This is a genomic window from Pseudomonas khorasanensis (assembly GCF_014268505.2).
GTDB classification, from domain to species: Bacteria; Pseudomonadota; Gammaproteobacteria; order Pseudomonadales; family Pseudomonadaceae; genus Aquipseudomonas; species Aquipseudomonas khorasanensis.
Genome location: NZ_JABWQP020000020.1, coordinates 1 through 57,534, shown reverse-complemented (window position 1 = coordinate 57,534; position 57,534 = coordinate 1). Strand labels below are relative to the sequence as shown.

At 59.5% G+C, this 57,534-nt stretch carries 51 protein-coding genes (1 of these 51 only partly in view); 20 read left to right on the top strand and 31 right to left on the bottom strand.

Going from position 1 to position 57,534, the window contains the following annotated elements:
• On the top strand, positions 1-834 hold the 3' portion of the coding sequence (gene clpA / locus HU727_RS25000; protein ID WP_186534138.1) for an ATP-dependent Clp protease ATP-binding subunit ClpA. 1,437 nt of this gene lie to the left of the window's left edge; only the last 834 of its 2,271 coding nucleotides appear in the window; its start codon lies off the left edge, out of view; it ends in the stop codon at positions 832-834.
• A 654-nt stretch (positions 835-1,488) separates the two neighbouring features.
• Here the strand turns inward: clpA and infA are convergent.
• From infA to aat, 3 genes are all read right to left on the bottom strand, one after another.
• Entirely contained in the window at positions 1,489-1,707 is a 219-nt protein-coding gene (gene infA / locus HU727_RS24995; protein ID WP_002553999.1) for a translation initiation factor IF-1, read from the bottom strand.
• A 112-nt stretch (positions 1,708-1,819) separates the two neighbouring features.
• A complete protein-coding gene (locus HU727_RS24990; protein ID WP_186534137.1) occupies positions 1,820-2,527 on the bottom strand; it encodes an arginyltransferase in 708 nt (235 codons plus the stop codon).
• 58 nt (positions 2,528-2,585) lie between these two features.
• Positions 2,586-3,266, bottom strand: coding sequence for a leucyl/phenylalanyl-tRNA--protein transferase (gene aat, locus HU727_RS24985; RefSeq protein ID WP_186534136.1), 681 nt, complete (start codon positions 3,264-3,266; stop codon positions 2,586-2,588).
• A 518-nt stretch (positions 3,267-3,784) separates the two neighbouring features.
• Between aat and HU727_RS24980 the strand changes: the two genes are divergently transcribed.
• The 6 genes from HU727_RS24980 (at position 3,785) to cysG (ending at position 11,367) form a co-directional block, all read left to right on the top strand.
• Positions 3,785-6,193 (top strand): DNA translocase FtsK, encoded by a 2,409-nt coding sequence (locus tag HU727_RS24980; RefSeq protein WP_186534135.1) that lies wholly within the window; start codon positions 3,785-3,787, stop codon positions 6,191-6,193.
• A 68-nt stretch (positions 6,194-6,261) separates the two neighbouring features.
• Positions 6,262-6,882, top strand: a complete 621-nt coding sequence (gene lolA, locus HU727_RS24975) for an outer membrane lipoprotein periplasmic chaperone LolA (RefSeq protein WP_186534134.1) — start codon at positions 6,262-6,264, stop codon at positions 6,880-6,882.
• A gap of 97 nt (positions 6,883-6,979) precedes the next feature.
• Positions 6,980-8,302, top strand: coding sequence for a replication-associated recombination protein A (locus HU727_RS24970; RefSeq protein WP_186534133.1), 1,323 nt, complete (start codon positions 6,980-6,982; stop codon positions 8,300-8,302).
• Positions 8,302-8,676: a fluoride efflux transporter CrcB gene (gene crcB, locus HU727_RS24965; RefSeq protein ID WP_016775261.1), complete on the top strand. Its 375-nt coding sequence runs from the start codon at positions 8,302-8,304 to the stop codon at positions 8,674-8,676. Before HU727_RS24970 ends, crcB begins: the two co-directional genes overlap by 1 nt.
• A 15-nt stretch (positions 8,677-8,691) precedes the next feature.
• The gene (gene serS, locus HU727_RS24960) at positions 8,692-9,972 is read left to right on the top strand and encodes a serine--tRNA ligase (RefSeq protein ID WP_186534132.1); all 1,281 of its coding nucleotides are present in this window, start codon (positions 8,692-8,694) and stop codon (positions 9,970-9,972) included.
• Positions 9,973-11,367 (top strand): siroheme synthase CysG, encoded by a 1,395-nt coding sequence (gene cysG, locus HU727_RS24955; protein WP_186534131.1) that lies wholly within the window; start codon positions 9,973-9,975, stop codon positions 11,365-11,367. It abuts the gene before it with no gap.
• 112 nt (positions 11,368-11,479) lie between these two features.
• Here the strand turns inward: cysG and HU727_RS24950 are convergent, their stop codons facing one another.
• The 6 genes from HU727_RS24950 to tusD all read right to left on the bottom strand — a co-directional run bounded on the left by HU727_RS24950 (position 11,480) and on the right by tusD (position 14,947).
• A complete protein-coding gene (locus HU727_RS24950) occupies positions 11,480-12,481 on the bottom strand; it encodes a glutathione S-transferase family protein (RefSeq protein ID WP_186534130.1) in 1,002 nt (333 codons plus the stop codon).
• A gap of 91 nt (positions 12,482-12,572) precedes the next feature.
• Positions 12,573-13,574: a glycosyl transferase family protein gene (locus tag HU727_RS24945; RefSeq protein WP_186534129.1), complete on the bottom strand. Its 1,002-nt coding sequence runs from the start codon at positions 13,572-13,574 to the stop codon at positions 12,573-12,575.
• Positions 13,571-13,906 carry a TusE/DsrC/DsvC family sulfur relay protein gene (locus tag HU727_RS24940; protein WP_186534128.1) on the bottom strand — a complete coding sequence of 112 codons (336 nt, stop codon included), beginning with the start codon at positions 13,904-13,906 and terminating at the stop codon, positions 13,571-13,573. Before HU727_RS24940 ends, HU727_RS24945 begins: the two co-directional genes overlap by 4 nt.
• Complete coding sequence (gene tusB / locus HU727_RS24935) at positions 13,903-14,196, bottom strand: sulfurtransferase complex subunit TusB (RefSeq protein ID WP_186534127.1); 294 nt, start codon at positions 14,194-14,196, stop codon at positions 13,903-13,905. Before tusB ends, HU727_RS24940 begins: the two co-directional genes overlap by 4 nt.
• Positions 14,196-14,552 (bottom strand): sulfurtransferase complex subunit TusC, encoded by a 357-nt coding sequence (gene tusC, locus HU727_RS24930; protein WP_186534126.1) that lies wholly within the window; start codon positions 14,550-14,552, stop codon positions 14,196-14,198. Before tusC ends, tusB begins: the two co-directional genes overlap by 1 nt.
• Positions 14,553-14,554: 2 nt before the next feature.
• Positions 14,555-14,947, bottom strand: a complete 393-nt coding sequence (gene tusD, locus HU727_RS24925; RefSeq protein WP_186534125.1) for a sulfurtransferase complex subunit TusD — start codon at positions 14,945-14,947, stop codon at positions 14,555-14,557.
• Between the two features lie 398 nt (positions 14,948-15,345).
• On the opposite strand from tusD, the gene HU727_RS24920 reads away from it, so the two are divergent.
• The 5 genes from HU727_RS24920 (at position 15,346) to HU727_RS24900 (ending at position 21,379) form a co-directional block, all read left to right on the top strand.
• Positions 15,346-16,317, top strand: coding sequence for an IS110 family RNA-guided transposase (locus tag HU727_RS24920; protein ID WP_217847147.1), 972 nt, complete (start codon positions 15,346-15,348; stop codon positions 16,315-16,317).
• Positions 16,318-16,516: 199 nt separating this feature from the next.
• A complete protein-coding gene (locus HU727_RS24915) occupies positions 16,517-16,999 on the top strand; it encodes a MarR family winged helix-turn-helix transcriptional regulator (RefSeq protein WP_186534168.1) in 483 nt (160 codons plus the stop codon).
• The gene (locus HU727_RS24910; protein ID WP_186534167.1) at positions 16,989-18,458 is read left to right on the top strand and encodes an efflux transporter outer membrane subunit; all 1,470 of its coding nucleotides are present in this window, start codon (positions 16,989-16,991) and stop codon (positions 18,456-18,458) included. Before HU727_RS24915 ends, HU727_RS24910 begins: the two co-directional genes overlap by 11 nt.
• Positions 18,459-18,473: 15 nt before the next feature.
• The gene (locus HU727_RS24905; protein ID WP_186534166.1) at positions 18,474-19,676 is read left to right on the top strand and encodes an HlyD family secretion protein; all 1,203 of its coding nucleotides are present in this window, start codon (positions 18,474-18,476) and stop codon (positions 19,674-19,676) included.
• Between the two features lie 173 nt (positions 19,677-19,849).
• Positions 19,850-21,379, top strand: a complete 1,530-nt coding sequence (locus tag HU727_RS24900) for a DHA2 family efflux MFS transporter permease subunit (protein WP_186534165.1) — start codon at positions 19,850-19,852, stop codon at positions 21,377-21,379.
• Positions 21,380-21,417: 38 nt separating this feature from the next.
• On the opposite strand, the gene lpxH is transcribed toward HU727_RS24900, so the two are convergent.
• Both lpxH and HU727_RS24890 read right to left on the bottom strand, forming a co-directional pair.
• On the bottom strand, positions 21,418-22,170 hold the full coding sequence (gene lpxH / locus HU727_RS24895; protein WP_186534164.1) for a UDP-2,3-diacylglucosamine diphosphatase: 753 nt from the start codon (positions 22,168-22,170) through the stop codon (positions 21,418-21,420).
• Entirely contained in the window at positions 22,167-22,673 is a 507-nt protein-coding gene (locus HU727_RS24890; RefSeq protein WP_186534163.1) for a peptidylprolyl isomerase, read from the bottom strand. Before HU727_RS24890 ends, lpxH begins: the two co-directional genes overlap by 4 nt.
• 251 nt (positions 22,674-22,924) lie before the next feature.
• On the opposite strand from HU727_RS24890, the gene HU727_RS24885 reads away from it, so the two are divergent.
• Positions 22,925-24,622 (top strand): glutamine--tRNA ligase/YqeY domain fusion protein, encoded by a 1,698-nt coding sequence (locus HU727_RS24885; protein WP_186534162.1) that lies wholly within the window; start codon positions 22,925-22,927, stop codon positions 24,620-24,622.
• 18 nt (positions 24,623-24,640) lie between these two features.
• Positions 24,641-26,023: a cysteine--tRNA ligase gene (gene cysS, locus HU727_RS24880; protein WP_186534161.1), complete on the top strand. Its 1,383-nt coding sequence runs from the start codon at positions 24,641-24,643 to the stop codon at positions 26,021-26,023.
• A gap of 196 nt (positions 26,024-26,219) precedes the next feature.
• On the opposite strand, the gene HU727_RS24875 is transcribed toward cysS, so the two are convergent.
• Complete coding sequence (locus HU727_RS24875; RefSeq protein WP_186534160.1) at positions 26,220-28,055, bottom strand: sigma-54-dependent Fis family transcriptional regulator; 1,836 nt, start codon at positions 28,053-28,055, stop codon at positions 26,220-26,222.
• A gap of 380 nt (positions 28,056-28,435) precedes the next feature.
• Here HU727_RS24875 and HU727_RS24870 point away from each other — a divergent pair, with 380 nt between their 5' ends.
• The 6 genes from HU727_RS24870 to HU727_RS24845 are packed head-to-tail and all read left to right on the top strand — an operon-like array spanning position 28,436 to position 34,389.
• Entirely contained in the window at positions 28,436-29,530 is a 1,095-nt protein-coding gene (locus HU727_RS24870; RefSeq protein WP_186534159.1) for an ABC transporter ATP-binding protein, read from the top strand.
• The gene (locus HU727_RS24865) at positions 29,530-30,642 is read left to right on the top strand and encodes an ABC transporter ATP-binding protein (RefSeq protein ID WP_186534158.1); all 1,113 of its coding nucleotides are present in this window, start codon (positions 29,530-29,532) and stop codon (positions 30,640-30,642) included. The genes HU727_RS24870 and HU727_RS24865 overlap by 1 nt, the downstream gene beginning before the upstream one ends.
• Positions 30,639-31,505: a carbohydrate ABC transporter permease gene (locus tag HU727_RS24860; RefSeq protein WP_101159118.1), complete on the top strand. Its 867-nt coding sequence runs from the start codon at positions 30,639-30,641 to the stop codon at positions 31,503-31,505. Before HU727_RS24865 ends, HU727_RS24860 begins: the two co-directional genes overlap by 4 nt.
• Positions 31,506-31,514: 9 nt before the next feature.
• Complete coding sequence (locus HU727_RS24855; protein ID WP_024013421.1) at positions 31,515-32,315, top strand: carbohydrate ABC transporter permease; 801 nt, start codon at positions 31,515-31,517, stop codon at positions 32,313-32,315.
• Positions 32,316-32,325: 10 nt separating this feature from the next.
• On the top strand, positions 32,326-32,598 hold the full coding sequence (locus tag HU727_RS24850) for a DUF2160 domain-containing protein (protein ID WP_038861868.1): 273 nt from the start codon (positions 32,326-32,328) through the stop codon (positions 32,596-32,598).
• A gap of 48 nt (positions 32,599-32,646) precedes the next feature.
• Positions 32,647-34,389, top strand: coding sequence for an ABC transporter substrate-binding protein (locus tag HU727_RS24845; RefSeq protein ID WP_186534157.1), 1,743 nt, complete (start codon positions 32,647-32,649; stop codon positions 34,387-34,389).
• An 850-nt stretch (positions 34,390-35,239) separates the two neighbouring features.
• On the opposite strand, the gene HU727_RS24840 is transcribed toward HU727_RS24845, so the two are convergent.
• The 19 genes from HU727_RS24840 to purB form a co-directional block, all read right to left on the bottom strand.
• Positions 35,240-36,097 (bottom strand): hypothetical protein, encoded by an 858-nt coding sequence (locus HU727_RS24840; protein ID WP_186534156.1) that lies wholly within the window; start codon positions 36,095-36,097, stop codon positions 35,240-35,242.
• 243 nt (positions 36,098-36,340) lie between these two features.
• Complete coding sequence (gene nuoN / locus HU727_RS24835; protein ID WP_186534155.1) at positions 36,341-37,804, bottom strand: NADH-quinone oxidoreductase subunit NuoN; 1,464 nt, start codon at positions 37,802-37,804, stop codon at positions 36,341-36,343.
• A 7-nt stretch (positions 37,805-37,811) separates the two neighbouring features.
• Entirely contained in the window at positions 37,812-39,344 is a 1,533-nt protein-coding gene (nuoM, locus tag HU727_RS24830; protein WP_186534154.1) for an NADH-quinone oxidoreductase subunit M, read from the bottom strand.
• A gap of 39 nt (positions 39,345-39,383) precedes the next feature.
• A complete protein-coding gene (nuoL, locus tag HU727_RS24825) occupies positions 39,384-41,237 on the bottom strand; it encodes an NADH-quinone oxidoreductase subunit L (protein WP_186534153.1) in 1,854 nt (617 codons plus the stop codon).
• Positions 41,234-41,542, bottom strand: a complete 309-nt coding sequence (gene nuoK / locus HU727_RS24820) for an NADH-quinone oxidoreductase subunit NuoK (RefSeq protein ID WP_003180046.1) — start codon at positions 41,540-41,542, stop codon at positions 41,234-41,236. Before nuoK ends, nuoL begins: the two co-directional genes overlap by 4 nt.
• Before the next feature lie 3 nt (positions 41,543-41,545).
• Positions 41,546-42,046, bottom strand: a complete 501-nt coding sequence (gene nuoJ, locus HU727_RS24815; RefSeq protein WP_186534152.1) for an NADH-quinone oxidoreductase subunit J — start codon at positions 42,044-42,046, stop codon at positions 41,546-41,548.
• A gap of 9 nt (positions 42,047-42,055) precedes the next feature.
• Positions 42,056-42,604 carry an NADH-quinone oxidoreductase subunit NuoI gene (gene nuoI / locus HU727_RS24810; protein WP_186534151.1) on the bottom strand — a complete coding sequence of 183 codons (549 nt, stop codon included), beginning with the start codon at positions 42,602-42,604 and terminating at the stop codon, positions 42,056-42,058.
• 11 nt (positions 42,605-42,615) lie between these two features.
• Positions 42,616-43,623, bottom strand: a complete 1,008-nt coding sequence (nuoH, locus tag HU727_RS24805) for an NADH-quinone oxidoreductase subunit NuoH (RefSeq protein WP_126364501.1) — start codon at positions 43,621-43,623, stop codon at positions 42,616-42,618.
• A complete protein-coding gene (gene nuoG, locus HU727_RS24800; RefSeq protein ID WP_186534150.1) occupies positions 43,620-46,334 on the bottom strand; it encodes an NADH-quinone oxidoreductase subunit NuoG in 2,715 nt (904 codons plus the stop codon). Before nuoG ends, nuoH begins: the two co-directional genes overlap by 4 nt.
• A gap of 135 nt (positions 46,335-46,469) precedes the next feature.
• On the bottom strand, positions 46,470-47,825 hold the full coding sequence (nuoF, locus tag HU727_RS24795; RefSeq protein WP_186534149.1) for an NADH-quinone oxidoreductase subunit NuoF: 1,356 nt from the start codon (positions 47,823-47,825) through the stop codon (positions 46,470-46,472).
• Positions 47,822-48,319, bottom strand: a complete 498-nt coding sequence (gene nuoE / locus HU727_RS24790; RefSeq protein WP_122590307.1) for an NADH-quinone oxidoreductase subunit NuoE — start codon at positions 48,317-48,319, stop codon at positions 47,822-47,824. The genes nuoF and nuoE overlap by 4 nt, the downstream gene beginning before the upstream one ends.
• A gap of 2 nt (positions 48,320-48,321) precedes the next feature.
• Positions 48,322-50,106: an NADH-quinone oxidoreductase subunit C/D gene (nuoC, locus tag HU727_RS24785; RefSeq protein WP_186534148.1), complete on the bottom strand. Its 1,785-nt coding sequence runs from the start codon at positions 50,104-50,106 to the stop codon at positions 48,322-48,324.
• A gap of 69 nt (positions 50,107-50,175) precedes the next feature.
• Positions 50,176-50,850, bottom strand: a complete 675-nt coding sequence (locus HU727_RS24780; protein WP_186534147.1) for a NuoB/complex I 20 kDa subunit family protein — start codon at positions 50,848-50,850, stop codon at positions 50,176-50,178.
• A gap of 10 nt (positions 50,851-50,860) precedes the next feature.
• Positions 50,861-51,274, bottom strand: a complete 414-nt coding sequence (locus tag HU727_RS24775; protein WP_003223812.1) for an NADH-quinone oxidoreductase subunit A — start codon at positions 51,272-51,274, stop codon at positions 50,861-50,863.
• 546 nt (positions 51,275-51,820) lie between these two features.
• Positions 51,821-53,146 (bottom strand): isocitrate lyase, encoded by a 1,326-nt coding sequence (gene aceA / locus HU727_RS24770; RefSeq protein ID WP_186534146.1) that lies wholly within the window; start codon positions 53,144-53,146, stop codon positions 51,821-51,823.
• A gap of 474 nt (positions 53,147-53,620) precedes the next feature.
• On the bottom strand, positions 53,621-54,382 hold the full coding sequence (locus HU727_RS24765; protein WP_186534145.1) for a secretin N-terminal domain-containing protein: 762 nt from the start codon (positions 54,380-54,382) through the stop codon (positions 53,621-53,623).
• 243 nt (positions 54,383-54,625) lie between these two features.
• Complete coding sequence (locus tag HU727_RS24760) at positions 54,626-55,051, bottom strand: GNAT family N-acetyltransferase (protein ID WP_025108996.1); 426 nt, start codon at positions 55,049-55,051, stop codon at positions 54,626-54,628.
• Positions 55,044-56,213 (bottom strand): ribosomal protein uL16 3-hydroxylase, encoded by a 1,170-nt coding sequence (locus HU727_RS24755; protein ID WP_186534144.1) that lies wholly within the window; start codon positions 56,211-56,213, stop codon positions 55,044-55,046. The genes HU727_RS24760 and HU727_RS24755 overlap by 8 nt, the downstream gene beginning before the upstream one ends.
• A gap of 86 nt (positions 56,214-56,299) precedes the next feature.
• A partial coding sequence (gene purB / locus HU727_RS24750) for an adenylosuccinate lyase (protein ID WP_217847146.1) occupies positions 56,300-57,534 on the bottom strand: 1,235 nt, incomplete at its 5' end.

The window sequence follows — 57,534 nt, the reverse complement described above, 5'->3', positions numbered from 1 at the left end:
CTGTCCCGTGCCGGCCTCAAGTCGCCTGACAAGCCAGTCGGCTCGTTCCTGTTCGCCGGGCCGACCGGTGTCGGTAAAACCGAGGCGGCGCGTCAGCTGGCCAAGGCGTTGGGTATCGAACTGGTTCGTTTCGACATGTCCGAGTACATGGAGCGTCACACCGTATCGCGTCTGATCGGTGCGCCTCCGGGTTATGTCGGCTTCGATCAGGGCGGTCTGTTGACCGAGGCGATCACCAAGCAACCGCATTGCGTATTGCTGCTCGACGAGATCGAGAAGGCGCATCCAGAGGTCTTCAACCTGCTGCTGCAGGTGATGGATCACGGTACGCTGACCGACAACAACGGGCGCAAGGCTGATTTCCGCAACGTGATCGTCATCATGACCACCAACGCCGGCGCCGAAACGGCCGCGCGGGCTTCGATCGGTTTCACTCATCAGGACCATTCGTCTGATGCGATGGAAGTGATCAAGAAGAGCTTCACGCCGGAATTCCGCAACCGTCTGGACACCATTATCCAGTTTGGTCGCCTCAGTCATGAGGTCATCAAGAGTGTGGTGGACAAGTTCCTCACCGAGCTTCAGGCGCAGCTGGAAGACAAGCGTGTGTTGCTGGAAGTTACCGATGCGGCGCGCAGTTGGCTCGCGGCCGGTGGCTATGACGCGGCAATGGGCGCACGCCCGATGGCGCGCCTGATCCAGGACAAGATCAAGCGTCCCCTGGCGGAAGAGATTCTGTTTGGCGAACTGGCCGAGCATGGCGGTGTGGTGCACATCGACGTCAAGGATGGTGAGATGACGTTTGACTTCGAAACGACAGCAGAGATGGCTTGATCGTTTTTTTGTGAAGCTTAGAGGCGCCTTCGGGCGCCTTTTTGTTGGGCGTTGTTTGGTGGTTTTGGGTGTATATCCGTTGTTGCGGTTACGGCTGCTTAGGGTTTCGCCCTTACGGCGAGTCACCTTTTCCAAGCGCCGAAAAGGTAACCCAAAAGGCTTGCTCCTGCGTTCGGCCCTCGCAGGCTCGGGTTCCTTCGCTCCGGGACCGATCCGGGCGCAGCGGCTACGGTTTGCTTCGCTGCACCTCCTTTCGCTGTGTCTGGCTGCGCCAGACGGTCGCTGCGCTCCCACACCCGGATCGATCCCTCCACTCAGCCTTCCGACGTCGCCGGTGGATCAACATCAAAAGCTTTACTCGAGCTAACGCTCATTGGTAAGTGGTGCGGCTTCGCCGCGGGCAGCTGCGCTGCTTTGCTTTTCTGTGGGAGCGAGCCTGCTCGCGAAGGCGGCCTGCCGTTCAACTAATTTCTATCAGGTGCACGCGATCCAACCGTAGGAGCTGCCGAAGGCTGCGATCTTTTGATCTGCATGCTGTAAGAGCGAAATCCTCAGCCGCAGCACCCGCAGCAACGGATATGCCCCCCAACCCAAACCTCAAATCGCACAAACAAAAACGCCCGGCAAAAAGCCGGGCGTCTTGTATTGACTTGATTAACGAGCGCGGTAAGTGATCCGCCCTTTGCTCAAATCATAGGGCGTCAGCTCGACGCGCACTTTGTCACCGGTAAGAATACGAATGTAGTTCTTGCGCATCTTGCCGGAAATATGCGCGGTTACGACGTGCCCATTTTCCAACTCCACACGAAACATGGTGTTGGGCAGGGTGTCGACGACAGTGCCTTCCATTTCGAAGCTGTCTTCTTTCGACATGCAGTAAAGCCCTCGGTATCCAATGAATGGCCCGGTGCAACTGCGCCAGGCAAAAGCGGCGTGCATTGTGCCCGAAAAATGGGGTTTACGCCAAGGGGTTTAGGCCGCGGGTTTAGTTCAGGACGACCCAGCGCTGATTGATCAGCAATTCAATGGGCCGGTATTGCGTCTTGTAGTTCATCTTTTTGCAGTTCTTGATCCAGTAACCCAGGTAGACCGCCTCAAGGCCCAGACGCTGGCTTTCGGCGATTTGCCAGAGGATCGCGTAACGGCCCAGGCTGCGGCGTTCTTCGTTTGGTTCGTAGAAGGTGTACACCGCCGATAAGCCGTTAGGCAGCAAATCGGTCACAGCCACTGCCAGTAACCGTCCGTCGAGTCGAAACTCGTAGAAGCGCGAGAAGGGCAGATCACGAACCAGAAACGTCGAGAACTGATCACGGCTCGGCGGGTACATATCGCCATCTGCGTGGCGCTGTTCGATGTAGCGCTGGTACAGATCAAAATATTCTTCGCTGAATTGCGGTTTGACAGGGTGCACCTGCAAGTCCGCATTGCGCTTGTAAATACGTTTTTGCTGACGGTTTGCGGTGAACTGTGCAGACGGGATGCGCGCAGGTACGCACGCATTGCAGTTCTGGCAATGCGGTCGGTACAGATGATCGCCGCTGCGACGAAAGCCCATCTCCGACAGGTCTGCGTAGACATGCACATCCATGGGCTGACTCGGGTCGAGAAACAGCGTCGTGGCCTGCTCCTCGGGCAGATAGCTGCAAGAGTGGGGCTGAGTGGCATAAAACTTCAAACGCGCCAACTCGGTCATGAATCAACCCTCGGGATAAGCTGGTAAATCAAGTGTAAGCCACCTGCGCAAAAGACGCTCAGCAAACCCAGGTTGCCGCGCTGGGTTGGTCGAGGTGCCGAGCCAGATAATCGGCGAATTCGCCGCGCGGGATTGATCGGGCACCCAGGCTGTGCAGATGATCGGTCGGCATCTGGCAGTCGATCAGGACAACGCCCGCATCTTTCAAATGTCGCACCAGCGTGGCGAAACCGTATTTGGAGGCGTTGTCAGCGCGGCTGAACATCGACTCGCCAAAAAACAATTGACCCATCGCCAGGCCGTACAGGCCGCCGACCAGTTGCCCTTGGTCCCAGACTTCAACCGAGTGAGCGAAGCCGCGCCGATGCAGTTCAACGTAGGCATCCTGCATGGCCTCGGTGATCCAGGTGCCGTCAGCATAATCCCGAGGCGCGGCGCAGGCGCGGATCACGGCATCGAAATCCTGATCAAAGGTCACCTGATAGCGCTCTTTGCGCAGCAATTTGCCGAGACTGCGCGATACATGCAGTTCGTCAGGAAACAGCACGGTGCGCGGGTCCGGTGACCACCAGAGGATCGGTTGGCCTTCGGAGAACCAGGGGAAACAGCCATGACGATATGCCTGGATCAGGCGATCGGCAGACAGATCGCCACCGGCGGCGAGCAATCCATTGGGCTCGCGCATGGCCTTTTCCAATGGCGGAAAAGTCAGGGAATTGCGTTGTAACCAAGTCAGCATGGCATCCAGGCTTGCAGAAGGGGAGGGGTGGTCAGGGGCGCCAGCCCCGTTGAAGAGTTTGCCGCGAAATGACGCGGATGTCCTGCATGGATATAGCAGGTGGTGGGTAGGGACCTGCAACTTGGTGTGTCAGCCGTGGTCGTAAGCGCAGCGTACCGATGTTCGTACGGCGCGTAATCAAGCAGATTTCGTCTGCTTCGCTACGTTCATCAAATACACCTCATAAGCCTTTGTCACAAAAGACAATGCGTGCTCAAATTGGAGCGCAGATCGTATGCCTCCGGCTATGCTCAAAGTTGGGGTTTGAAGCGTGGCGTCAAGCGCACAAACCCGTACAATGCCGGGCTGTGACCGGGCTTGCGCTGTGCCTCTTGTTTATAGCTGTGTTTATAAAAGCAGTGGCACAGTGTTAAAAAGTAGTCTCGCTCAGGCTTTTCACCTTTTTACCTGCCTGGATTGGGCAGTTTTTATCGTCATTCAATAGATGGACGCGCCTCGGGCGCAGGAAAAGAAGCGTTTTGAAGAAATCCACCGAAGCACCCAAAACAGTCGTTCCGCTCTGGCGCCAACAGCTGCACTACCGGCTCAAGGAAGGTGCATTGATCGCCATTGGCGCCTTGTGCCTGTTCCTGATGATGGCCTTGCTGACCTACGGCAAGGACGATCCGGGCTGGAGCCATAACAGCAAGATCGACGACGTGCAGAACTTCGGCGGGCCGGCAGGCTCCTACAGCGCCGATATTCTGTTCATGGTGCTGGGTTATTTCGCCTACATCTTCCCGTTGCTGCTGGCGATCAAGGCCTGGCAGATCTTCCGTCAGCGCCATGAACCATGGCAGTGGAGCGGCTGGCTGTTTTCCTGGCGCCTGATCGGTCTGGTGTTTCTGGTGCTGTCCGGCGCCGCGCTGGCGCACATCCATTTCCATGCCGCGACCGGTTTGCCGGCGGGCGCCGGCGGTGCACTGGGCGAAAGCCTCGGCGACCTGGCGAAAAACGCACTGAATATTCAAGGCAGCACGCTCCTGTTCATCGCCTTGTTCCTGTTCGGCCTGACGGTATTCACTGACCTGTCGTGGTTCAAGGTGATGGACGTCACCGGCAAGATCACGCTTGACTTGTTCGAGCTGTTCCAGGGGGCGCTCAACCGCTGGTGGTCGGCGCGCACCGAGCGCAAGCAGCTGGTGGCGCAACTGCGTGAAGTCGATGACCGCGTACATGACGTGGTCGCGCCGACCGTCACCGACAAGCGCGAGCAGGCCAAGGTCAAGGAACGGCTGATCGAGCGCGAGCAAGCGCTGAGCAAGCACATGTCCGACCGCGAGAAGCAGGTCCCGCCGGTTATCGCTCCGGCGCCGGCCAAGGCACCCGAGCCAAGCAAGCGCGTGCAGAAAGAGAAACAGGCGCCGTTGTTTGTCGACAGCGCCGTGGAAGGCACCTTGCCGCCGATTTCTATTCTCGATCCTGCGGAAAAGAAACAGCTGAACTACTCGCCCGAGTCCCTGGCAGCGGTTGGCCATCTGCTGGAGATCAAGCTCAAGGAGTTTGGCGTCGAGGTCACGGTTGATTCGATCCATCCAGGCCCGGTGATTACCCGTTACGAAATCCAGCCGGCTGCTGGTGTCAAGGTCAGCCGCATTGCCAACCTGGCCAAGGACCTTGCGCGTTCGCTGGCCGTGACCAGCGTGCGGGTGGTCGAGGTGATTCCGGGCAAGACGACGGTGGGTATCGAAATTCCGAACGAAGACCGTCAGATCGTGCGTTTCTCCGAGGTGCTTTCAACCCCCGAGTACGACAACTTCAAATCCCCGGTCACCCTGGCGTTGGGTCACGATATTGGCGGTAAACCGGTGATCACTGACCTGGCGAAGATGCCGCACCTGCTGGTGGCCGGTACCACCGGTTCCGGTAAATCCGTGGGCGTGAACGCGATGATTCTGTCGATCCTGTTCAAGTCCGGCCCGGAAGACGCCAAGCTGATCATGATCGACCCGAAGATGTTGGAATTGTCTATTTACGAAGGTATTCCGCACCTGCTTTGCCCGGTGGTCACCGACATGAAGGATGCGGCCAACGCCCTGCGCTGGAGCGTTGCCGAGATGGAGCGGCGCTACAAGCTCATGGCGAAGATGGGCGTGCGTAACCTGTCCGGGTTCAACGCCAAGGTCAAGGAAGCCCAGGACGCCGGCGAGCCGTTGAGCGATCCGCTGTACAAACGCGAGAGCATTCACGACGAAGCACCGCTGCTGCAGAAACTGCCGACCATCGTCGTGGTGGTCGACGAATTCGCCGACATGATGATGATCGTCGGCAAGAAAGTCGAAGAGCTGATCGCCCGTATCGCGCAGAAGGCGCGTGCGGCGGGGATTCACTTGATCCTCGCAACCCAGCGGCCGTCGGTGGACGTGATCACCGGTCTGATCAAGGCCAACATTCCGACCCGCATGGCGTTCCAGGTGTCGAGCAAGATCGACTCGCGGACCATCATTGACCAGGGCGGCGCCGAGCAATTGCTGGGGCACGGTGACATGCTCTACATGCCGCCAGGCACCAGCCTGCCGATCCGGGTGCACGGCGCTTTCGTTTCCGACGATGAAGTTCACCGTGTGGTCGAAGCGTGGAAACTGCGCGGCGCGCCGGAATACAACGACGACATTCTTAATGGCGTTGAAGAGGCGGGCAGCGGCTTTGAAGGCAGTAGTGGCGGTGGCGACGGTGATGATCCCGAAGCCGATGCGCTCTATGACGAAGCGGTGCAGTTCGTACTCGAGAGTCGTCGCGCCTCGATTTCTGCCGTGCAGCGCAAACTCAAGATCGGCTACAACCGCGCCGCGCGGATGATCGAAGCCATGGAAATGGCTGGCGTCGTCACTTCAATGAACACCAACGGCTCGCGTGAAGTCCTGGCTCCGGGCCCGGTACGCGACTGAATCGCAACGAACCGGGTGGCGCAATGATGCGCCGCCCGCTCTCCCCACGAGTATTCAAGAGGACTCTCATGCGCCTTATCCGCATGCTGTTGCCAGTACTGGCTCTGACCACACTTTCGGCTCACGCTGATGAGAAGGACGTGGCGCGTCTGACCCAATTGCTGGAAACATCCAAGACCCTGTCGGCGAATTTCTCCCAGTTGACCCTCGATGGCAGCGGTACCCAGTTGCAGGAAACCACGGGCAACATGACCCTGCAGCGCCCGGGCCTGTTCTACTGGCACACCAATGCGCCGGCCGAGCAGACGATGGTCTCCGACGGTAAGAAAGTCACTCTCTGGGACCCGGACCTGGAACAGGCGACCATCAAAAAACTCGACGAGCGTCTGACCCAGACCCCGGCGCTGCTGCTGTCGGGTGACGTGTCGAAAATCAGCCAGAGCTTCGATATCAGTGCCAAAGAGGCCGGAGGCGTCATCGACTTTACGCTCAAGCCGAAAACCAAAGACACCCTGTTCGATAACCTGCGTCTGTCGTTCCGCAACGGCCTGCTCAATGATATGCAACTGATTGACAGCGTCGGCCAGCGCACCAATATCCTGTTCACCGGGGTCAAGGCCAACGAAGCAGTGCCGGCGTCGAAGTTCAAGTTCGATATTCCAAAGGGTGCCGACGTCATCCAGGAATGATGCATAAGCTGAATCTGAGCTTTTGTGGAGAGGGAGCAAGCTCCCTCTCCACAGGTTTTCTTACAAGCTTTCAAAACAGAGGTTTCAACGCTACGTGATGGATCTGTTTCGCAGTGCACCGATTGCCCAGCCGCTGGCAGCGCGTTTGCGTGCGGCCAATCTGGATGAGTACGTCGGTCAGGAACATCTGCTCGCTCGCGGCAAGCCTCTGCGTGAGGCGCTGGAGCAGGGTGCCCTGCATTCAATGATCTTCTGGGGGCCGCCGGGGGTAGGGAAGACCACCCTGGCGCGGTTGCTCGCGGAAGTCTCTGACGCGCACTTCGAAACGGTCTCGGCGGTGCTCGCCGGGGTCAAGGAGATCCGTCAGGCGGTTGAAATCGCCAAGCAGCAGGCCGGTCAGTACGGCAAACGCACCATCCTCTTTGTCGACGAAGTGCACCGCTTCAACAAGTCCCAGCAGGATGCGTTCCTGCCTTACGTTGAAGACGGCACGCTGATTTTCATCGGCGCCACCACTGAAAACCCTTCGTTCGAACTGAACAACGCGTTGTTGTCGCGTGCCCGCGTTTATGTGCTGAAAAGCCTCGACGAAGCGGCGCTGCGCAAACTGGTGCACCGCGCGCTGACCGAAGAACGTGGGCTGGGCAAGCGCAACCTGACGCTGAGCGATGAAGGTTTCCAGATGCTGCTGTCCGCCGCTGACGGCGATGGCCGGCGTCTGCTCAATCTGCTCGAGAACGCGTCTGACCTGGCCGAAGACGATAGTGAGATCGGCATCGAACTGCTGCAGAGCCTGCTCGGTGATACCCGCCGGCGTTTCGACAAGGGCGGCGAAGCGTTTTATGACCAGATATCGGCGCTGCACAAATCAGTGCGCGGCTCCAATCCCGACGGCGCGTTGTACTGGTTCGCGCGGATGATCGATGGCGGTTGCGACCCGCTCTACCTGGCGCGGCGCGTGGTGCGCATGGCCAGCGAAGACATCGGCAACGCCGACCCGCGCGCGCTCAGCCTGTGCCTGGCAGCGTGGGAAGTGCAGGAACGTCTGGGCAGTCCGGAAGGCGAGCTGGCCGTGGCTCAGGCCATCACTTATCTGGCTTGCGCACCGAAAAGCAATGCGGTGTACATGGGCTTCAAGACTGCGCTGCGCGCCGCGGCGGAAAACGGTTCGCTGGAGGTCCCGCTGCACCTGCGTAACGCGCCGACCAAGCTGATGAAGCAGTTGGGCTACGGCGACGAATACCGTTATGCCCACGATGAACCTGATGCTTATGCTGCCGGTGAAGACTACTTCCCGGAAGAACTCGACCCCATCCCGTTCTACCAGCCGGTGCCCCGTGGCCTGGAACTGAAAATCGGCGAGAAGCTCAACCACCTCGCTCAACTCGATCGTCTGAGCCCCCGGCAGCGGAGAAAGTAGTGGTCCCTTTGATCCTTGCGGTTTCGGTCGGCGGCGTTGCCGGCACCTTGTTGCGCTTTGCTACCGGCAATTGGGTCAGCGCCAATTGGCCGCGGCACTTCTATACCGCGACGCTGGCCGTTAATATCGTGGGCTGTCTGCTGATTGGCGTGCTGTACGGCCTGTTTTTGATACGCCCGGAGGTGCCGATCGAGGTGCGTGCCGGGTTGATGGTCGGCTTCCTCGGGGGGCTGACGACTTTTTCATCCTTTTCACTGGATACGGTGCGCCTGCTGGAAAGCGGGCAGGTGTTGCTGGCGCTGGGCTATGCGGCACTCAGCGTATTCGGCGGGCTGCTCGCAACGTGGGCCGGCCTGTCCCTGACCAAACTTTGATAACGAGAAACCGACATGCTCGATTCCAAACTGTTACGTAGCAACCTTCAGGACGTAGCGGACCGCCTGGCTTCCCGTGGCTTTGCCCTGGACACTGCGCGCATCGAAGCGCTGGAAGAACAGCGCAAGACCGTCCAGACCCGCACCGAAGCACTGCAGGCTGAGCGTAACGCGCGTTCCAAGTCCATCGGCCAAGCCAAGCAGCGTGGTGAAGACATCGCGCCGCTGATGGCTGATGTCGAGCGCATGGCGGGCGAATTGAGCGCTGGCAAGGTCGAGCTGGACGCAATCCAGACCGAACTGGATTCGATCCTGCTCGGTATTCCGAACCTGCCGCACGAATCGGTTCCGGTCGGCAAGGACGAAGAAGACAACGTCGAAGTGCGCCGCTGGGGCACCCCGACCCGGTTTGATTTCGAGGTCAAAGACCACGTCGCCCTCGGTGAGAAGTTCGGCTGGCTGGATTTTGAAACCGCCGCCAAGCTGTCCGGCGCCCGTTTCGCCGTGCTGCGTGGCCCGATCGCGCGTCTGCATCGCGCACTGGCGCAATTCATGATCAACCTGCACGTCACCGAGCACGGCTACGAAGAGGCTTACACGCCTTATCTGGTACAGGCGCCTGCGCTGCAGGGCACCGGGCAGTTGCCGAAGTTCGAAGAAGACCTGTTCAAGATCGCCCGCGAAGGCGAGGCCGATCTTTACCTGATCCCGACAGCGGAAGTGTCGCTGACCAATATCGTTGCCGGCGAAATCGTCGACTCGAAACTGCTGCCGATCAAGTTCGTTGCCCACACCCCATGCTTCCGAAGCGAAGCGGGTGCGTCGGGTCGCGACACTCGCGGCATGATCCGTCAGCACCAGTTCGACAAGGTCGAAATGGTTCAGATCGTCGAGCCGTCGCAATCGATGGAAGCACTGGAAGGCCTCACTGCCAACGCTGAAAAAGTCCTGCAATTGCTCGGTCTGCCTTACCGCACCCTGGCCCTGTGCACCGGCGACATGGGCTTCAGCGCGGTCAAGACTTATGACTTGGAGGTGTGGATTCCGAGCCAGGACAAGTACCGCGAAATCTCCTCGTGCTCCAACTGTGGCGATTTCCAGGCTCGCCGCATGCAAGCGCGTTTCCGCAACCCGGAGACCGGCAAGCCTGAGTTGGTACACACCTTGAACGGTTCAGGTCTCGCGGTCGGTCGCGCCCTGGTGGCGGTGCTGGAAAACTACCAGCAGGCCGACGGTTCGATCCGCGTGCCGGACGTACTCAAGCCGTACATGGGTGGCCTTGAGGTCATCGGCTAAATGAAATATCTGCCGCTGTTTCACAACCTGCGCGGCAGTCGTGTGTTGGTGGTCGGCGGGGGGGAAATTGCCTTGCGCAAATCCCGCCTGCTGGCCGATGCCGGTGCGCTGCTGCGGGTGGTCGCACCTGAAATTGAAACGCAACTGGCTGAACTGGTCGCTGCCAGCGGCGGGGAATGCCTGTTGCGCGGTTACGTTGAAGCGGATCTGGACGGTTGCGGGCTGATCATTGCCGCCACAGACGACGAAACGCTCAACGCCCAGGTTTCAACCGATGCCCATCAACGTTGCGTACCGGTCAATGTGGTCGATGCGCCTGCCTTGTGCAGCGTGATCTTCCCGGCAATCGTCGATCGCTCGCCGTTGATCATCGCCGTCTCCAGCGGCGGTGACGCGCCGGTGCTGGCGCGTCTGATTCGCGCCAAGATCGAAACCTGGATTCCCTCGACCTACGGACAACTCGCCGGGCTTGCCGCACGTTTCCGTCATCAGGTTAAAAACCTGTTTCCGGATGTACAGCAGCGTCGCGGTTTTTGGGAAGACGTATTTCAGGGCCCGATTGCCGATCGGCAATTGGCCGGGCAGGGCGCGGAGGCCGAGCGCCTGTTGCAAGCCAAGGTGGATGGCGAACCCATGGTCACCACAGGCGAGGTTTATCTGGTCGGCGCCGGCCCGGGTGATCCGGATCTGCTGACCTTCCGTGCGCTGCGCCTGATGCAGCAAGCCGATGTGGTGCTGTATGACCGTCTGGTAGCGCCGGCGATTCTGGAATTGTGCCGTCGCGATGCCGAGCGCGTGTACGTCGGCAAGCGTCGCTCCGAACACTCGGTGCCGCAAGATCAGATCAACCAGCAACTGGTCGATCTGGCCAAGGCCGGTAAGCGCGTGGTGCGGCTGAAGGGTGGCGATCCGTTCATCTTCGGCCGCGGCGGCGAGGAAATCGAAGAGCTGGCCGCCCACGGCATCCCGTTTCAAGTGGTGCCAGGCATCACGGCAGCCAGCGGTTGCGCAGCCTATGCCGGGATTCCCTTGACCCATCGTGACCACGCCCAGTCGGTGCGTTTCGTCACGGGGCACTTGAAGGACGGTTCCACTGATCTGCCATGGGCTGACCTCGTCTCGCCTGCGCAGACCCTGGTGTTCTATATGGGCCTGGTGGGATTGCCGGTGATCTGTGAGCAATTGATCAAGCATGGCCGTGCGGCGGACACCCCGGCGGCGCTGATCCAGCAGGGCACCACGGTCAACCAGCGCGTGTTTACGGGCACGTTGGCCGATTTGCCGCAGATGGTGGCGGAGCATGAAGTGCATGCGCCGACGCTGGTGATCGTCGGTGAAGTGGTGCAATTGCGCGAGAAACTGGCGTGGTTTGAAGGGGCTCAGGCGCAGGTCTGAGAACGGTTGCCTTCATTCGCGAGCAGGCTCGCTCCCACAGGGGATCCGTGCATGACACAGATCCAGTGTGGGAGCGAGCCTGCTCGCGATGGGCCATCAAACCAATACAGATTCAGCCCTTCCCCCAAACCCCTTTGCCGCTCAACCGCGCCCGATCATGGGCCGCGCTGAAATCCTGCTCCGGTCCCTTCGGCACCACCCCGGTCGGGTTGATGGTCTTGTGGCTGCCGTAGTAGTGATTTTTGATGTGCTGGAAATCGACAGTCTCGGCAATCCCCGGCCATTGATACATCTCACGCAACCAGTTCGACAGGTTCGGGTAATCGGCTATTCGTCGCAAGTTGCACTTGAAGTGCCCGTGATAGACCGCGTCGAAGCGAATCATTGTGGTAAACAACCGCACATCGGCCTCGGTCAGGTATTCGCCGCTCAGGTAACGATTGGCCCCCAGCAGTTGCTCCAGATGATCCAGCTCGGCAAACACTTCATCGAACGCTTGTTCATAGGCCCGCTGCGACGTGGCAAATCCGGCGCGATAAACGCCATTGTTCACTGCCGGATAGATTCGCTCGTTCAGCGCATCGATTTCGTTGCGCAAAGGCGCGGGGTAGAAGTCCAGGTCATTGCCGGTGAGATCATCAAAAGCGCTGTTGAACATGCGGATGATTTCAGCCGATTCATTACTGACGATGCGCTTGAGCTGCTTGTCCCACAGCACAGGCACCGTTACGCGTCCGGTGTAGTCAGGGGTTTCAGCGGTGTAGCGCTGATGCATGAATTGGAAGTCATGGAGTTTGTCACCGGTCGAGCCGAGCGTCTTGTCGAAGGTCCAGCCGTTTTCCAGCATCAGCCAACTGACCACAGACACATCGATCAGGCTTTCCAGACCTTTCAGTTTGCGCAGGATCAGCGTGCGGTGTGCCCACGGGCAGGCGAGAGAAACGTAGAGGTGATAACGGCCGGCCTCGGCAGCGAAACCGCCTTCACCGCTCGGCCCAGGCTGGCCGTCGGCGGTGACCCAGTTGCGGCGTTGTGCCTGTTCGCGCTGGAACGCGCCGTCTTTGCTGCTTTCGTACCACTTGTCCTGCCAGCGGCCGTCGACGAGTAAACCCATGATCAAGACTCCCAAAACCAATATTCGTTGGAGTCGAGTCTATTCCGATGAGTTCGAACAAAAAGCGCAAAGATCGGGCGCTACTGATCGGTTAAATCGATTTGTTGCGTGCGCTCCAAAAAACCTCGGCGGTTTTGAAGGCTTGCTCACGATCTTGACCGAGGCCGCGCAAGGCCAGCGCCATGGTCGCAATCAGGGCCATTTGCGGGTAGCTGTCGACGACATCACCACGCCACACGGCCTTCAAATGTTCGATGTCCAGCGAAGCGGGTTTGACGTGGCGCTGCGCGGACAGCTGTGGCCATTCTTCGTCCCAGCTCTGACCGCCGCTGGTGCCGTAGAGATGGCTGGTGGCGTCCGGGTTGATCTCGATTTCGCCGCCATCGCCCTTGACCACAATCGCAGTGTCTCCCAGCAAACCGCTGGCATCGCGATGCACGGCCTGGTAGCCCGGGTGGAAAATACTCTGCAGGCCACAGCGCGCGCCCAAGGGATTGAGAATCCGCGCCAGCGAGTGGATCGGCGAGCGCAGGCCCAGAGTGTTGCGCAGGTCGATCATCTTCTGCAACTGCGGCGCCCAATCCACCAGCGGCATAAACGCCAGCCCGCTGCCGTCCAGCGCCGTACCGACCTGCTGCCAGTTGCGGCACAACGCAATGTTCAGTTCGCCGAGCAACTGCTCGCTGTACAGGCGCCCGGCCGTGTGCGCGCCGCCGCCATGCATGAAAATGCGCAACCCGTTCTGCGCCAGGCATTTGGCCGCCAGCAGATACCACGGCAGATGGCGTTTCTTGCCCGCGTAGGTCGGCCAGTCGAGATCGACGGTCAATGCCGGCGCCTGCAAGCGCTCGCGCAGGGCTTCGGTGAAACCGGCCATTTCTTCTGCACTTTCTTCCTTGTGCCGCAGCAACATCAGAAACGCGCCGAGTTGCGTGTCCTCGACCTGGTCATCAAGCACCATGCCCATGGCTTGCCGGGCTTCCTCGCGCGTCAGGTCGCGAGCGCCGCGCTTGCCCTTGCCGAGGATACGCACGAACTGGGCGAACGGGTGTTCGGCGGGCGTTTCAAGGGTCAGCACTGGATAATCGGTCATAGGCAATTCGTCGGTTTGGGCAGGCCCGCCAGTTTCGCGGCGAGTTTGGCAGGGGTGCCTTTGAACAGTCGGTTCAGGTGCAGGCTGTTGCCTTTGTCCGCTCCGAGTTTCAACGCGGTGTACTTGATCAGCGGCCGCGTGGCCGGGGACAGCTGGAATTCTGCGTAGAAGCTGCGCAGCAGCTCAAGGACTTCCCAGTGCTCGGGCGTCAACTCGATGTCTTCGGCAGCGGCGAGGGCGCTGGCGACCTCGGCCGACCAATCGCTCAGGTCTACCAGAAAGCCATCCTTGTCCAGTTCGATGGCGCGGGCGCCGACGGTCAAGAAATTCATAACCAGCTGTTGACCTTGTCGTGATGAATCGACAGTTCGACGAAGGCCGGGTAATCGACGGCCTCGGCCCAGTCTGGAATATCAATCGCACGCGCCTGCGCGTCTTCATCCAATACAAATACTTTGATGGTTCGGTCTTGCAGGGCGAAGAACGGCGCGCTGTCCGGTTGCAGCGCATACACCGCATCGCCGCACAACAACAAGGCATCAGCGCTACCGATCAATCGCAGGCAACTGCTCAGACGATCATCGCCAAACGGGGAGTGAGACAACACATGCAAAGTCGACATCAGAGGGTGATCACCTGGTCGTAGCGGTCAATAAGGGCAGTGATGTGTTCAGCTGAAAGCGGCTCGGCTTCATCCAGCGACCGTTTTCCCAGACCGCGAGCGTTGGCGCTTTCAGCGCAATAGAACAGCTCCTCGACACCGAACATCGGCAGCGCTTGCAGGTTGGCGCTGAGATCCTTTTGTTGCAGGGCCTTGGCGTTCTGCCCGGCGGCCAATTGCAGCACACCGTCATCGAGGAAGAGCAACCCGATCGGCAGATCGAAGGCGCCCCCGGCCAGCACGATGTCCAGCGCTTCCCGGGCGCCGGGGCCGGACCATGGCGACTGGCGGCTGATGATCAACACGGACTTGGGCATTGTCAGGCACCTCCGAAGCAGATGAGGCGGTCGGCGTCTTGTACCGCGTCGTGCAACTGACCGAGACCGGACAATTCCCACGGTGCGCTGACCGACGCTGCGTTGCGCTGATAGCGCCTGGCTTCTTCTTCGTTCAATACACCCCGACGCAGCGCGGCAGCGATGCACACCACGCCATCAAGTTGTTTCTCGCTGATAAAGGCGCGCCATTGTTTGGGCAGATCCAGTTCGTCCTGCGGTGTTACCACTGCATCGGAGGCATTGAAAACACCGTCCTGATAGAAAAACAGCCTGACAATCTGATGCCCCCCGGCCAACGCAGCCTGGGCAAACAGCAAGGCACGGCGTGAGGAGGGCGCATGGGCGGCGGAAAACAGCGCAATGGCGAACTTCATGATGGACTCGATCAGCGAAACTGCGGCCATGATAAAGCTTTATCGGTCGGGCCGCGAAATCCGGCTGCATCAGGGTTCTGGTAGGAGCTGCCGAAGGCTGCGATCTTTTGATTTTTCTTCAGGATCAAAATCAAAAGATCGCAGCCTTCGGCAGCTCCTTGTATCTCGACTAACGCTCCGTCAGGAGCGATAGTTCTCGACTGATCATCGAGGGAGGGACTTGGAAGCCGCGCAGCTCCTTAGGCTTGTTGCCTGTGACGTAGATCGTGCTCCAGCCCTCCACACTCACTCGTACAGTTCGCACGGTATCTTGGGCCCGCCTCCGGCGAGAGCCCGCATTCGCAAGGTTGGACAGAGTGACGTGATGATCACAACAGGGAACAAGTGGAGAAACGATCATGTCCGGTTTCGTTGGCGTCGACATCGCAAAGAACACCTTTGATATCGCTACACACCTGCCCAACGGCAAGCACAAAACCAAGGCCAAACTGGCCAACGATCCAAAGGGCTTCAAAGAGTTTGAGGCTTGGCTAGACAAAAACGTCGAGCGTTCGGCCCTGATCGTGATGGAAGCCACCAGCGTCTACCACTTGGAGCTCGCCGAGTTCGTTTACAACAAAGGCTTCCGGGTCTGCGTGGTGAACCCGGCTACGACCAAAGCGTACGCTGACAGCGAACTTCGCCGGATCAAGACCGATAAAAGCGATGCGAAACTGATCGCCGACTTCGCTCGGGAAAAGGATCAAAAGCTTCGGCCATGGGCGCCTGAGCCGCTGAAATATCGCCAGTTGAAAGCAATGGTGCGCCGCCTGGATGACCTTCAGGAAATGGAACAAATGGAGCTTAATCGTCTGGACGTTTCCGACGAAAAGGTCAAAGACTCGATCAACTCCGTTCTGCGCCATATCGAAAAAGAGATCATAGAAACGCATAAGGCGATCAAAAAACACATCGATGACGACCCGGATATGCGTCAGATGCGGGATCTGATCGTAACCATCGACGGCATCGGACAAAAAACGCTTGAACGATTGCTGGCCGAACTGGGTGACTTGCGCAAATACAGTGATCCTCGCCAATTGGTCGCCGCCGCCGGGCTGAATCCAAAGCTGCAGGAATCAGGAAAGCTCAAAGGCCACACCCTAATTTCGAGAGTCGGGTCAGCGCGGCTGCGTGCAGGCCTTTACATGCCTGGCATGGTGGCGCTGAAGCACAATAAGGCGATCAAGGCGATGAAAGAACGCCTGGAGGCCAACGGCAAGGCCCCCAAGCAGATCATCTGCGCGGCAATGCGCAAGCTGCTGCACTTCGTTTACGGAGTGCTCAAGTCAGGACTGCCATATGACCCGAAACTTGCGCTTGCCCGGTGAGGCTTAAGACGGTATCTACAGGGTTCACTTCAAGCCCATGTAGGAGCACCGAAGGCTGCGATCTTTTCGCTTTACCCGCAAAAACCCAGCCCACTGGTCAACTAATTACTAATCCCCCTAACTATTGCGTTGACATTCGCTGCCTAAGCAGTAACATCTCGACATACATTCACTGCCTAGGCAGTTATCAGGTGAGCCCATGAAGCATTTCACCCCCGACGAATTCAAACATTGCCACCTCGGCCTGTTGCTGGGCCGGGCCGCGCTGCTCAAGGACCGGATCATCGACACGCACATGGAACCGCACGGCATCACCGCCGCGCAGTTCAAGGTGTTGATCATCATGGCCCAGTTCGGCGTCGATACGCCTGCCGAGCTGTGTCGGCACCTGTCGCTGGACAGCGGCTCGATGACGCGCATGCTCGATCGTCTGGAGCAGAAAAGTTTTCTGATTCGCCAACGCAGTGAAGCCGATCGCCGTCAGGTTCAGCTCCGGCTGACGGAGCAAGGCCAGCAGTTGACCGATCGCCTGCCATACATCGGCGCCGAGGCGATGAATGAGCTGGCCGGCGCCATCTCCCGCGATGAGCTGAAAACCCTCGAATACATTCTCAAGAAAATCCTGCTGGCCGCCGGTGACCCGATCACCGTCCAGCGCTTAGGTGAACACAATGAGCGGTAAAACCCTGCGCAGCAGCGTGACTCTGCTGCTGTCGGCGATGATCCTGGCCGGTTGCGCCAACTACAGCGGCCTCGACACCGAAGGCCAGCGCGTCGATGCGCAAAGCCTGAAGACAGCGCAATCCCTCGACGGCGTTAGCCTGTCGCCGGCCGCGTGGCCAAAGAGCGATTGGTGGACCAATCTCGGCGATCCGCAGCTCGACGGCCTGATCCGCGAAGCCCTGCGCGACAGTCCAGATATGCAGATCGCCGCGGCCCGTGCCCATCAGGCCAGCGCTGCCGCGTATGCCGCCGATGCCGAACGTTATCCGACCCTCGACGCCAGCGCCGGCATCAGCCGTTCGCGCCTGGCCCGGGATCAGGATCCGCGGGGGCAGGGCGGTGCCTACGCGACCGTGCGCAATGTCAGTGCCGGCTTCAATTACAACTTCGATTTGTGGGGCGGACAGCGTGACGCGTGGGAAGCCGCGCTCGGCCAGGCGCGTGCCGCCGAAGTCGATCGTCAGGCCGCGCAGTTGACTCTCGCTGCCGACGTCGCACGCGCCTACAGCGATCTCGGCCAAGCACACATCGTTTATGACCTGGCCAGCGAAGACCTCAAACGCACCCGGCAAATGCTTGACTTGAGCCAACGCCGCTTGAGTTCCGGCATCGACAGCCAGTACCAGTTCCAGCAAACCCAGAGCCTGGAAGCGAGTTCGCAAGCCAGCCTGATCGACGCGGAAAAACGCCTGAACAGCGCGAAAATCGCCCTGGCCGTATTGCTTGGCAAAGGCCCGGATCGCGGCAACGAAATCGTCCGGCCGAGCGTGTTGCAACCGAGCGCCGTCGCCGTGCCATCGGTGTTGCCGGCAGAACTGCTCGGGCGGCGTCCTGATCTGGTCGCGGCGCGTTGGCGAGTCGAAGCCGCGAGCAAAGACATCGCAGCGGCGAAGACCCGTTTCTACCCCAACCTCAACCTGTCGGCCTCGGCCGGGGCCGAGTCTTTGCTGGGGGATGCGATGTTCGGTTCGGCCAGTCGTTTCTTCAACATTGCCCCGACCGTTTCGTTGCCGATCTTCGATGGCGGACGCCTGCGCGCCAATCTCGATGCACGCGACGCCGATTACGACCTGGCGGTGGCGCAGTACAACAAGACGCTGGTGAGCGCACTGGGCGATGTCGGCGACACGATCAACCAGTTGCGTGACATTGGCCGGCAGATCGCTGCGCAGCAGCATGCCACCGACGTCGCCCGGGATTCTTACAACACCGCGGTCCAGCGTTACGGTTCCGGCATCGGCAACTACCTGGACGTGCTCAGCATCGAGCAGCAACTGCTGCAGGCCCAGCGTCAATTGGCCACCCTCAATGCCGAGCAGATCGACCTTTCGATTCAACTGATGCAAGCGCTGGGCGGCGGCTTCCAGGCGCAGACCCTGACCGCAGCCAACGCAAACCCAGCCTCGCCGCACAACTAATTCAAGGTATTTGTCATGGCCACCGCCGAAAACACCCAAGCTCAAGACAACACCCCGGACACCGGCAACCCGCGCAAGCGCAAAGTGATGTTGCTGGCCCTGGCCGTGGTGGTTGCACTCGCCTGCGCCGGCGTCTGGGCGTACCACGAATTCATCGGACGCTTTAACGAAAGCACCGACGATGCCTACGTGAACGGCAACGTCGTTGAAATCACGCCGCTGGTGACCGGCACCGTGGTCAGCATCGGCGCCGACGATGGTGATCTGGTTCACGAAGGCCAGGTGCTGATCAATTTCGACCCGAACGACGCCGAAGTCGGCCTGCAAAGCGCCAAAGCGAAACTTGCGCGCACGGTGCGTCAGGTGCGTGGTTTGTACAGCAACGTTGACGGCATGAAAGCCCAGGTCAACGCGCAGCAGGCCGAAGTGCAGAAGGCGCAGGACAACTACAACCGCCGGAAAAATCTGGCGCAGGGCGGGGCGATTTCCCAGGAAGAACTGTCCCACGCCCGCGACGACCTGACCTCGGCGCAAAACGCCTTGGCCAATGCGAAGCAGCAACTCAAAACCACCAGCGCGCTGGTTGACGACACCGTGGTTTCGTCACACCCGGACGTGATGTCGGCCGCTGCCGATTTGCGTCAGGCCTATCTGACCCATGCGCGCAGCACCCTGATTGCGCCGGTCACCGGTTACGTCGCCAAGCGCACCGTGCAACTCGGACAGCGCGTGCAGCCGGGCACCGCGCTGATGGCGGTGATTCCGCTGGATCAGCTGTGGATCGACGCCAACTTCAAGGAAACCCAGTTGCGTGACATGCGCATCGGTCAGCCAGTCGACATCGAGGCCGACATTTACGGCAGCGATGTGAAATACAGCGGCACCGTCGACAGCCTAGGCGCCGGCACCGGCAGCGCGTTTGCCCTGCTGCCGGCGCAAAACGCCACCGGCAACTGGATCAAGATCGTTCAGCGTGTCCCGGTGCGGATTCACATCAATGCCGAAGAGCTGGCCAGGCATCCGCTGCGCGTCGGTCTGTCGACCAACGTTGAAGTGAATCTGCACGATCAGAGCGGCCCGGTGCTGGCGCAGCAACCGCCGCAAAAAGCCTCGTTCAGCACCAACGTCTACGAGCGCCAACTGGCCGAAGCCGACGCGATGATCGCTCAGCTGATTCATGACAACAGCGCCGCGGCGAGCAAAACCGCACAACGCTGAATCCGCTTCTGACGCTGACTCAAGACCCTGTGGGAGCGAGCCTGCTCGCGAAGCGGTGTGTCATACGACATCTGTGTTGAATGTCAGTCAGCATTCGCGAGCAGGCTCGCTCCCACAAAGGGTTGCTGTGTCTGTAACTGACGCAGCGACCACCCGGTTCCAAAGGATTCACAATGAGCAATAACGCTTCTTTCACGCCGCCCAGCCTGTTGCTCAGCACCATCGGCCTGTCGCTGGCGACGTTCATGCAAGTGCTCGACACCACCATTGCCAACGTGGCGCTGCCGACGATTTCCGGCAACCTGGGGGTGAGTTCGGAGCAGGGCACCTGGGTCATCACTTCATTCGCGGTGAGTAACGCCATCGCGCTGCCGCTCACCGGTTGGCTCAGCCGCCGCTTCGGCGAGGTGAAACTGTTTCTGTGGGCGACGATCCTGTTCGTGCTGGCATCGTTTCTCTGCGGTATCTCGACCTCGATGCCCGAACTGATCGGCTTTCGCGTGTTGCAGGGCCTGGTGGCCGGGCCGTTGTACCCGATGACGCAGACCTTGCTGATCGCGGTGTATCCGCCGGCGAAACGGGGGATGGCGCTGGCGTTGCTGGCGATGGTCACGGTGGTCGCGCCGATTGCCGGGCCGATCCTCGGCGGCTGGATCACGGACAGTTACAGCTGGCCGTGGATATTCTTCATCAATGTGCCGATCGGGATTTTCGCGGTGTTGGTGGTGCGTTCGCAACTTGCCAAACGGCCGGTGGTGACTAGCCGCCAGCCAATGGATTACGTCGGTCTGATCACGCTGATCATCGGCGTCGGCGCCTTGCAGGTGATCCTCGACAAGGGCAATGACCTGGACTGGTTCGAGTCGAACTTCATCATTGTCGGCGCGGCGATCTCGGTGGTGGCGCTGGCGGTGTTTGTGATCTGGGAAATGACCGACCGCCATCCCGTGGTCAACCTGCGCCTGTTCGCCCATCGCAACTTCCGCATCGGCACCGTGGTGCTGGTGTTGGGTTACGCCGGGTTCTTCGGCATCAACCTGATCCTGCCGCAGTGGTTGCAAACACAAATGGGCTACACCGCGACCTGGGCCGGTCTGGCGGTGGCGCCGATCGGGATTCTGCCGGTGCTGCTGTCGCCATTCGTTGGCAAGTACGCACACAAGTTCGACTTGCGTCTGCTCGCCGGCATTGCGTTTCTGGCGATTGGCTTGAGTTGCTTCATGCGTGCTGAATTTACCAATGAGGTGGACTTCCAGCACATCGCCCTGGTGCAGTTGTTCATGGGCATTGGCGTGGCGCTGTTCTTCATGCCGACCCTGAGCATCCTGATGTCGGACTTGCCGCCGAGCCAGATTGCCGACGGGGCGGGTCTTGCGACCTTCTTGCGGACACTGGGTGGCAGCTTTGCGGCGTCGCTGACTACATGGATCTGGATTCGCCGGGCCGATCAGCATCATGCCTACATGAGCGAAAACATCAGCACCTTCGAACCGGCGACGCGCGAGACGTTGAATGCACTGGGCGGGGCGAGCCAGTCGGCGTATGCGCAGATGGATCAGATTCTGACGAGTCAGGCTTACATGCTCTCCACCGTGGATTACTTCACGCTGCTCGGGTGGGGATTCATGGGGCTGATATTGATTGTGTGGCTGGCGAAACCGCCGTTTGCCGCGAAGGCTGGGCCTGCCGCCAGCGGTCATTGAGTTAGGCAGGATCGTTCCCACGCTCTGCGTGGGAACGATCATGCGGTGGGAGCGGGGAGAGCAGGAGGCGACGCAAAATCGAACGGCGCCAGCGCAAAGCCGTTCTCGTCGACCTGCAACGCCCAACCCTGGCGATCCCAGTCCCCCAGCACGATCCGCTTCGCCGCCTGCTCGCCGAGCTGCAGCTTGTGAATCGCCGGGCGGTGGGTGTGGCCGTGGATCAGGGTCTTGACGCCGAATGTCTGCATGATTCGCGGGATCTCTTCCGGAGTCACATCAACGATGTCATTGGCTTTCATCCGCGTCTGCGCGCGGCTCTCGCTGCGCAGTTTGCGCGCCAGTTTGTGCCGGGTGCCTAGCGGCAGATGCCGCAGGATGAACAGGGTGATCGGGTTACGCAGGTAGCGGCGCAGCTTCATGTAGCCGACGTCGCGGGTGCAGAGGCTGTCGCCGTGCATCAACAGCACCGGCTCGCCGTAAAACTGCACGACACTCGGGTCCTTCAACAGCGTGCAGCCGGCTTCTTTGCAGAACGCCTTGCCGAGCATGAAGTCGCGATTGCCGTGCATCAGGAAAATGGCCGTGCCGCTGTCGCTCAATGTACGCAGGGCCTGGCAGATGGAACGCTGAAAGGGCGTCATGGCGTCGTCGCCGATCCACGCCTCGAAAAAGTCGCCGAGGATGTACAAGGCACTCGCCGAGCGGGCGCGTCCGGCGAGCAAATCCAGAAACGCCCGGGTGATGTCCGGGCGCTCCTCTTCCAGATGCAAGTCTGAAATCAGCAATATCACGCTTCGATGATCTCGGCTTTCTCGATGATCACATCGTCAGCAGGCACGTCCTGGTGGCCGGACTTGGAAGTGGTGGAAACACCTTTGATCTTGTCGACGACGTCGGTGCCGGCGGTCACTTTACCGAATACCGCGTAGCCCCAGCCCTGAACGTTCTTGCCGCTGTGGTTGAGGAACGTGTTGTCGGCGACGTTGATGAAGAACTGCGCGGAAGCCGAATGCGGCTCCATGGTGCGGGCCATGGCAACGGTGTATTTGTCGTTGGAAAGACCGTTGTCAGCTTCGTTCTGGATGCTTGGACGCTTGTCTTTCTTTTCCTTCATGCCCGGCTCGAAACCGCCGCCCTGGATCATGAAGTTACCGATGACACGGTGGAAAACGGTGTTTTCGTAGTGCCCGGCCTTCACGTACTCGATGAAGTTGGCGACGGTGATCGGCGCCTTTTCAGCGTTCAGTTCGATGACGATGTCGCCATGGTTGGTGGTCAGTTTGACTTGAGTCATGGTCGTTACTCTTTATAGGGAATTCGTGGTTTTCGGACACCTGGCCCGAAAACCGGTTCAGCCTGCTTCGGCCAAGGTGCGCAGTTTAGCGTGACAGGCGCGAATTTCGAGGCGGTTTTTCATTTCGCGGCGATTAAATGCATGCCTTTATAGGGCCTGCTCTGTCAGGCGCTTGACAGCATCGGCTATGATAGCGGCTTTGTTTTGTCTGGCCCCTCTTTGCGGCCGCGCACCTGTACGTCAAGGATCCTATGAGCAAGCCCACTGTCGACCCTACCTCGAATGCCAAGTCCGGCCCTGCCGTGCCGGTCAACTTCCTGCGGCCGATCATCCAGGCAGACCTGGACTCGGGCAAGCACACCAAGATCGTCACGCGTTTCCCGCCTGAGCCCAACGGCTACCTGCACATCGGCCATGCCAAGTCGATCTGCGTGAACTTCGGCCTGGCTCAGGAGTTCGGCGGCGTCACGCACCTGCGTTTCGACGACACCAACCCGGCCAAGGAAGATCAGGAATACATCGACGCGATCGAAAGCGACGTCAAATGGCTGGGCTTCGAATGGTCCGGCGAAGTGCGCTACGCCTCGCAGTATTTCGATCAGTTGCACGACTGGGCCGTCGAGCTGATCAAGGCCGGCAAGGCCTACGTGGACGACCTGACGCCTGAGCAAGCCAAGGAATACCGTGGCAGCCTGACCGAACCGGGCAAGAACAGCCCGTTCCGCGACCGCTCGGTTGAGGAGAACCTCGACTGGTTTGCGCGCATGCGAGCTGGTGAGTTCCCGGACGGCGCTCGCGTGCTGCGCGCCAAGATCGACATGGCCTCGCCGAACATGAACCTGCGCGACCCGATCATGTACCGCATCCGCCACGCCCATCACCACCAGACGGGCGACAAGTGGTGCATTTACCCGAACTACGACTTCACCCACGGTCAGTCGGACGCCATCGAAGGCATCACGCACTCGATCTGCACCCTGGAGTTCGAAAGCCATCGTCCGCTGTACGAGTGGTTCCTCCAAAACCTGCCGGTGCCGGCGAACCCGCGTCAGTACGAGTTCAGCCGCCTGAACCTCAATTACACCATCACCAGCAAGCGCAAGCTCAAGCAGCTGGTGGACGAAAAACACGTCAACGGCTGGGACGATCCGCGCATGTCCACGCTGTCGGGTTTCCGCCGTCGTGGCTACACGCCAAAATCGATCCGCAACTTCTGCGAGATGATCGGCACCAACCGCTCCGACGGCGTGGTTGATTTCGGCATGCTCGAATTCAGCATCCGCGACGACCTCGACCACAGCGCCCCGCGCGCCATGTGCGTGCTGCGTCCGTTGAAAGTCGTGATCACCAACTACCCGGAAGGCCAGGTCGAGAACCTCGAACTGCCGCGCCACCCGAAAGAGGACATGGGCGTGCGCGCTCTGCCGTTCGCCCGGGAAATCTACATCGACCGTGAAGACTTCATGGAAGAGCCGCCAAAAGGCTACAAGCGCCTGGAGCCGGCCGGTGAAGTGCGCCTGCGTGGCAGCTACGTGATCCGTGCCGACGAAGCGATCAAGGACGCCGACGGCAACATCGTCGAGCTGCGTTGCTCGTACGACCCGGACACCCTCGGCAAGAACCCGGAAGGCCGCAAGGTCAAAGGCGTGATCCACTGGGTACCGGCTGCGGCCAGCGTCGAGTGCGAAGTGCGTCTGTACGATCGCCTGTTCCGTTCGCCGAACCCGGAGAAGGCCGAAGACAGCGCCAGTTTCCTCGACAACATCAACCCTGACTCGCTGCAAGTGCTGACCGGTTGTCGTGCCGAGCCATCGCTCGGCAACGCCCAGCCGGAAGACCGTTTCCAGTTCGAGCGCGAAGGCTACTTCGTCGCTGACTTGAAGGACTCGAAACCCGGTCAGCCGGTATTCAACCGTACCGTGACCCTGCGTGATTCGTGGGGCCAGTGAGTGAGTCAAGGAACTAACGTGCTAACGATCTACAACACGCTCACCAAGAGCAAAGAAGTCTTCAAGCCGCTGGATGGCAACAAGGTGCGCATGTACGTCTGCGGGATGACCGTGTACGACTACTGCCACCTCGGCCACGGCCGCAGCATGGTTGCGTTCGACCTGGTGACGCGCTGGCTGCGCTTCAGCGGCTACGACCTGACCTACGTGCGCAACATCACCGACATCGACGACAAGATCATCAATCGCGCCCGCGAAAACGGTGAGTCGTTCGACGCGTTGACCGAGCGCATGATTGCCGCGATGCACGAAGACGAAGCGCGCCTGAACATCAGGAAACCGGACATGGAGCCGCGTGCCACGGACCACATTCCGGGCATGCACGCGATGATCCAGACCCTGATCGACAAGGGTTACGCCTATGCGCCGGGCAACGGCGACGTGTACTACCGCGTGGCGAAGTTCATGGGCTACGGCAAGCTGTCGCGCAAGAAGATCGAAGACCTGCGCATCGGTGCCCGTATCGAAGTCGATGAGTCCAAAGAAGACCCGCTCGACTTCGTCCTGTGGAAAGCCGCCAAGCCGGGCGAGCCAAGCTGGGATTCGCCGTGGGGCGCCGGGCGTCCGGGCTGGCACATCGAGTGCTCGGTGATGTCCACCTGCTGCCTGGGCGAAACCTTCGACATTCATGGCGGCGGCAGCGACCTCGAGTTCCCGCACCACGAAAACGAAATCGCCCAGAGTGAAGCGGCCACTGGCAAGACCTACGCCAACGCGTGGATGCATTGCGGCATGATTCGCATCAATGGCGAGAAGATGTCCAAGTCCCTGAACAACTTCTTCACCATTCGCGACGTGCTCGACAAGTACCACCCGGAAGTCGTGCGCTACCTGCTGGTATCGAGCCACTACCGCAGCGCGATCAACTATTCGGAAGACAACCTCAAGGACGCCAAAGGCGCCCTCGAGCGGTTCTATCACGCCTTGAAAGGCCTGCCGAACGTGGCGCCAGCCGGCGGCGAAGCGTTCGTCGAGCGGTTCACCCAGGTGATGAACGACGACTTCGGTACGCCGGAAGCCTGCGCAGTGCTGTTCGAAATGGTGCGCGAGATCAACCGCCTGCGCGAGAGCGATCTCGACGCGGCAGCGGGTCTGGCGGCTCGCTTGAAAGAACTCGCCAGCGTGCTGGGTGTGTTGCAACTCGAAGCCGATGACTTCTTGCAGGCGGGCGCCGAAGGGCGTGTCGATGCGGCTGAAGTGGATGCGCTGATTGCAGCACGTCTGGCGGCACGGGCGGCGAAGGACTGGGCCGAGTCGGACCGGATTCGCGATCAGCTGACGGCAATGGGTGTGGTGCTGGAAGACGGCAAGGGTGGTACGACCTGGCGTCTGGCTGACTGATTGCTTATTGCTGCAAAACAAAACCCGCCTTGTGCGGGTTTTGTTTTTTCTTCTTCAGGACCAGCGTTGACCGGGCTTACGCCTTCGCGAGCAGGCTCGCTCCCACAGTGGTTTTTCGTCATGTCCGTTTTCCGTGCACGACACGAATCCCTGTGGGAGCGAGCCTGCTCGCGAAGAGGCCCGTCCAGACAACTTGTCATTCAGCCTGCCGCAACCGCTTGTAAAGCGTATTCCGACTCACCCCCAACCGCCGCGCCAGGTGCGAGATATTCCCGCCGGATGCCTTGAGCTCGCGGTTCAGCGCCTCGACATCATTCAAGTCCAGCCCCAGCGGCGGCGCCGTCTCTATCGGCTCCATCTCCAGATCAACGAAAAAATCGTCCGGCAAATGCTCGGGTCGCACCGGTTGTTCCTCGGCCATTGCCAACGCCACCTGCATCACGCTGCTGACCTGGCGAAGATTTCCCGGCCACGGATGCCGCTCGAACAGCTCCAGCACCTCACGGCTCAACCCCGCCCATTGCGTTGGCTCGCGATGCTGTTCCCACAGCCGTTTGAACAACGCTTCCTTATCACTGCGCTCCCGAAGCGGCGGCAGTTCCAGGGTCAATCCGCCAATGCGGTAATACAAATCCTCTCGAAACCGCCCCAGTTGCACCTGCTCACGCAAGGATCGGTTGGTCGCCGAGATGATCCGCAGATCCACCGGGAACAATTCGCTGCTGCCCACCGGCTGCACGCAACGTTCCTGCAGCACTCGCAACAATCGCGCCTGCGTGGGCAGCGGCATGTCGCCGATTTCGTCAAGAAACAGCGTGCCTTTGTCCGCCTTGCGAATCAGGCCGATGCTGCCTTTCTGGTTCGCTCCGGTGAACGCGCCTTTCTCGTAGCCGAACAGTTCCGATTCCACCAGTTCGGCGGGGATGGCCGCGCAGTTAACCGCGATGAACGCCTGTTTGCTGCGTGAGCTGGCCTGGTGCAGGGCCTTGACGAAGACCTCCTTGCCGACACCGGTTTCGCCGTGGATCAGCAGCGGAATGTCTTTTTCCAGCAACCGCTCGGCCTGGCGCACGGCTTTTTCCACGCGACTGTCGCCAAAGTGCAGGGTGTTCAGACTGATCGCGGCGGGTGCGGCTGCCTTGGTTTGAGCCTTGAACACTCGTGCCTGAACCGGCGCCTGTTTCGGTCGCTTCAACAAGCACTGAAAGCGGTTGCGCCCGGACGTTTGCAAGGCAAACGGCAAGCCGTCGGGCTGGTTGATCAGCTCCAGCAGCGATACCTTGAACAGGCTCTCGATGCTGACGCTCGACAAACGCACGCCCAGCAGATTGTCCGCCCGCCGATTGGCCGACAGCACCTGGCCGCTCTCATCGAAGATCAACAGCCCGGCCCACTGACTGTCGAGGTTGTTCAATCCGGTGTTGAAGGTCAGTTGAAAGTGTTGGCCATGGAACAGGTTGAGGATCAGCCGGTTCTCGACGGTCTGGCTCATCATCTTGACCATGCCGAGGGTGTGCGAGGGGGGCAGATAGCTGTCGCTGGAAACATCCAGCACCGCGATGACCTTGCGCCCGGCGTCGAAAATCGGTGCGGCGGAACCGGTCATGAAGCGGTTGGCCTTGAGAAAGTGCTCATCGTGCTCGATGTGCACCGCCTGCTCGCACGCCAGCGCTGTGCCGATCGCATTGGTCCCGCTGCAGCGCTCCATCCAGCTCGCCCCGGCTTGAAATCCCCGGGCCAGATTCGGCTCGATAAAGCGTTGCGTGCCCCATGACGTCAGCACCTGGCCCTGATTGTCGGCGAGCATGATCAGGCAGTTGGAGTTGCTGAGGATGTTTTCGTAATAGGGCAGGACTTCCTGATGCGTTGTCTGCACCAGCGAATGATGGCTGTCGAGCAGTTGCGCAATGCCGGCGGCGGGCAGTTGATCGAAGGCCGGCGTGCTTTGGTGGTCGAGACCGAACGCGCGGCAGCGTTGCCAGGAAGTCTGGACGATCGCGTCATGGGACAGCGGCGGGGCGGGTGCGGCCATGGGGGCGAGCCTCTGAGTGCAGCATTTTATTATTGTTATGAGCCCGATCTTCAAAACTACACAAATCCCCCTGTGGGAGCGAGCCTGCTCGCGAAAGCGTCGGTTCAGTCAATGGATTCATTCAATGACACACCGCTTTCGCGAGCAGGCTCGCTCCCACAGGGATCCCGTTGCATTCAGGATTGGGGAAAAGCGTCCATAGAGTGTTGTTCACTATTGTTCATTGTCAATCACCCGACTGTTCAAAAGTGTTCAGCTGTGAACGCCAGTTAACCCCTTGATAGCCAATTCCAAAGCTAAATCAATTACTTGCCGTTTTTGGCACGAATGTCGCTCTACTGTTCCGGTCGCTTGACTCCAAATAATAAAAAGGCCGAGCCATGTCACTCACCCTGGAGCACGTCAGCCGTACCGTCGAAGGCCAGACCTGGATCGACGATGCGTGCCTGAAATTCGAACCCGGATCCTTCAACGTTTTGCTCGGCCGTACGCTGTCCGGCAAAACCAGCCTCATGCGCTTGATGGCAGGACTCGACAAGCCCGACAGCGGGCGCATCCTGATGAACGGCGTCGATGTCACGCAGCGGCCGGTGCGGCTGCGCAACGTGTCGATGGTCTATCAGCAGTTCATCAACTACCCGACCATGACCGTGTTCGAAAACATCGCCTCGCCACTGCGCCAAGCAGGTATTTCGAAAGAGATCATCCACAGCAAAGTGCAGGAAACGGCAAAGATGCTGCGCATCGAGAAGTTCCTGCAGCGCTATCCGCTGGAACTGTCCGGCGGCCAGCAACAGCGCACCGCCATGGCCCGGGCGTTGGTCAAGGATGCCGAGCTGATTCTGTTCGACGAGCCGCTGGTCAATCTCGACTACAAGCTGCGCGAAGAGCTGCGCCAGGAAATGCGCGAGCTGTTCAAGCTGCGCCACACCATCGCCATCTACGCCACCACCGAACCCAACGAAGCGCTGGCGCTGGGCGGCACCACGACCATTCTTCACGAAGGCCGGGTGATTCAGAGCGGGCCGTCGACCGATGTCTACCACCAGCCGCAAACCGTGCTGGCGGCAGAATTGTTCTCCGAACCGCCGATCAATTTGATGCCGGGACGCATCGCTGGCAACGAAGTCAGCTTCGCCAATTTCGTCCACTTCCCGCTGAACGTCGATCTGCGTCCGGTGGGCGAGGGCGAATTTCGTTTCGGCGTGCGTCCCAGCCATATCTCGCTGGTGCCGAGCAACGACGATGACCTCGAACTCGCCGTGACCGTCGAAGTGGCCGAGATCAGTGGTTCTGAAACCTTCCTCCATGTGCGCAACGAACATTTCCTGCTGGTGCTTCACCTGCCGGGGGTTCACGAATACGACGTCGATGCGCCGATTCGCATCTATATCCCGACCCATAAACTGTTTGTTTTCGATGCGCAGGGCCGTCTGGTGCAGGCACCGGGCCGGCGTGTCGCGAGGGTTGCCTGATGGCCGAAATCCGCTTGCAACACCTCGCCCACAGCTACAGCAAAACCCCGAGCGGGGCGGAAGATTATGCCATCCGTGAGATGGACCACGTCTGGGAGCAGGGCGGCGCCTACGCGTTGCTCGGGCCGTCCGGGTGCGGCAAATCGACCTTGCTGAATATCATTTCCGGCCTGCTCAGCCCCTCCCAGGGCCACGTTTTGTTCGACGGCAAAGCGGTCAATGACCTCTCGCCGGAGAAGCGCAACATCGCCCAGGTGTTTCAGTTCCCGGTGGTCTACGACACCATGACCGTGTTCGATAATCTGGCCTTCCCACTCAGAAATCAGGGCATGGCCGAGGCGAAAGTGCACAGCAAGGTGCAGGAAATTGCCGAAGTTCTCGACCTGCAAAGTCTGCTCAGTAAAAAGGCCCGAAACCTCACCGCCGACGAAAAACAGAAAGTCTCCATGGGCCGTGGGCTGGTGCGCGATGACGTTTCGGCGATCCTTTTCGATGAGCCGCTGACGGTGATCGACCCGCACCTGAAATGGAAACTGCGGCGCAAGCTCAAGCAGATCCACGAGCAGTTCAACATCACCATGGTCTACGTGACCCACGATCAACTGGAAGCCTCGACCTTCGCCGACAAGATTGCGGTGATGTACGGCGGGCAGATTGTTCAGTTCGGCACGCCACGGGAATTGTTCGAGCGGCCGAGCCATACCTTCGTCGGCTATTTCATCGGCAGCCCCGGCATGAACCTGATTGAAGTGCAGCCGCAGCCCGGTGGCGTCGGTTTCGCCTCGACGCACCTGCCATTGTCCGACGCCTTGCAGCGACACATCGAGCACGGTCAGTGGAAAAACCTGAAGGTCGGCATCCGTCCCGAGTTCATTCATGTCTGGGACGAGCCGTTTGACGACGCGATGCAGGCACAAGTCGTACACGTCGAAGACCTCGGCACCTACAAGATCATGACCCTCAACCTCGACGGCGCGCCGTTGAAGGTGCGTCTGGCCGAAGACAAACCGGTGCCGCAGGGCACGGCATACATCAGCTTCCCGGCGCAGTGGCTGATGGTGTATGCCGATGAGTTTCTGCTTGAAGTCAGCGACGAGGAGACGCAGCCATGAACAAGGTGCAGAACAACAAAGCCTGGTGGCTGGTACTGCCGGTGTTTCTGCTGGTGGCATTCAGTGCGGTGATCCCGATGATGACCGTGGTCAACTATTCGGTGCAGGACATCTTTGACCAGTCCAGCCGCTACTTCGTCGGCGCCGACTGGTACAGGCAAGTGCTGCTCGACCCACGCTTGCACGACTCTTTGCTGCGTCAGTTCATCTATTCGGCCTGCGTATTGCTGATAGAAATCCCGCTGGGTATCGCCGTCGCCCTGACCATGCCGACCAAGGGCCGTTGGTCCTCGGTGGTGCTGATCATTCTGGCGATCCCGCTGCTGATTCCGTGGAACGTGGTCGGCACGATCTGGCAGATTTTCGGCCGCGCCGACATCGGTCTGCTCGGTTCCAGTCTTAACGCGATGGGCATCAGCTACAACTATGCGGCCAACACCATGGACGCGTGGGTCACCGTGCTGGTGATGGACGTCTGGCACTGGACTTCGCTGGTCGCGCTGCTGTGTTTCTCCGGATTGCGCGCGATTCCCGATGTGTATTACCAGGCGGCGCGAATCGACCGCGCTTCGGCCTGGGCAGTGTTCCGGCACATTCAATTGCCCAAGCTGAAAAGCGTGCTGCTGATCGCGGTGATGTTGCGCTTCATGGACAGTTTCATGATCTACACCGAGCCGTTCGTGCTCACCGGTGGGGGGCCGGGCAACGCCACGACATTCCTGAGTCAGACGTTGACCCAGATGGCTGTAGGCCAATTCGACCTGGGTCCGGCAGCGGCATTCTCGCTGGTGTACTTCCTGATCATCCTGTTGGTGTCCTGGCTGTTCTATACCGCCATGACGCACTCCGACGCCAACCGCTGAGGCCCGGCCATGAGCAAAAAGAAGCTTATTCCGTTGCTGGTCTACATCCTGTTCCTGCTGGTGCCGATTTACTGGCTGCTGAACATGTCCTTCAAGAGCAACACCGAAATCCTCGGCGGCCTGACGCTTTTCCCACAGGATTTCACGCTGGCGAACTACAAGGTGATCTTCACCGATCCGAGTTGGTACACCGGCTATCTGAACTCACTGTATTACGTGAGCCTGAACACGGTGATTTCCCTGAGCGTGGCGTTACCGGCGGCTTACGCGTTTTCGCGCTATCGTTTCCTCGGTGACAAGCACCTGTTTTTCTGGCTGCTGACCAATCGCATGGCGCCGCCAGCGGTGTTTTTACTGCCGTTCTTCCAGTTGTATTCGTCGATCGGCCTGTTCGACACGCACATTGCCGTGGCCTTGGCCCACTGCCTGTTCAACGTGCCGCTGGCGGTGTGGATCCTCGAAGGCTTCATGTCGGGCGTGCCCAAGGAGATCGACGAAACGGCCTACATTGATGGCTACAGTTTCCCCAAGTTCTTCGTGAAGATTTTCATCCCGCTGATCGGTTCCGGTATCGGTGTGACGGCGTTTTTCTGCTTCATGTTTTCCTGGGTCGAACTGCTGCTGGCGCGCACGCTGACCTCGGTCAACGCCAAGCCGATCGCAGCGGTGATGACGCGCACGGTATCAGCTTCGGGTATCGATTGGGGCGTGCTGGCAGCAGCGGGGGTGTTGACCATACTGCCGGGCATGCTGGTGATCTGGTTTGTTCGCAACCACGTGGCCAAGGGCTTTGCCCTGGGCCGGGTCTGAGGAGTCGATGATGGAATGGATGAGCTGGACCACCCCGACTGCGGCATTCTTCATCGGTATCGGTTTGATCCTGGTGGGCATGACCACTTGGGAATTGCGCTCGCCGAGCATCCTGCGGCGAGGTTTTCTGCCGATTGCCACCACCCGTGGCGATCGCTTGTTTATCGGTCTTCTCGGCAGCGCCTACCTGCATCTGCTGGTAATCGGCGTCACCGACTGGAGCATCTGGGTCGCGTCCGCGTTGTCCCTGGTGTGGCTGTTGGCAGTGATGCGTTGGGGCTAGTCGAATCGTTCGGCAAACGCGGCTCCACAACTTAAACAGGAGGTCTCTATGTTCGATAAAAACAATAAGCTGCGACATAGCATTTCATTGGCAGCCATGCTGGCACTCAGCGGTTTGAGCGCATCTGCCTGGGCCGACGCCTACGAAGATGCTGCGAAAAAATGGATCGGCAGCGAGTTCAAGCCCTCGACCCTGACGGCCGAACAGCAGCTCGAAGAATTGAAGTGGTTCATCAAGGCCGCCGAGCCGTTTCGCGGCATGGACATCAAGGTCGTTTCCGAAACCCTGACCACCCACGAATACGAGTCGAAGGTGCTGGCCAAGGCCTTCAGCGAAATCACCGGTATCAAGCTCACCCACGACCTGCTGCAGGAAGGCGACGTGGTCGAGAAAATGCAGACGGTGATGCAGTCGGACAAGAACATCTACGACGGCTGGGTCAACGACTCGGACCTGATCGGTACGCACTTTCGCTACGGCAAGACCGAGTCGATCACCGACCTGATGGCCAACGAAGGCAAGAACTTCACTTCGCCGACCCTCGACCTCAAGGACTTTATTGGCATCTCGTTCACCACCGCGCCGGACGGCAAGGTCTATCAGCTGCCCGACCAGCAGTTTGCCAACCTGTACTGGTTCCGCGCCGACTGGTTCGAGCGCGCGGACCTGAAAGCGAAGTTCAAGGAAAAGTACGGCTACGAATTGGGCGTGCCGGTGAACTGGTCGGCGTATGAGGACATCGCCAAATTCTTCAGCGAAGACGTCAAGGAAATCGACGGCAAACGCGTCTTCGGGCACATGGACTACGGCAAGAAAGACCCGTCGCTGGGCTGGCGCTTCACCGATGCCTGGTTCTCCATGGCTGGCGGTGGCGACAAAGGCATTCCCAACGGTTTGCCAGTGGATGAGTGGGGCATCCGCGTCGAGGATTGCCACCCGGTCGGCTCCAGCGTGACCCGCGGCGGCGACACCAACGGCCCGGCCGCCGTTTTTGCCACCACCAAATATGTCGACTGGCTGAAAAAGTACGCGCCACCGGAAGCCGCAGGCATGACCTTCTCCGAGTCCGGCCCGGTGCCGTCCCAAGGCAACATCGCCCAGCAGATCTTCTGGTACACCGCCTTCACCGCCGACATGACCAAACCGGGCCTGCCGGTGGTCAACGCCGACGGCACGCCGAAATGGCGCATGGCGCCATCGCCGCGCGGCCCGTATTGGGAAGAGGGCATGAAACTCGGCTACCAGGACGTGGGCGCATGGACGTTCATGAAATCCACGCCTGAGAAACAGAAACTGGCGGCATGGCTGTACGCGCAGTTCGTCACCTCGAAAACCGTATCGCTGAAGAAGACCATCGTCGGCCTGACGCCGATTCGCGAGTCGGACATCAACTCGCAGGCGATGACCGATCTGGCGCCGAAGCTTGGCGGTCTGGTCGAGTTCTACCGCAGTCCGGCCCGGGTGCAATGGACCCCGACCGGAACCAACGTGCCGGACTATCCGCGTCTGGCGCAACTGTGGTGGAGCCACATCGCCGAAGCGGCCAGCGGCGAGAAAACCCCGCAGCAGGCGCTGGACGGCCTGGCCAAGGATCAGGACCGGATCATGGAACGCCTCGAACGCTCCAAGGCCCAGGCCACCTGCGCGCCGAAAATGAACCCGGAACGCGACGCGCAATACTGGTTCGATCAACCGGGCGCACCGAAGCCTAAACTGGCCAACGAGAAGCCGAAAGGCGAGACGGTGAGCTACAACGAACTGCTGAAATCTTGGGCGGATGCGCGTAAGTGATGTTGGAGATGTGAGAAGCGAACGGCACCGGAAGGTGCCGTTTTTTTTGCTGTCTGATCCACCGCTATCGCGAGCGGGCTCGCTCCCACATTAGAGCGGTGGTGCTCCAAAACCCGGCAGCACACGAGACCACTGTAGGAGTGAGCCTGCTCGCGATAGCGGTGGGCCAGCCAACGCATTTTCAACTGACATGACGTCATTGCGGGCAGGTTCACCTCCAAGTGGGATAGCTGTAGAAATGACGGATTGAGAAACCACCGGTAGCTTTAGCTTTCGAAGGAGTCCAGCAAGACGTCAGGGAGTGGGGCATCAAAGTCAACGGGGGTTGTGTGTTTTCCCTTCATTAAACCGATCCTTTTTACCCGCGGTTTCTCCTTGGTCATTTCTCTTTGGCGTCGTTCAGTCAATTTGCCTAAACCATCCGAAAACTCTGAAAGGATATTTCGCTTCATGGCTCGTGGATCTCCGCTTGATAGGTGATCCTCAGATTTATCCGCAATTACCTTCTGCAAAATGTCAGCCATTGTTCACCGCTTTGCAGGCAAAATTCTTAAAAAGGTGAGGATGTGAAGATCAGAAATGCGTAGCCAGCGATCATCACAACGCGCTGCCGCAGTCTTCTGATATTGAATCCTACAAGCGCCAAGGCGGCACCTTAGGGTGCCGCCTTTTTGTATATTTTCTGAGAGGATAAGAATGCTCTAGTTGCGTTGTCATCTGTTCTCTAAAGCTATCTCTTTTCTATTGATAACCTTTTCGTTAACGATACGACGTACGACCGGTGCAGGAGGTTTCTCTGGTGGTGTAGGTCTTGTCGAATTTTGTGGCTTAGGCCGATCATTAGTAGCTTTCATTTCTGATCCCTATTGGCGCCGCCGTTAACGTCATCGTACGTTCTTCTGGAAGATGGAGCAGTCGGTTTGACAGGAGCTTGGGGCAAAGGTTTTGTTTCAGTTGATGTTGGTTTATTGGATTCGCTCAATTTTCCTGCCCCTTTTTCAAGAAGTATATTTTCAAGGATTATAGTCCTTTTTTTCAGATCTGCTACGCCTTCGGCTTTTGAGTCATTCAGCAACTGCTTTTTCAAGTCGGATATTTGATCGCCCACGTACGTATCTTTTATTGCAAAATTTTTCCTAGGCGAGGAGGTATCCATGTCATAAAGCACAAACAGCAAGCTACCGATAGCGAGAGGGATGCAGGCCATAAGAAAAGTTGAGATGGATTTGAAGACCCACCGTGATCGCTCTTCATTGACTAAAGCATTGTGTGTGGAGCAACTGATGTAGGTGTTTGAAATGAAGCTTGCAGTTTCTTTGTCAGGATCGATCAAAGGTATTTGTTCGTGCTGCGACACCTGTAAGTTATATTTTACAAGTTCAATGTTGTATCGTGTTTGGTTGTCGTAATATTCTTTTATTTTTTGTGCGTATGGCATTCTGTTAAATTCAGATCCGCTAAAGGCTCTGAAGTTGAAGTATGTAGAGATGGCTGAGATTGTCAGGGTTAAAGTTATGAGGAAAGAAATGATATATGCAATTTCGGGGCTGAAGGTGAAATCCAAAAAACGAGCTAGGTAAATGGTTGCAGAAGCTAGCGCAAATATCGCAGTAAAAATTATTTGAGTTTTTATCGAGATGCTGTTTTTTATCTCTTCTTCGTATATATACATTTTTTCATATGTGGCGTGGATGTTTTCAGTGTTCAATATGGTTTCCTTGTGCCCTGTTGGTCGGCAAGTACTTTTAATATGTCTTTAAGTTTTCGCTTTGCCCCACACATACACGATAGCTCCAACAGCCGGATGCGGGCTGTAGGACGAAACCGATAATTGAGCGGGAGCTTTCTGGGCTTTCAGCAGGGAGGGCAGGGCATCAGTAAAAGATCCCACAAAAACAAAAACGGCACCCGAAGGTGCCGTTTGCATTTGCAGCTCAATCCAGTCGAGCGATCAGCCCGCCAGACCTGCCTGCTGTACCAGCACCAGCAATGGCTGCGGGTAAACACCCAGGAAGAACGCGACCAGGGCGATGGCCAGCAGCATCACGCCGCCTGCCTTCTGTTCCCAGTGCAACTGGGCGTCGTGGCGACGCAGGTTCGGCTCGATCAGGTACAGGGTAACCATCACGCGCAGGTAGTAGAACACGCCGATCGCGCTGCCCAGTACCAGTGCACCCACCAGCCACCATTGATGCGACTCGACACCGCTGGCGATGATGTAGAACTTGCCGATGAAGCCGGCGGTCAGCGGGATGCCGGCCAGGGACAGCATCATCACGGTCAGCACGGCGGTCAGGTACGGGCGACGCCAGAACAGGCCGCGATATTCGTACAGGGCGTCGGCGTCGCGGCCGTTGTACGGCGAGGACATCAGGGTAATCACGCCGAACGCGCCGAGGCTGGTGATCACGTAAGTGACCAGGTAGACGCCGATGGCTTCCACCGCCAGACCCTTGCTCGCTACCAACGCGATCAGCAGGTAGCCGAAGTGCGCGATGGACGAATAACCGAGCAGACGCTTGAGGTTGCTCTGGGTCAGGGCCAGCAGGTTACCGAACAGGATCGAGGCGACCGCGATGACGCTCAGCACGTCACTCAGTACGCCGCTGCTGGCCGCCGGGGAGATCTGGAACAGACGCACCATCACCGCAAACACGGCCACCTTCGAAGCGGTGGCGAGGAATGCCGCCACCGGTGCCGGTGCACCTTCGTAAACGTCCGGCGTCCACAGGTGGAACGGTACCAGCGACAGCTTGAACGCCAGACCGATCAGCATCATCCCCAGGCCCAATTGCGCCAGCGGGCTAGGCAGGCCAGTCGCAGCCAGGGCCTGACCGATGCCGACGAAGCTCAGCGAACCGGCATCTGCATAGAGCAGGGCCATACCGAACAACAGGAACGCCGAGCCGGCCGCCGACAGCACCATGTACTTGATGCCGGCTTCCAGCGAACGCTTGTTGAAGAAAGCGTAAGCCACCAGACCGTAGACCGGCACCGAGAGCAGTTCCAGACCGATGAACAAACCGGCCAGGTGCTGCGCGCTGACCAGAACCAGACCACCGGCGGCGGCCATCAGGATCAGCAGGTACAGTTCTTCACGATTGCCCGGGTACCCCGAACCGCCATCGCCCAGATAGGCATGGGCGAGGGTGACGCAGGCGAGGGTGGCGACGAGGATCATCGCCATGTACAGGCAGGCAAAGGCGTCGATCTGCAGCAAAGGGGTCACGGCCAGAGGCGCAACTTTCAGGGCTGGGAGGATCGACAGCAGGGCCAGGTTCAGACCCGCCACCGAAATCAGGAAGGTCTGCGAGTGGTTGCGGCGCCAGGCGATTGCCAGCATCACCACGATAATGGTGAGGCTGGTGATCAACAGTGGCGCAAGCGCAATAAAGTGTTGAATCGTGAATTCCATAGCGCTCTTACCGGGCCGAAGCGAGTTGAGTGAAGGCGGTGCCGAGCCACTGCTGCACGCCATGCATCGTGGCGGCAGAGGTGTCGAGGAACGGTTGCGGATACACGCCCAGGTAAATCAGCAATACCGCAAGGCCCAGCACCATGGTCAGTTCGCGACCGTCCATACCGTGCAGCACCGCGTCCGATTTCGACGGACCGAAGTAGGCACGGTGGATCATGATCAGCGAGTAGACCGAACCGAACACCAGACCGGACGTCGCAATCGCGGTGATCCATGGAGCGCTGGCGAAGGAGCCGATCAGGATCAGGAACTCGCCGACGAAGTTACCGGTGCCCGGCAGACCCAACGAAGCGGCTGCAAAGAACAGGCTGATCGCCGGCAGGTAAGCGATGCGCGACCACAGACCGCCCATCTCACGCATGTCACGGGTATGCAGACGCTCGTACAGCTGACCGCTGAGGATAAACAGCGCCGCCGCCGACAGACCGTGCGCGAGCATCTGGATCACTGCACCTTGCAGGGCCAGCTGGCTGCCGGAGTAAATGCCGATCAACACGAAGCCCATGTGGGAAACGGAAGAGAAGGCAATCAGACGCTTGATGTCGCTCTGGGCGAACGCCAGGAACGCGCCGTAGAAGATCCCGATCAGACCGAGGGTCATGGCGATCGGCGCGAATTCGGCCGACGCATTCGGGAACAGCGGCAGGGCGAAACGCAGCAGGCCGTAGGCAGCGGTTTTCAGCAGGATACCGGCGAGGTCGACGGAACCTGCGGTCGGCGCCTGGGCGTGGGCATCCGGCAGCCACGAGTGGAATGGCACCACGGGCAGCTTGACCGCGAAGGCGATGAAGAAGCCGAGCATCAGAATGTACTCGGTGGTCATCGACATCTTGGTTTTCAACAGGTCGGCGTAGTTGAAGGTGATCACGCCGGTGTTGTTGAAGTTGACCAGCACCAGACCGAGGATCGCCACCAGCATGATCAGGCCGGAAGCCTGAGTGAAGATGAAGAACTTGGTCGCTGCGTAGATCCGGGTTTTCTTGCCGTCCGAAGAACTGTGACCCCAGAGCGCGATGAGGAAGTACATCGGCACCAGCATCATTTCCCAGAAGAAGAAGAACATGAACAGGTCGAGGGCGAGGAACACGCCGACAACGCCGCCCAGGATCCACATCAGGTTCAGGTGGAAGAAGCCAACGTGACGTTGAATTTCTTTCCACGAGCAGAGGACCGAGAGGATACCCAGCAGACCGGTCAGCAGGATCATCAACAGCGACAGGCCATCGAGGGCCAGGTGCACGCTGATGCCGAAACGCGCGATCCAGATGTGCTTGAACTCAAGCGCCCAGGTCGGATCGGCGCCAGGCGCCGGGGCAAATGAATAGTCGCCGGTAGCCCACAGCCAGAGGCCGATCGCGAGCAACAGGGACATGGTGATCAGCGCAATCCAGCGTGGGAGGGTAGCGCCGAAGCGCTCACCCATCCAGCACAGCAGGCCGCCGATGAAGGGGATCAGGATTAGCCAAGGCAGAATCATGACGGGCTCGTTTCCTTTCGCAAATTCGCAAGGTTCATATCAGACCGCTACCAGCACGATGGCGCCGATCACCAGCACGGCACCAGCAGCCATCGAGGCGGCATACCAACGCAGTTGACCGGTCTCGGTGCGGCTCAGGGCGGTGTGACCACCCTTGGCCATACGCGGGATCAGACCGATGGTCTGGTCGAGCGGGTCTTTGCGCAGTACATGGCTGATCGCAAGGTACGGCTTGACGAACAGTTTGTCGTAGATCCAGTCGAAGCCCCAGGCAGCGAACCACCAGGCCGAAAGGAAACGGCCGATGCCGCTGTTGGCGATCGCCGTGACGAAACGACGCTTGCCAAGGAACAGCAGGGCCGCCAGCAGGATACCGGCCAGGGCGATGGCGCCCGAGGCGATTTCCAGGCTGTGCTTGGCGTCGCCACCAGCATGACCGACGCTCTGCGGCAGTACGCCGTGCAGCGGTGGAACGATCATGGCGCCGACGAAGGTCGACAATACGATCAGCACCGACAGCGGCAGCCAGTGAGCGATGCCGTGGCCGGCGTGGGCTTCGGTCTTGGCTTCACCGTGGAAGGCGATGAAGATCAGGCGGAAGGTGTACAGCGAGGTCATGAACGCACCGACCAGACCGGCGTAAAGCAGACCGTGGTTGCCGCTGGCAAACGCTTCCCAGAGGATTTCGTCCTTGGAGTAGAAGCCTGCGGTGACCAGTGGCAGAGCAGCGAGTGCCGCGCCGCCGACGATGAAGCTGGCGTAGGCCAGTGGCAGTTTCTTCCACAGACCGCCCATCTTGAAGATGTTCTGCTCGTGGTGGCAGGCAACGATCACCGCACCGGAAGCAAGGAACAGCAGCGCCTTGAAGAAGGCGTGGGTCATCAGGTGGAAGATCGCGCCTTCCCAGGCGCCAACGCCCAGTGCCAGGAACATGTAGCCGATCTGGCTCATGGTCGAGTAGGCGAGGATACGTTTGATGTCGGTTTGCACCAGCGCGGCGAAACCGGCCAGCACCAGGGTCACACCGCCGACGATGCCGACCAGGTGCAGGATGTCCGGCGCCAGGGCGAACAGGCCGTGGGTACGGGCGATCAGGTAGACACCGGCGGTCACCATGGTTGCGGCGTGGATCAGTGCCGATACCGGGGTAGGGCCGGCCATCGCGTCCGCGAGCCAGGTCTGCAGCGGCAGCTGTGCCGATTTGCCCACCGCACCGCCCAGCAGCATCAGCGTCGCCAGAACGATCCAGAAATCGCCGACCTTGAAGTGCTCAGGTGCGCGAACCAGCAGTTCCTGGACGTTCAGCGTGCCCAGTTGCTGGAACAGGATGAACAGGCCGATGGCCATGAACACGTCGCCGATACGGGTGACGATGAAGGCTTTGAGGGCGGCGTTACCGTTGTTGCGGTTGCTGTAGTAGAAACCGATCAACAGGTACGAGCACAGGCCTACACCTTCCCAACCGAAGTAGATGAACAGCAGGTTATCGCCCAGGATCAGGAACAGCATGCTGGCGATAAACAGGTTGGTGTACGAGAAGAAGCGCGAGTAACCGTCTTCGCCACGCATGTACCAGGACGCGAACAAGTGGATCAGAAAGCCAACGCCGACAACCACACCGAGCATGGTCACGGACAGGCCATCCAGGTACAGCGCGAAGTTCGGCTGGAAGCCTTCCACCGACATCCAGCGCCACAGCACCTGGGTGTAGACGCCACCCTCCGGCGGGGCGACGTTGAATTGCCAGATCACGTAAGCGGCGACGATGGCCGACAGGCCGATGGAGCCGACACCGATGAGTGCCGAGAGGTTTTCCGAGAAGCGGCCGCGCGAGAACGACAGCAACAGGAACCCGATCAGAGGGAATACGAAAGTCAGAAAGAGTAGGTTCATCCGCGCATCTCACTGGCAGCGTCGATATCGAGCGTGTGGAAGCGGCGATACAGTTGCAGCAGGATCGCCAGACCAATACTGGCCTCGGCGGCTGCAAGACTGATCACCAGGATGAACATGATCTGTCCATCCGGCTGCGCCCAGCGGGCGCCCGCAACGATGAAGGCCAGGGCAGAGGCGTTCATCATGACTTCCAGACTCATCAACACGAACAAAATGTTGCGGCGGACCATCAGGCCGACCAGACCAAGGCAGAACAGGATGCCGGCAACGGCCAATCCATGCTCGAGAGGGATAGCAGGCATGTCTTACTCCTTCGCCTCGTTACGGCCCAAATGGAACGCCGTGACGGCTGCGGCGAGCAGCAGCATCGAGGCGAGTTCGACCACCAGCAGGTACGGGCCGAACAGGCTGATGCCCACGGCTTTCGCGTCTACGGTGGTGTGACCGATGGCCTGACCGCTCTGATGAGCGAACAGCACATACAGCAGTTCGGCCAGCAGCAGGACGGCAAGAATCACCGGCCCCGCCCAGATGCCGGGCTTGAGCCAGGTGCGTTCCTGCTGAACCGAGGCGGGCCCCAGGTTCAGCATCATCACCACGAACACGAAAAGCACCATGATGGCGCCGGCGTAGGCGATCACTTCCAGCACACCGGCAAACGGTGCGCCGAGGGCGAAGAAGGTCATGGCCACGGCGATCAACGAGATGATCAGGTAGAGCAGGGCGTGCACGGGGTTGGTGTTGGTGACCACACGAAGCGTGGACACAACAGCAATACCCGATGCGAAATAGAAAGCGAATTCCATCGTTCTTCCTTAAGGCAGCAAGCTCTTCACGTTGATCGGTTCGGCTTCGTTCTGCGCAGCGCCTTTCGGCTTGCCAGCGATTGCCATACCTGCAACACGATAGAAGTTGTAATCAGGGTTTTTGCCGGGGCCGGAGATCAACAGATCTTCTTTCTCGTACACCAGGTCCTGACGTTTGAACTCGGCCATCTCGAAATCCGGCGTCAGCTGGATCGCGGTGGTCGGGCAGGCTTCCTCGCAGAGACCGCAGAAAATGCAGCGCGAGAAGTTGATACGGAAGAAGTCCGGGTACCAGCGACCGTCTTCGGTTTCAGCTTTCTGCAGCGAGATGCAACCGACCGGGCAAGCCACGGCGCACAGGTTGCAGGCTACGCAGCGTTCTTCGCCATCCGGGTCGCGGGTCAGGACGATGCGGCCACGGTAACGCGGCGGCAGGTAGACCTGCTCCTCGGGATATTGCAGGGTGTCGCGCTTGCGAAAGCCATGACCGAAGATCATGACCATGCTGCGCAACTGGGTACCGGTACCCTTAATGATGTCGCCAATATATTTGAACATGGGTCAAATCCTCACTGAACCGCAACCGCGGGCGTGTTCCACAACACAACCGCAGCGGTCACCAGCAAATTGATCAGGGTCAGTGGCAGGCAGAATTTCCAGCTGAAATCCATCACCTGGTCATAACGCGGACGCGGGATGGAAGCGCGCAGCAGGATGAACAGCATGATGAAGAACGCGGTCTTCAATGCGAACCAGACGAAGGACAGTTGCGGCAGGATGCCGAACGGACCGTGCCAGCCACCGAAGAACAGGGTGACCAGCAGCGCCGAGATCAGGATGATGCCGATGTACTCACCGACGAAGAACATGCCCCATTTCATGCCGGCGTATTCAATGTGGTAACCGTCGGCCAGTTCCTGTTCCGCTTCCGGCTGGTCGAACGGGTGACGGTGAGTCACGGCGACGCCAGCGATGAAGAAGGTACAGAAGCCGAAGAACTGCGGAATGATGAACCACAGGTTCTGCGCCTGGTACTCGACGATGTCGCGCATGTTGAACGAGCCGACCTGCACCACGATGCCCATCAGCGCCAGGCCCATGAACACTTCGTAGGACACGGTCTGCGCCGAGGCACGCAAGCTGCCGAGCAGGGCGAACTTGTTGTTGCTCGACCAGCCGGCGAACAGTACCGCGTAGACCGACAGACCGGCCATGGCGAAGAAGAACAGCAGGCCGATGTTCAGATCCGCCACGCCCCAGGTCGGGGTGATCGGGATGATCGCAAACGCGATCAGCAGGGCGGACATGGCCACCACCGGTGCCAGGGTGAAGATCACCTTGTCGGCAAACGGCGGAGTCCAGTCTTCCTTGAAGAACATCTTCAGCATGTCGGCGGCGATCTGGAACATGCCGAACGGGCCAACGCGGTTCGGACCGTAACGGTCCTGCCACCAGCCCAGCAGGCGACGTTCGACAAAGCTGAGCAAGGCGCCCGCGACCACAACGGCCAGCAGAATCACGATGGCTTTGATGACCGTCAGGATCACATCGATCACTTCAGGGGTGAACCAGGTCATTGCGCTGCCTCCTGCAGACCGTCGACGGATACGCCGGCGAATGCCGGTGGAATGCCGGCGATGCCCGCAGGCAATGCCACCAGACCGGCGCCCAGTTCTTCATTGATGCGCAGCGGCAGACGCAGGGTCTGGCCAGCCACGTTCAGGCTCAACAAGGCACCGTCGTTGACGCCCAGGCGATCCGCTTCGGATTTGGCCAGAGCGACGTAAGGGGCCGGAATGCGCTCTTGTACCGGGGCGGCTTTCGAAGAGTTTTCTTCGCTGCCGAACAGGTGGAAGAACGGCACTGCTTGCCAGGTACCCGGTGCCGGGTTGAACGCACGCGGCGCGGCAGCGAACCAGTTCAGCGAATCGCCCGTGCTTTCGATCAGGCGGGTGCCCGGATCGCCAGCGCGCAGGTGACCACCGACTTCGTCCTGGAACTTGTTCCACGCTTGTGGCGAGTTCCAGCCCGGCGACCAGGCGAACGGCACTTGTTGACGCGGTTCGACGGAGCCCGAATAACCTTCCATGGAGAAGGCGAACGCGGTGTCTTTGTCTTGTGGAGTGCGCGGTTCGTGAACGCTGATGTCGGCGCGCATCGCGGTGCGACCGGAATAACGCAGCGGCTCACGGGCCAGCTTCAGACCCTTGATGCGGAACGCGGCAGACGGTGCAGCATCGACGATACGTGCCAGTTGCGCAGTGCTCGAAGCGACGGCAGCGGTGACATGGTCGAGTTGCGTCCAGTCGATTGGCTGGTTCAACAGGGTGGCGCGCAGGGCGTGCAGCCAGCGCCAGCCTTCGTGCACCAGAATGCTCGCGTCCAGGTATTGCGGATCGAAAACCTGGAAGAAGCGCTGGGCGCGGCCCTCCTGGCTGACCAGCGTACCGTCGCCTTCAGCGAAGCTCGCCGCTGGCAGAACCAGTTGCGCACGCTCAGAGGTGGCGGTTTTTTGATGGTCGGCCACGATCACTACTTTCGCAGCGTTCAGGGCTGCATCGACCTTGGCTTTGGCGGTGCGAGTGTACAGATCGTTTTCCAGCACGACGATCGCGTCGGCCTTGCCATCGATGACCGCTTGCAACGCGTCGTCAACCGATTCGCCACCGAGCATGGCCAGACCGAGGCTGTTGGCCTCCGGCACGATCAGGCTGATCGAACCGTTCTTCTCGCGCAGCTTCAAGGCCTTGGCAATGTTTGCAGCCGCCTCGATCAGCGCCTTGGAGCCCAGCGAAGTGCCGGCGATGATCAGCGGACGCTTGGCGGCGAGCAGGGCGTCGGCGATGCGTTGGGCCAGTTCCAGTGCTTCGGTGTCCAGACCTTCAACGGCAGGCGCGCTGGTATCCAGTGCGTGGGCAACGGCGAAACCGATGCGCGCCAGATCGTCTGGAGCGGCGTGAACGCATTCTTCGGCGACGTCATCCAGCTTGGTTTCGGCCAGGCTGGCGATGAACAGCGGGTTCAGCGCGTGCTGGCCGATGTTCTTCACTGCGGCGTCGAGCCAGGGCTGGACGCGCATGGCTTCGGCCATGTCTTCAGCCTTGCCCTTGACCGACTGACGCAGGGCTAGCGCCATGCGGGCGGCGGTCTGGGTCAGGTCTTCACCGAGGACGAAGATTGCGTCGTGGTCTTCGATGTCGCGCATGTTTGGCACGGGCAGCGGGCTGTCGTTCAGCACTTGCAGGACCAGGCGAATGCGTTCCAGCTCAGAGGCTTCGATACCGGAGTAGAAGTGCTCGGCGCCTACCAGTTCACGCAACGCGTAGTTGCTTTCCAGGCTGGCACGCGGCGAACCGATGCCAACAATGTTGCGCCCGCGCAGCAGGTCAGCGGCTTTATCCAGCGCCTCGTCCAGGCTCAGCTTGGTGCCGTCGGCCAGCAGTGGCTGACGTGGACGGTCGGTGCGGTTGACGTAGCCATAACCGAAACGGCCACGGTCGCACAGGAAGTACTGGTTCACCGAACCGTTGAAACGGTTTTCGATGCGACGCAACTCGCCGTAACGCTCGCCCGGGGAGATGTTGCAACCGCTCGAGCAGCCATGGCAGATGCTTGGTGCAAACTGCATGTCCCACTTGCGGTTGTAGCGCTCGGAGTGAGTCTTGTCGGTGAACACACCGGTCGGGCAGACCTCGGTGAGGTTGCCGGAGAACTCGCTCTCCAGGGTGCCGTCTTCAACGCGGCCGAAGTACACGTTGTCGTGGGCGCCGAATACACCGAGGTCGGTGCCGCCAGCGTAATCCTTGTAGAAACGCACGCAGCGGTAGCAGGCGATGCAGCGGTTCATCTCGTGGGAAATGAACGGACCCAGTTGCTGGTTCTGGTGGGTGCGTTTGGTGAAGCGATAACGGCGCTCGTTGTGGCCGGTCATCACCGTCATGTCTTGCAGGTGGCAGTGACCGCCTTCTTCGCACACAGGGCAGTCGTGCGGGTGGTTGGTCATCAACCATTCGACAACGCTGGCGCGGAACGCCTTGGATTCTTCATCATCGATGGAGATCCAAGTGTTGTCGGTGGCAGGCGTCATGCACGACATGACGATGCGACCACGGGTGTCGTTCTCGTCGGTGTACTGCTTGACCGCACACTGGCGGCAGGCCCCGACGCTACCAAGCGCGGGGTGCCAGCAGAAATATGGAATGTCGAGGCCCAGCGACAGACATGCCTGTAACAGGTTGTCTGCCCCGTCGACTTCGAGCGCTTTGCCGTCTACGTGGATAGTGGCCATGGTTCAAAGGTCTTCGTTGGCCCGGTGTCAGCGGGCGTGGCTAATGGAATCTTGTTATGCGTCCGAATCCAAACAGCCCCGAAGGGCGTCATCGGACGAAAGGCGAAGGGCACGGACCCTTCGCCTTTTAAGCGTTTACGCGCCGACTACGATCGGCCTTGCCAGAGGCGGGACGGCGGCGCTTGCAGGCGCGATACCGGCTTCAAACTCTGGACGGAAGTATTTGATGGCACTGCCCAACGGCTCCACGGCACCCGGTGCGTGAGCACAGAAGGTCTTGCCCGGGCCGAGGAAACCGACCAGACCCAGCAGGGTCTCGATGTCGCCTGGCTGACCCTTGCCTTGCTCGATGGCCATCAGCAGCTTGACGCTCCATGGCAAGCCATCACGGCACGGGGTGCAGAAGCCACACGACTCGCGAGCGAAGAACTGCTCCATGTTGCGCAGCAGCGAAACCATGTTGACGCTGTCGTCCACCGCCATGGCCAGGCCGGTACCCATACGGGTGCCCACTTTGGCGATGCCGCCAGCGTACATTTGTGCGTCGAGGTGTTCGGGCAGGAGGAAACCGGTACCGGCGCCCCCTGGCTGCCAGGCCTTGAGCTTGAAGCCATCGCGCATGCCGCCAGCGTAGTCTTCGAACAGCTCGCGGCCGGTCACGCCGAATGGCAGTTCCCACAGGCCCGGGTTCTTCACCTTGCCGGAGAAGCCCATGAGCTTGGTGCCCATGTCTTCACTGCCTTCGCGGGCCAGTGATTTGTACCAGTCAACGCCGTCGGCAATGATCGCCGGCACGTTGCACAGGGTTTCAACGTTGTTCACGCAGGTCGGCTTGCCCCACACGCCCACGGCGGCAGGGAAGGGCGGCTTGGAGCGAGGGTTGGCGCGGCGACCTTCGAGGGAGTTGATCAGTGCGGTTTCTTCACCGCAGATGTAACGCCCGGCGCCGGTGTGCACGAACAGTTCGAAATCAAAACCCGAACCGAGAATGTTCTTGCCCAACAGGCCTGCAGCCTTGGCTTCTTCCACGGCACGGTTAAGGTGCTTGGCGGCGGTGGTGTATTCGCCGCGCAGGAAGATGTAGCCACGGTAGGTTTTCAGCGCACGGGCACTGATCAGCATGCCTTCGATCAGCAGATGGGGCAGTTGCTCCATCAGCATGCGGTCTTTCCAGGTGTTCGGCTCCATTTCATCCGCGTTGCACAGCAGGTAGCGGATGTTGATGGATTCGTCTTTGGGCATCAGACCCCACTTCACGCCCGTGGGGAAGCCTGCACCGCCGCGACCTTTGAGCCCTGCGTCCTTCACGGTCTGGACGATGTCGTCCTGGCTCATGTCGGCGAAGGCTTTGCGCGCAGCGGCGTAGCCGTTCTTGGCCTGGTATTCGTCGAGCCACACGGCTTCGCCGTCGTCGCGCAGGCGCCAGGTCAGCGGGTGAGTCTCGGCCGAACGCTGGATGCGGTTGGCGGGACCGAAAGATGTCAGGGTCATACGTAGCCCTCGAGCAGTTTGGCGACGCCGGCAGGCTGCACATCGCCAAAGGTGTCGTCGTCGATCATCAGCGCCGGGGCCTTGTCGCAGTTGCCGAGGCAGCAGACAGGCAGCAGGGTGAAACGACCGTCGGCGGTGGTCTGACCCAGGCCGATGCCCAGATTGTTCTGGATTTCGCTGACCACCGACTCGTGGCCACCGATGTAGCAGACCATGCTGTCGCAGACGCGAATGATGTGGCGGCCGACGGGCTGACGGAAGATCTGGCTGTAGAACGTCGCCACGCCTTCAACGTCGCTGGCCGGGATACCGAGCATTTCCCCGATCGCGTACAAGGCGCCATCCGGCACCCAGCCGCGTTCTTTCTGAACGATTTTCAAGGCTTCGATCGACGCCGCGCGCGGGTCTTCGTAGTGATGCAGCTCGTGCTCGATGGCCGAGCGCTCGGTTTCACTCAAGGTGAAACGGTCTGTCTGGATAAGCGTGCTGTTCATGCTTAGCGGTCCACGTCGGCCATAACGAAGTCGATACTACCCAGGTACGCAATCAAGTCCGCGACCATGCTGCCTTTGATCACCGAAGGGATCTGTTGCAGATGCGGGAAACTCGGGGTGCGGATCCGGGTACGGTAGCTCATGGTGCCGCCGTCGCTCGTCAGGTAATAACTGTTGATGCCCTTGGTCGCTTCGATCATCTGGAAGGATTCGTTGGCCGGCATCACCGGGCCCCACGAAACTTGCAGGAAGTGGGTGATCAGGGTCTCGATGTGCTGCAGCGTGCGTTCTTTGGGCGGCGGCGTGGTCAGTGGGTGATCCGCCTTGTACGGGCCTTCCGGCATGTTGCGCATGCACTGGTCGATGATCTTGATGCTCTGGCGCATCTCTTCGACGCGGACCATGCAGCGGTCGTAGGCATCGCCGTTGACGGCCAGCGGCACTTCGAATTCGAAGTTTTCGTAGCCCGAATACGGACGCGCTTTACGCAAGTCGAAATCGCAACCGGTTGAACGCAGGCCGGCACCGGTGACTCCCCATTCCAGGGCTTCCTTGGTGTTGTAGGCAGCGACGCCGATGGTACGACCCTTGAGGATGCTGTTCTGCAGGGCGGCCTTGGTGTATTCGTCCAGACGCTTGGGCATCCATTCGACGAAATCCTTGACCAGTTTTTCCCAGCCGCGCGGAAGGTCGTGCGCGACGCCGCCGATGCGGTACCAGGCCGGGTGCAGACGGAAACCGGTAATCGCTTCGATCACCGTGTACGCCTTCTGGCGGTCGGTGAAAGTGAAGAACACCGGGGTCATGGCGCCGACGTCCTGGATGTAAGTACCCAGGAACAGCAGATGGCTGGTGATCCGGAAGAACTCGGCCATCATGATGCGGATGACGTCAACCTTCTCGGGCACCTTGATGCCGGCCAGCTTCTCGACCGAGAGCACGTACGGCAGGTTGTTCATCACCCCGCCGAGGTAATCGATCCGGTCGGTGTAAGGAATGTAGCTGTGCCAGGACTGGCGCTCGCCCATCTTCTCGGCGCCACGGTGGTGGTAACCGATGTCCGGGACGCAGTCGACGATCTCTTCGCCGTCCAGTTGCAGAATGATGCGGAACGCGCCGTGCGCCGAAGGGTGGTTCGGGCCGAGGTTGAGGAACATGTAGTCCTCGTTGGCGCCGGAACGCTTCATGCCCCAGTCTTCAGGACGGAAGCGCGCGGCTTCTTCCTCGAGCTGTTGCTTGGCGAGGTTGAGGGTGAACGGATCGAATTCGGTGGCGCGCGCCGGGAAGTCCTTGCGCAGCGGGTGACCTTCCCAGGTCGGCGGCATCATGATGCGCGACAGGTGCGGGTGGCCTTTGAAGTCGATACCGAACATGTCCCAGACTTCACGCTCGTACCAGTTGGCGTTCGGCCAGATGCTGGTGACGGAAGGCATGCTGAGGTCGGCTTCGGACAAGGCGACCTTGAGCATCACGTCACTATTACGCTCCAGCGACATGAGGTGATAGAACACGGTGAAGTCGGCGTCGGTCGGCAGCCCTTGACGCTTGGTGCGCAGACGCTCATCCACGCCGTGCAGGTCATAGAGCATGACGTACGGCTTGGGCAGGTTGCGCAGGAAAGTCAGGACTTCAACCAGTCTGGCGCGGGCCACCCACAGCACCGGCATGCCGGTGCGGGTTGCCTGCGCGGTGAACGCTTCGGCGCCAAAACGGTTGTTCAGTTCGACGACCACATCCTGGTCGTCTGCCTTATAAGGCGGGATGTACAGAGCACTGCCTGTAGTCATGGTTATTTTTTCGCTTTCGGTCAACGTAAAGAATGAAGCCAGCTTCTCGTTACTTAAAACAGATCTGGATCAGACTTCGTCAGGGCTGCGCAGGTTGGTGACTGCGATTCGCTGTTCGCGGCGCGCTTCCTTTTGCGAAGGCATGTCGGCGCGATACACGCCTTGATCACCCACAACCCAGGAAAGCGGACGACGCTCCTGTCCAATCGATTCCTGCAACAGCATCAAGCCTTGCAGAAATGCTTCCGGACGGGGCGGGCAGCCAGGTACGTAGACGTCCACGGGCAGGAACTTGTCTACGCCTTGAACCACGGAGTAGATGTCGTACATGCCGCCGGAGTTGGCGCACGAACCCATGGAGATAACCCATTTCGGTTCGAGCATTTGCTCGTAGAGACGCTGAATGATCGGCGCCATCTTGATGAAGCAGGTACCGGCGATAACCATGAAGTCGGCCTGACGCGGCGAGGCCCGGATAACTTCGGCGCCAAAGCGCGCGATGTCGTGGGGCGCCGTGAAGGCGGTGGTCATTTCCACGTAGCAGCACGACAGGCCGAAGTTGTAAGGCCAGAGGGAGTTTTTACGTCCCCAGTTGACCGCACCGTTCAGCACGTCTTCCAGCTTGCCCATGTAAATGTTTTTGTGAACTTGATCTTCTAACGGATCGGAAACGGTTTCCCGCTGGCCAATCGGATACTGCTCGTTAGGAGCATCGGGGTCGATCCTGGTGAGATTGTATTGCATTGCCAAAGCCTCATTGTTTCAGCTTCGCCTGCCGCTTGCGACGAGCTTCCGGAGCCCAGTCAAGGGCGCCCACTCGGAACAGGTAGACAAGACCTGCCAACAGAATTGCTATGAAAACGAGAGCTTCGACGAATCCGGTCCAGCCGCTTTCGCGGACGGACACAGACCATGCAAAGAGAAAGAGGGCTTCGATATCGAAGATCACGAAGAGCATCGCGACCAGATAGAATTTGGCTGAGAGCCGCAAGCGGGCGCCACCGGTAGGTAGCATGCCCGACTCGAACGGTTCGTTTTTGCTGCGACCCCAGGCTTTTGACCCAAGGAGGCTGGAGACGCCAAGCATGAAGGCACACAGGCCGACGACACCCAGAAGGAAAATGGCAAAGCCCCAGTTGTGGGCCATGAGTCCTGTCGCTTCGGGCATGCTGGTAATCCTTAACAGAGAGCAAAGGTCTCTGAGCTTGATAAAGAAATAGGCAGTGACGATATGTCGCAGCAATCAATCGGGCTGATTTTATGGCTAAACACCCGGCAAGTAAAATTCCTATAGCGAAATTATTTATTGGAATAAGGACATAGCGCCTCTCCAAAGCCCTGTACCCCCTGCGCTGCGGGCATTAGGCGGGATTCACTGAATTATGTTTTGTTGAAAATGTCAGGAACATAGTTGAGGCTAAATGATAATTAATATCGTTTGGAGTGGTTTTGTAACTATTTAGCGGTGCAGTAGTTGGGAAGTTGTCTTATATACCCGTTACTGCAAGTAGCGGCGGCGTCCGTTTTAGCCGATTTTTCTGGCGTGGTGGGCGATCTGGATCAATGTTTTGCTTCGCGAGCTGAGGCTGTCCCTTGTGGTGTTTGGGGAATCGCAGGCAAAAAAACGCCCCGAACCAGTCGGGGCGTCAGTCTTGCGGCTCTGCGGTTAGCTTTCTGTACGGTCCGCAAAGGCCGTTTGCTCAGCGAAGCACTATCAGTGGAACTGCTCTTCTTCAGTCGAACCGGTCAGCGCGGTCACCGAAGACGAGCCACCCTGAATCACGGTGGTCATGTCGTCGAAGTAGCCGGTGCCCACTTCCTGCTGGTGCGCCACGAAGGTGTAACCCTTGGAGGCGTCAGCGAATTCCTGCTCTTGCAGCTTCACGTAGGCAGTCATGTCGTTGCGGGCGTAGTCGTGCGCCAGGTTGAACATGCTGTGCCACATGTTGTGAATGCCGGCCAAGGTGATGAACTGGTGCTTGTAGCCCATGGCGGACAGTTCGCGCTGGAACTTGGCGATAGTCGCGTCGTCCAGGTTTTTCTTCCAGTTGAAGGAAGGCGAGCAGTTGTAAGACAGCAGCTGGTCCGGGTATTCCTTCTTGATCGCTTCAGCGAAACGACGGGCTTCGTCCAGATCCGGCTTGGCGGTTTCGCACCAGATCAGGTCGGCATACGGCGCGTACGCCAGGCCACGGGCGATGGCTTGGTCGAGGCCGGCGCGCACCTTGTAGAAACCTTCCTGAGTACGCTCGCCAGTGACGAACGGCTGGTCATACGGGTCGCAATCGGAGGTCAGCAGGTCAGCGGCGTTGGCGTCGGTGCGGGCCAGAATGATCGTAGGAGTGCCGGCAACGTCTGCCGCCAGACGCGCAGCGGTCAGCTTCTGTACGGCTTCCTGAGTCGGCACCAGAACCTTGCCGCCCATGTGGCCGCATTTCTTTACCGAAGCCAGCTGGTCTTCGAAGTGAACGCCGGCGGCGCCTGCTTCGATCATGCTTTTCATCAGCTCGTAAGCGTTGAGTACGCCGCCGAAACCGGCTTCAGCGTCCGCCACGATTGGCGCGAAGTAGTCGATGTAACCTTCGTCGCCCGGGTTCTTGCCGGCTTTCCACTGGATCTGGTCAGCACGACGGAACGAGTTGTTGATGCGCTTGACCACGGTCGGTACCGAGTCGACCGGGTACAGCGACTGATCCGGGTACATCGATTCGGCGGAGTTGTTGTCCGCAGCCACTTGCCAGCCGGACAGGTAGATCGCCTGGATACCGGCCTTGACCTGTTGAACAGCCTGGCCGCCGGTCAGGGCGCCCATGCAGTTGACGAAATCTTTATCTGGACGGAAGGACGGCTTGGCACCCTGGGTGACCAGATTCCACAGCTTCTCGGCGCCCATCTTCGCAAAGGTGTGCTCAGGCTGGACCGAGCCACGCAGACGGACCACGTCAGCAGCGGAGTAGGTGCGAGTCACGCCTTTCCAGCGCGGGTTTTCAGCCCAGTCTTTTTCAAGGGCTGCAATTTGCTGTTCGCGTGTCTGTGCCATGGAGATAAACCTCGTCGCGTCTTTTATGAAAAGTTGTTCTGCGGTGGAAAATTCCTGCGCTCGCTGACCAGAAGCTTAGGTGGTCAAGTCGGATTCGGCGGAGTAGGCGACGGGATGAACGATGGGCTCGAGGGGAAGTGAGCAGGTAGTGGCGGACTGTTGGCGCATGCGGGCGTCGTGGGCCTTTATACGGTCTACAGTGTGGAGCCGGGTTACCTAAATACGCTTCCGTCCCTCGGGACAACTTCGTTCCAGTCGGCAACCTCGTCAAACACACCTTGTGGGCGGTACAGACACGAAACGGTTCGCGGGGTAGGTGCGAACGTCGCTTCGAAGGCCCTTGCCAGGGCCTCTGATTAGCGGGAGCGAGGCCATCATGCCTTCGCTTTTTTGGCTCGTCAAACGTTTTGTAGTGCTTTTTTTCAAGCACTACATCTTTCGTCTAATACGACTAATCAGTCAATTTTCGGTGCTTTAGTCCAGTGCGTCGACTTTCACCCGCAAGGTCATGTCATCGCGGCCTTGAGTCGAGTAGCTGCGGGTCAGGCCCTGTTTATCGGCCTGCGTCTGGCTGTTCACGCCGGCCAGCGTGATCCACTCGCCGAGGCGCCCGGTGACGGTTGTGTCGGTACTTTGCACGTTCACTACATCAGGACGTTCCTGGCTCATGCGGTCACGATTGGTACTGATTGCCAGATGGACGGTTTCACCAGTGACGCTGGCGGTGACGTAAAAACCCTGCGTAACGTTGCGGTACTGGGTTTCGCTGCTGTAACCGCCGTAGGAATCGCTCTGGGTGTTGGTGATCGGCACGCTCTGGCCGACCTGAATCAACGCCGGTGTGCCTTCACTGGCCTGCACTTGTTGTACGCCGCCGTTACGGCTGGTGGTGCTGCGGCTGATGATGCGGGTCTGATTCGGCTGGGCGCCGTTGACCGAGTAACCTTCGTCGCCACGGCCGTTGTTTTCATTGGTGTCGACGGTGATCAGCAAGCGCTTGGGCGCGGTATCGAGTTGCGTCAGCAGATCCTTCAACTCCTGGATTTTGCCTGGCTCAGCCTTGACGATCAGTTGATTGCCGTAAGCGCTGACCTGACCGTCCTGGCCGATAAAATCCTGGGCCATTGGCAACATGTCAGCGCTGGTGCGGTATTTAAGGGGGACGACTTCTGTGGCTGCCATCACCGAAAAACTGCCGGCAAGCAGCAGGGTGGTGAACAGGGTGCGTAGGGACATGTCCGTTATCTCCGCTTTCGAAAGGCTTGATATTGCCAGTTTGTCGGCCCGGGGTGGGGCAAGTTGAATCGTAGACAGCAAAACGCCCCGGCATCGGTGGATGGCGGGGCGGTTAGTGGTGTTCTCAAGGGCTTTTTCGCGAGCAGGCTCGCTCCCACACTGGATCTCTTTCTGACACAAAATATGTGTTCACTGCAGATCTACTGTGGGAGCGAGCCTGCTCGCGAAGGCCGCACTTCGGTGTCAGGCCGAATGCCGAACCATGTCAACATGCGGAATCCCTGCTTCCAGGAATTCTTCGCTGACCAGGCTGAAGCCCAGGCGCTCGTAGAACGCCGTGGCTTGCACCTGCGCGCTGAGCATCTGTTGCTTCAGGCCGCGCGCTTCTGCTTCGGCGATCACCGCTTGCATCAGCGCGTCACCGACCTTCATCCCGCGCCAGTCTTTCAGTACCGAGACCCTGCCGATGTGGCCGTCGGGCAATAGGCGCGCTGTACCAATCGGAAAGTCGCCTTCAAACGCCAGAAAATGCACAGCGGTCGCGTCATCCGCGTCCCACTCAAGCTCGGGTGGCACCGATTGTTCGGCAATGAACACCGTTTCACGAATGCGCCGGATCTCGGCGATATCCTTCTGCCAGTCTGCGACACGGACGCGAATCTTATTCATCGGCAAACCCCAGGCTGCCTTGCTTGACCAGTTCGCACAGCAGGCCGCTACCGTCTTCGTCGTTCAGCCACTCACCGAGGTTGTCGGTGTGCAGGGCGTCGGCGGCGCAGATCAGTTTCAGCAGCTCGCGCAGCTTGCCCGGCAGGTAGCGGCTTTGGCCGCTGGCGAACAACAGCAGGTCGTCATCGACTTCCGACCACGCCAGGCGCGCGCTCGGATTGCGGATCAGCACAGCGCCGTCCTGCAGGGCGGCGAGGAAGTCTTCTTCTTCGACGTCTTCCGGGCCGACCACCAGTTCCGGGTAGCGCGGCTCGGTCATGTACTGGCCGAACCAGGTCAGCAGCAGGCGCTCGTCGCTCATGTGCTCGGCGAGCAGGCTTTTCAGGCGATCCAGCGCGTCGTGTTGAATCTGATGCGGATCGGCCGCCGGCTTGGCGTCGGCATCGGTGTAGCGCTCTTCATCGGTCAGGAACTGGCTGAGGAAGTCGGTGAAGTGGGTCAGCACCTCGGCAGCGCTCGGCGCACGGAAGCCGACCGAGTAGGTCATGCAGTTGTCGACCGCGACGCCGCAATGCGCCAGACGCGGTGGCAGGTAGAGCATGTCGCCCGGTTCCAGTACCCACTCTTCGGTCTCGTGGAATTCAGCGAGGATGCGCAGATCCGCGTGCTGCAGCAGTGGACTCTCGGAGTCGCACATCTGGCCGATTTTCCAGTTGCGCTTGCCGTGACCCTGCAGCAGGAACACATCGTAGTTGTCGAAATGCGGACCGACGCTGCCACCCGGGGCGGCGAAGCTGATCATCACGTCGTCGACGCGCCAGCTCGGCAGGAAGCGGAAGTTTTCCAGCAATTCGCTGACTTCCGGCACGAACTGGTCGACGGCCTGCACCAGCAGGGTCCACTCGCGTTCCGGCAATTTGCTGAACTCGTCTTCGGCGAACGGGCCGCGACGCAGTTCCCACGGGCGCTCGCCGTGCTCGATCACCAGGCGCGATTCTACTTCTTCTTCGAGGGCCAGGCCGGCCAGTTCGTCAGCGTCGATCGGGCTTTCGAAGTCAGGAATGGCCTGACGGATCAGCAGCGGTTTTTTCTGCCAGTAATCGCGCAGGAATTCCCGTGCTGTGAGGCCGCCCAGAAGTTGAAGAGGAATATCGGAATTCATATGTAACCTATTGAAAAAAAGCACTTTTCAGACGGGAATAAAAACGCCCGGCGCGGCCGGGCGTCTTAAACGGGGCAAACGGTCGATCAGATGCGTTTGGCTTGCGCCACAGCGTTGCCGATGTAGTTGGCCGGGGTCAGTTGCTTGAGCTCGGCTTTCGCTTCAGCTGGCATGTCCAGGCCGTCGATGAAAGTCTGCAGTGCTTCAGGGCTGATGCCCTTGCCACGGGTCAGTTCTTTCAGCTTTTCGTACGGGTTTTCGATGTTGTAGCGGCGCATCACGGTCTGGATCGGCTCAGCCAGGACTTCCCAGCAGGCGTCGAGGTCAGCGGCAATTTTCTGCGCGTTCAACTCAAGTTTGCTGATGCCTTTGAGGCTGGCTTCGTACGCGATCACGCTGTGGGCGAAGCCGACACCCAGGTTGCGCAGTACGGTGGAGTCGGTCAGGTCGCGCTGCCAGCGGGAGATCGGCAGTTTGCTTGCCAGGTGCTGGAACAATGCGTTGGCGATGCCCAGGTTGCCTTCGGAGTTTTCGAAGTCGATCGGGTTGACCTTGTGCGGCATGGTCGACGAACCGATTTCGCCAGCGATGGTGCGCTGCTTGAAGTAACCCAGGGAGATGTAACCCCAGATATCGCGGTCGAAGTCGATCAGGATGGTGTTGAAGCGCGCAATGGCATCGAACAGCTCGGCAATGTAGTCGTGCGGCTCGATCTGCGTGGTGTAAGGGTTGAAGCCCAGGCCCAGCTCGTCTTCGATGAAGGCGCGGGCGTTGGCTTCCCAGTCGATCTGCGGGTAAGCCGACAGGTGCGCGTTGTAGTTGCCGACGGCGCCGTTGATCTTGCCCAGCAGTGGTACGGCGGCGACCTGAGCGATCTGACGCTCGAGACGGTAAACCACGTTCGCCAGTTCTTTGCCCAAAGTGGTCGGCGAGGCTGGCTGACCGTGGGTGCGCGACAGCATCGGCACGTCGGCGAAGCGGATGGCCAGCTCGCGAATGGCGTTGGCAGTCTGGCGCATCAGCGGCAGCATCACGTCGTCACGGCCTTCGCGCAGCATCAGGGCGTGGGACAGGTTGTTGATGTCTTCGCTGGTGCAGGCAAAGTGGATGAATTCGCTGACCTTGGCCAGCTCCGGCAGCTTGGCCGCCTGCTCCTTGAGCAGGTATTCGATCGCCTTGACGTCGTGGTTGGTGGTGCGCTCGATCTCTTTTACGCGCTCGGCGTGCTCCAGCGAGAAGTTTTCAGCCAGTTCATTGAGAACGGCGTTGGCCTCGGCGGAGAAGGCCGGTACTTCAGGGATACCAGCGTGAGCGGCCAGGC

What these genes read in the sequence shown, in the direction of transcription:
- infA (WP_002553999.1), bottom strand. Translation starts at nt 1,707, where the DNA reads ATGTCGAAAGAAGACAGCTTCGAAATGGAAGGCACTGTCGTCGACACC.
- HU727_RS24990 (WP_186534137.1), bottom strand. Translation starts at nt 2,527, where the DNA reads ATGACCGAGTTGGCGCGTTTGAAGTTTTATGCCACTCAGCCCCACTCT.
- aat (WP_186534136.1), bottom strand. Translation starts at nt 3,266, where the DNA reads ATGCTGACTTGGTTACAACGCAATTCCCTGACTTTTCCGCCATTGGAA.
- lolA (WP_186534134.1), top strand. Translation starts at nt 6,262, where the DNA reads ATGCGCCTTATCCGCATGCTGTTGCCAGTACTGGCTCTGACCACACTT.
- HU727_RS24970 (WP_186534133.1), top strand. Translation starts at nt 6,980, where the DNA reads ATGGATCTGTTTCGCAGTGCACCGATTGCCCAGCCGCTGGCAGCGCGT.
- serS (WP_186534132.1), top strand. Translation starts at nt 8,692, where the DNA reads ATGCTCGATTCCAAACTGTTACGTAGCAACCTTCAGGACGTAGCGGAC.
- cysG (WP_186534131.1), top strand. Translation starts at nt 9,973, where the DNA reads ATGAAATATCTGCCGCTGTTTCACAACCTGCGCGGCAGTCGTGTGTTG.
- HU727_RS24950 (WP_186534130.1), bottom strand. Translation starts at nt 12,481, where the DNA reads ATGGGTTTACTCGTCGACGGCCGCTGGCAGGACAAGTGGTACGAAAGC.
- HU727_RS24945 (WP_186534129.1), bottom strand. Translation starts at nt 13,574, where the DNA reads ATGACCGATTATCCAGTGCTGACCCTTGAAACGCCCGCCGAACACCCG.
- HU727_RS24940 (WP_186534128.1), bottom strand. Translation starts at nt 13,906, where the DNA reads ATGAATTTCTTGACCGTCGGCGCCCGCGCCATCGAACTGGACAAGGAT.
- tusB (WP_186534127.1), bottom strand. Translation starts at nt 14,196, where the DNA reads ATGTCGACTTTGCATGTGTTGTCTCACTCCCCGTTTGGCGATGATCGT.
- tusC (WP_186534126.1), bottom strand. Translation starts at nt 14,552, where the DNA reads ATGCCCAAGTCCGTGTTGATCATCAGCCGCCAGTCGCCATGGTCCGGC.
- tusD (WP_186534125.1), bottom strand. Translation starts at nt 14,947, where the DNA reads ATGAAGTTCGCCATTGCGCTGTTTTCCGCCGCCCATGCGCCCTCCTCA.
- HU727_RS24920 (WP_217847147.1), top strand. Translation starts at nt 15,346, where the DNA reads ATGTCCGGTTTCGTTGGCGTCGACATCGCAAAGAACACCTTTGATATC.
- HU727_RS24915 (WP_186534168.1), top strand. Translation starts at nt 16,517, where the DNA reads ATGAAGCATTTCACCCCCGACGAATTCAAACATTGCCACCTCGGCCTG.
- HU727_RS24910 (WP_186534167.1), top strand. Translation starts at nt 16,989, where the DNA reads ATGAGCGGTAAAACCCTGCGCAGCAGCGTGACTCTGCTGCTGTCGGCG.
- HU727_RS24905 (WP_186534166.1), top strand. Translation starts at nt 18,474, where the DNA reads ATGGCCACCGCCGAAAACACCCAAGCTCAAGACAACACCCCGGACACC.
- HU727_RS24900 (WP_186534165.1), top strand. Translation starts at nt 19,850, where the DNA reads ATGAGCAATAACGCTTCTTTCACGCCGCCCAGCCTGTTGCTCAGCACC.
- HU727_RS24890 (WP_186534163.1), bottom strand. Translation starts at nt 22,673, where the DNA reads ATGACTCAAGTCAAACTGACCACCAACCATGGCGACATCGTCATCGAA.
- HU727_RS24885 (WP_186534162.1), top strand. Translation starts at nt 22,925, where the DNA reads ATGAGCAAGCCCACTGTCGACCCTACCTCGAATGCCAAGTCCGGCCCT.
- HU727_RS24875 (WP_186534160.1), bottom strand. Translation starts at nt 28,055, where the DNA reads ATGGCCGCACCCGCCCCGCCGCTGTCCCATGACGCGATCGTCCAGACT.
- HU727_RS24870 (WP_186534159.1), top strand. Translation starts at nt 28,436, where the DNA reads ATGTCACTCACCCTGGAGCACGTCAGCCGTACCGTCGAAGGCCAGACC.
- HU727_RS24865 (WP_186534158.1), top strand. Translation starts at nt 29,530, where the DNA reads ATGGCCGAAATCCGCTTGCAACACCTCGCCCACAGCTACAGCAAAACC.
- HU727_RS24860 (WP_101159118.1), top strand. Translation starts at nt 30,639, where the DNA reads ATGAACAAGGTGCAGAACAACAAAGCCTGGTGGCTGGTACTGCCGGTG.
- HU727_RS24855 (WP_024013421.1), top strand. Translation starts at nt 31,515, where the DNA reads ATGAGCAAAAAGAAGCTTATTCCGTTGCTGGTCTACATCCTGTTCCTG.
- HU727_RS24850 (WP_038861868.1), top strand. Translation starts at nt 32,326, where the DNA reads ATGGAATGGATGAGCTGGACCACCCCGACTGCGGCATTCTTCATCGGT.
- HU727_RS24845 (WP_186534157.1), top strand. Translation starts at nt 32,647, where the DNA reads ATGTTCGATAAAAACAATAAGCTGCGACATAGCATTTCATTGGCAGCC.
- nuoN (WP_186534155.1), bottom strand. Translation starts at nt 37,804, where the DNA reads ATGGAATTCACGATTCAACACTTTATTGCGCTTGCGCCACTGTTGATC.
- nuoM (WP_186534154.1), bottom strand. Translation starts at nt 39,344, where the DNA reads ATGATTCTGCCTTGGCTAATCCTGATCCCCTTCATCGGCGGCCTGCTG.
- nuoL (WP_186534153.1), bottom strand. Translation starts at nt 41,237, where the DNA reads ATGAACCTACTCTTTCTGACTTTCGTATTCCCTCTGATCGGGTTCCTG.
- nuoK (WP_003180046.1), bottom strand. Translation starts at nt 41,542, where the DNA reads ATGCCTGCTATCCCTCTCGAGCATGGATTGGCCGTTGCCGGCATCCTG.
- nuoJ (WP_186534152.1), bottom strand. Translation starts at nt 42,046, where the DNA reads ATGGAATTCGCTTTCTATTTCGCATCGGGTATTGCTGTTGTGTCCACG.
- nuoI (WP_186534151.1), bottom strand. Translation starts at nt 42,604, where the DNA reads ATGTTCAAATATATTGGCGACATCATTAAGGGTACCGGTACCCAGTTG.
- nuoH (WP_126364501.1), bottom strand. Translation starts at nt 43,623, where the DNA reads ATGACCTGGTTCACCCCTGAAGTGATCGATGTGATCCTGACGGTCATC.
- nuoG (WP_186534150.1), bottom strand. Translation starts at nt 46,334, where the DNA reads ATGGCCACTATCCACGTAGACGGCAAAGCGCTCGAAGTCGACGGGGCA.
- nuoF (WP_186534149.1), bottom strand. Translation starts at nt 47,825, where the DNA reads ATGACCCTGACATCTTTCGGTCCCGCCAACCGCATCCAGCGTTCGGCC.
- nuoE (WP_122590307.1), bottom strand. Translation starts at nt 48,319, where the DNA reads ATGAACAGCACGCTTATCCAGACAGACCGTTTCACCTTGAGTGAAACC.
- nuoC (WP_186534148.1), bottom strand. Translation starts at nt 50,106, where the DNA reads ATGACTACAGGCAGTGCTCTGTACATCCCGCCTTATAAGGCAGACGAC.
- HU727_RS24780 (WP_186534147.1), bottom strand. Translation starts at nt 50,850, where the DNA reads ATGCAATACAATCTCACCAGGATCGACCCCGATGCTCCTAACGAGCAG.
- HU727_RS24775 (WP_003223812.1), bottom strand. Translation starts at nt 51,274, where the DNA reads ATGCCCGAAGCGACAGGACTCATGGCCCACAACTGGGGCTTTGCCATT.
- aceA (WP_186534146.1), bottom strand. Translation starts at nt 53,146, where the DNA reads ATGGCACAGACACGCGAACAGCAAATTGCAGCCCTTGAAAAAGACTGG.
- HU727_RS24765 (WP_186534145.1), bottom strand. Translation starts at nt 54,382, where the DNA reads ATGTCCCTACGCACCCTGTTCACCACCCTGCTGCTTGCCGGCAGTTTT.
- HU727_RS24760 (WP_025108996.1), bottom strand. Translation starts at nt 55,051, where the DNA reads ATGAATAAGATTCGCGTCCGTGTCGCAGACTGGCAGAAGGATATCGCC.
- HU727_RS24755 (WP_186534144.1), bottom strand. Translation starts at nt 56,213, where the DNA reads ATGAATTCCGATATTCCTCTTCAACTTCTGGGCGGCCTCACAGCACGG.